43 protein-coding genes and 1 riboswitch (2 of these 44 only partly in view) are annotated in these 57671 nt (G+C 58.2%); of the genes, 25 read left to right on the top strand and 18 right to left on the bottom strand.

Features of this window, described 5'->3' with window-relative positions:
- Positions 1-2204: the 5' portion of a xanthine dehydrogenase molybdenum-binding subunit XdhA gene (gene xdhA / locus DCL27_RS13590; RefSeq protein WP_035596088.1), read on the bottom strand. 88 nt of this gene lie to the left of the window's left edge; 2204 of the gene's 2292 nt are visible here — the first part of the coding sequence; its start codon is at positions 2202-2204; its stop codon lies beyond the left edge, outside the window.
- 450 nt (positions 2205-2654) lie between these two features.
- Between xdhA and dapB the strand changes: the two genes are divergently transcribed.
- From dapB to folA, 6 genes are all read left to right on the top strand, one after another.
- On the top strand, positions 2655-3473 hold the full coding sequence (gene dapB / locus DCL27_RS13585) for a 4-hydroxy-tetrahydrodipicolinate reductase (RefSeq protein ID WP_005282506.1): 819 nt from the start codon (positions 2655-2657) through the stop codon (positions 3471-3473).
- 466 nt (positions 3474-3939) lie between these two features.
- A complete protein-coding gene (gene carA / locus DCL27_RS13580; RefSeq protein ID WP_005294819.1) occupies positions 3940-5097 on the top strand; it encodes a glutamine-hydrolyzing carbamoyl-phosphate synthase small subunit in 1158 nt (385 codons plus the stop codon).
- A gap of 19 nt (positions 5098-5116) precedes the next feature.
- Positions 5117-8338: a carbamoyl-phosphate synthase large subunit gene (gene carB / locus DCL27_RS13575; protein WP_035596085.1), complete on the top strand. Its 3222-nt coding sequence runs from the start codon at positions 5117-5119 to the stop codon at positions 8336-8338.
- 229 nt (positions 8339-8567) lie between these two features.
- Complete coding sequence (locus DCL27_RS13570; protein WP_005294822.1) at positions 8568-9338, top strand: threonine/serine exporter family protein; 771 nt, start codon at positions 8568-8570, stop codon at positions 9336-9338.
- The gene (locus tag DCL27_RS13565; RefSeq protein ID WP_005294825.1) at positions 9338-9802 is read left to right on the top strand and encodes a threonine/serine exporter; all 465 of its coding nucleotides are present in this window, start codon (positions 9338-9340) and stop codon (positions 9800-9802) included. Before DCL27_RS13570 ends, DCL27_RS13565 begins: the two co-directional genes overlap by 1 nt.
- Positions 9803-9929: 127 nt before the next feature.
- Positions 9930-10412: a type 3 dihydrofolate reductase gene (folA, locus tag DCL27_RS13560; RefSeq protein WP_005282524.1), complete on the top strand. Its 483-nt coding sequence runs from the start codon at positions 9930-9932 to the stop codon at positions 10410-10412.
- Between the two features lie 59 nt (positions 10413-10471).
- Here folA and apaH read toward each other — a convergent pair whose 3' ends face one another.
- The 6 genes from apaH to lptD form a co-directional block, all read right to left on the bottom strand.
- On the bottom strand, positions 10472-11311 hold the full coding sequence (apaH, locus tag DCL27_RS13555) for a bis(5'-nucleosyl)-tetraphosphatase (symmetrical) ApaH (RefSeq protein ID WP_005282527.1): 840 nt from the start codon (positions 11309-11311) through the stop codon (positions 10472-10474).
- Positions 11312-11314: 3 nt separating this feature from the next.
- Entirely contained in the window at positions 11315-11692 is a 378-nt protein-coding gene (apaG, locus tag DCL27_RS13550; RefSeq protein ID WP_005282530.1) for a Co2+/Mg2+ efflux protein ApaG, read from the bottom strand.
- Positions 11693-11716: 24 nt separating this feature from the next.
- Positions 11717-12532 carry a 16S rRNA (adenine(1518)-N(6)/adenine(1519)-N(6))-dimethyltransferase RsmA gene (gene rsmA, locus DCL27_RS13545; RefSeq protein ID WP_005282534.1) on the bottom strand — a complete coding sequence of 272 codons (816 nt, stop codon included), beginning with the start codon at positions 12530-12532 and terminating at the stop codon, positions 11717-11719.
- Positions 12525-13517, bottom strand: coding sequence for a 4-hydroxythreonine-4-phosphate dehydrogenase PdxA (pdxA, locus tag DCL27_RS13540; protein ID WP_005282537.1), 993 nt, complete (start codon positions 13515-13517; stop codon positions 12525-12527). The genes rsmA and pdxA overlap by 8 nt, the downstream gene beginning before the upstream one ends.
- Before the next feature lie 4 nt (positions 13518-13521).
- Positions 13522-14826, bottom strand: coding sequence for a peptidylprolyl isomerase SurA (gene surA / locus DCL27_RS13535; RefSeq protein ID WP_035598652.1), 1305 nt, complete (start codon positions 14824-14826; stop codon positions 13522-13524).
- A gap of 120 nt (positions 14827-14946) precedes the next feature.
- Complete coding sequence (gene lptD, locus DCL27_RS13530) at positions 14947-17334, bottom strand: LPS assembly protein LptD (protein WP_005282543.1); 2388 nt, start codon at positions 17332-17334, stop codon at positions 14947-14949.
- 160 nt (positions 17335-17494) lie between these two features.
- Between lptD and djlA the strand changes: the two genes are divergently transcribed.
- Positions 17495-18334 carry a co-chaperone DjlA gene (gene djlA / locus DCL27_RS13525; protein WP_005282547.1) on the top strand — a complete coding sequence of 280 codons (840 nt, stop codon included), beginning with the start codon at positions 17495-17497 and terminating at the stop codon, positions 18332-18334.
- 79 nt (positions 18335-18413) lie between these two features.
- Here the strand turns inward: djlA and rluA are convergent, their stop codons facing one another.
- The 7 genes from rluA to sgrR all read right to left on the bottom strand — a co-directional run bounded on the left by rluA (position 18414) and on the right by sgrR (position 29880).
- Complete coding sequence (gene rluA, locus DCL27_RS13520) at positions 18414-19121, bottom strand: bifunctional tRNA pseudouridine(32) synthase/23S rRNA pseudouridine(746) synthase RluA (protein WP_005282549.1); 708 nt, start codon at positions 19119-19121, stop codon at positions 18414-18416.
- Entirely contained in the window at positions 19121-22027 is a 2907-nt protein-coding gene (rapA, locus tag DCL27_RS13515) for an RNA polymerase-associated protein RapA (RefSeq protein ID WP_035598649.1), read from the bottom strand. The genes rluA and rapA overlap by 1 nt, the downstream gene beginning before the upstream one ends.
- Positions 22028-22291: 264 nt before the next feature.
- Positions 22292-24643 carry a DNA polymerase II gene (locus tag DCL27_RS13510; RefSeq protein WP_035598645.1) on the bottom strand — a complete coding sequence of 784 codons (2352 nt, stop codon included), beginning with the start codon at positions 24641-24643 and terminating at the stop codon, positions 22292-22294.
- 95 nt (positions 24644-24738) lie between these two features.
- Positions 24739-25443, bottom strand: a complete 705-nt coding sequence (gene thiQ / locus DCL27_RS13505; protein ID WP_109691485.1) for a thiamine ABC transporter ATP-binding protein ThiQ — start codon at positions 25441-25443, stop codon at positions 24739-24741.
- Entirely contained in the window at positions 25440-27047 is a 1608-nt protein-coding gene (gene thiP, locus DCL27_RS13500; protein WP_047060421.1) for a thiamine/thiamine pyrophosphate ABC transporter permease ThiP, read from the bottom strand. The genes thiQ and thiP overlap by 4 nt, the downstream gene beginning before the upstream one ends.
- Positions 27023-28018, bottom strand: coding sequence for a thiamine ABC transporter substrate binding subunit (gene thiB / locus DCL27_RS13495; protein WP_035598224.1), 996 nt, complete (start codon positions 28016-28018; stop codon positions 27023-27025). Before thiB ends, thiP begins: the two co-directional genes overlap by 25 nt.
- A 40-nt stretch (positions 28019-28058) precedes the next feature.
- Positions 28059-28158: riboswitch (TPP riboswitch) on the bottom strand.
- 42 nt (positions 28159-28200) lie between these two features.
- Entirely contained in the window at positions 28201-29880 is a 1680-nt protein-coding gene (gene sgrR, locus DCL27_RS13490) for an HTH-type transcriptional regulator SgrR (protein WP_035598223.1), read from the bottom strand.
- Positions 29881-30235: 355 nt separating this feature from the next.
- Here sgrR and DCL27_RS13485 point away from each other — a divergent pair, with 355 nt between their 5' ends.
- Complete coding sequence (locus DCL27_RS13485; protein WP_035598230.1) at positions 30236-31708, top strand: DASS family sodium-coupled anion symporter; 1473 nt, start codon at positions 30236-30238, stop codon at positions 31706-31708.
- Between the two features lie 73 nt (positions 31709-31781).
- Here DCL27_RS13485 and leuD read toward each other — a convergent pair whose 3' ends face one another.
- From leuD to leuA, 4 genes are read right to left on the bottom strand one after another with little or no spacing between them, the layout of a single operon-like run.
- Complete coding sequence (leuD, locus tag DCL27_RS13480; protein WP_005282576.1) at positions 31782-32384, bottom strand: 3-isopropylmalate dehydratase small subunit; 603 nt, start codon at positions 32382-32384, stop codon at positions 31782-31784.
- On the bottom strand, positions 32377-33792 hold the full coding sequence (gene leuC, locus DCL27_RS13475; RefSeq protein ID WP_005282592.1) for a 3-isopropylmalate dehydratase large subunit: 1416 nt from the start codon (positions 33790-33792) through the stop codon (positions 32377-32379). The genes leuD and leuC overlap by 8 nt, the downstream gene beginning before the upstream one ends.
- A gap of 2 nt (positions 33793-33794) precedes the next feature.
- Complete coding sequence (gene leuB / locus DCL27_RS13470) at positions 33795-34886, bottom strand: 3-isopropylmalate dehydrogenase (protein WP_005282595.1); 1092 nt, start codon at positions 34884-34886, stop codon at positions 33795-33797.
- Between the two features lie 2 nt (positions 34887-34888).
- Positions 34889-36475: a 2-isopropylmalate synthase gene (gene leuA, locus DCL27_RS13465; RefSeq protein ID WP_035598220.1), complete on the bottom strand. Its 1587-nt coding sequence runs from the start codon at positions 36473-36475 to the stop codon at positions 34889-34891.
- A gap of 651 nt (positions 36476-37126) precedes the next feature.
- On the opposite strand from leuA, the gene leuO reads away from it, so the two are divergent.
- The 17 genes from leuO to DCL27_RS13380 form a co-directional block, all read left to right on the top strand.
- Entirely contained in the window at positions 37127-38092 is a 966-nt protein-coding gene (gene leuO / locus DCL27_RS13460; RefSeq protein ID WP_005282599.1) for a transcriptional regulator LeuO, read from the top strand.
- Between the two features lie 263 nt (positions 38093-38355).
- Positions 38356-40158, top strand: coding sequence for an AMP-dependent synthetase/ligase (locus DCL27_RS13455; RefSeq protein ID WP_005294841.1), 1803 nt, complete (start codon positions 38356-38358; stop codon positions 40156-40158).
- A gap of 296 nt (positions 40159-40454) precedes the next feature.
- Positions 40455-42173 (top strand): acetolactate synthase 3 large subunit, encoded by a 1719-nt coding sequence (ilvI, locus tag DCL27_RS13450; protein ID WP_035598218.1) that lies wholly within the window; start codon positions 40455-40457, stop codon positions 42171-42173.
- 2 nt (positions 42174-42175) lie between these two features.
- Complete coding sequence (ilvN, locus tag DCL27_RS13445; protein ID WP_005294846.1) at positions 42176-42667, top strand: acetolactate synthase small subunit; 492 nt, start codon at positions 42176-42178, stop codon at positions 42665-42667.
- Positions 42668-42864: 197 nt separating this feature from the next.
- The gene (cra, locus tag DCL27_RS13440; RefSeq protein ID WP_035594775.1) at positions 42865-43869 is read left to right on the top strand and encodes a catabolite repressor/activator; all 1005 of its coding nucleotides are present in this window, start codon (positions 42865-42867) and stop codon (positions 43867-43869) included.
- 956 nt (positions 43870-44825) lie between these two features.
- Complete coding sequence (gene mraZ, locus DCL27_RS13435) at positions 44826-45284, top strand: division/cell wall cluster transcriptional repressor MraZ (RefSeq protein ID WP_005282610.1); 459 nt, start codon at positions 44826-44828, stop codon at positions 45282-45284.
- Between the two features lie 2 nt (positions 45285-45286).
- Positions 45287-46231, top strand: coding sequence for a 16S rRNA (cytosine(1402)-N(4))-methyltransferase RsmH (rsmH, locus tag DCL27_RS13430; RefSeq protein ID WP_005282611.1), 945 nt, complete (start codon positions 45287-45289; stop codon positions 46229-46231).
- Positions 46228-46548, top strand: a complete 321-nt coding sequence (ftsL, locus tag DCL27_RS13425) for a cell division protein FtsL (RefSeq protein WP_005282614.1) — start codon at positions 46228-46230, stop codon at positions 46546-46548. The genes rsmH and ftsL overlap by 4 nt, the downstream gene beginning before the upstream one ends.
- Before the next feature lie 38 nt (positions 46549-46586).
- Positions 46587-48344, top strand: a complete 1758-nt coding sequence (locus tag DCL27_RS13420) for a peptidoglycan glycosyltransferase FtsI (RefSeq protein ID WP_005282615.1) — start codon at positions 46587-46589, stop codon at positions 48342-48344.
- Positions 48331-49818, top strand: coding sequence for a UDP-N-acetylmuramoyl-L-alanyl-D-glutamate--2,6-diaminopimelate ligase (gene murE / locus DCL27_RS13415; protein WP_005282617.1), 1488 nt, complete (start codon positions 48331-48333; stop codon positions 49816-49818). Before DCL27_RS13420 ends, murE begins: the two co-directional genes overlap by 14 nt.
- Positions 49815-51191, top strand: coding sequence for a UDP-N-acetylmuramoyl-tripeptide--D-alanyl-D-alanine ligase (gene murF / locus DCL27_RS13410; RefSeq protein WP_109691486.1), 1377 nt, complete (start codon positions 49815-49817; stop codon positions 51189-51191). Before murE ends, murF begins: the two co-directional genes overlap by 4 nt.
- Positions 51185-52267: a phospho-N-acetylmuramoyl-pentapeptide-transferase gene (gene mraY, locus DCL27_RS13405; RefSeq protein ID WP_005282621.1), complete on the top strand. Its 1083-nt coding sequence runs from the start codon at positions 51185-51187 to the stop codon at positions 52265-52267. Before murF ends, mraY begins: the two co-directional genes overlap by 7 nt.
- Position 52268: 1 nt before the next feature.
- Positions 52269-53585, top strand: coding sequence for a UDP-N-acetylmuramoyl-L-alanine--D-glutamate ligase (gene murD / locus DCL27_RS13400; RefSeq protein ID WP_005282623.1), 1317 nt, complete (start codon positions 52269-52271; stop codon positions 53583-53585).
- An 89-nt stretch (positions 53586-53674) separates the two neighbouring features.
- Positions 53675-54829: a cell division protein FtsW gene (ftsW, locus tag DCL27_RS13395; RefSeq protein WP_230456011.1), complete on the top strand. Its 1155-nt coding sequence runs from the start codon at positions 53675-53677 to the stop codon at positions 54827-54829.
- On the top strand, positions 54826-55905 hold the full coding sequence (gene murG, locus DCL27_RS13390) for an undecaprenyldiphospho-muramoylpentapeptide beta-N-acetylglucosaminyltransferase (protein WP_005282646.1): 1080 nt from the start codon (positions 54826-54828) through the stop codon (positions 55903-55905). Before ftsW ends, murG begins: the two co-directional genes overlap by 4 nt.
- A 66-nt stretch (positions 55906-55971) precedes the next feature.
- A complete protein-coding gene (gene murC, locus DCL27_RS13385; RefSeq protein WP_035594318.1) occupies positions 55972-57435 on the top strand; it encodes a UDP-N-acetylmuramate--L-alanine ligase in 1464 nt (487 codons plus the stop codon).
- A 6-nt stretch (positions 57436-57441) separates the two neighbouring features.
- Positions 57442-57671, top strand: the start of a protein-coding gene (locus DCL27_RS13380; protein ID WP_035594780.1) for a D-alanine--D-alanine ligase. It continues 691 nt past the right edge of the window; only the first 230 of its 921 coding nucleotides appear in the window; it begins with the start codon at positions 57442-57444; its stop codon lies beyond the right edge, outside the window.

Here is a 57671-nt window from a genome sequence, read left to right as displayed (position 1 = left end):
ATGCGGATCGCGTTGCGGATCGCCGGCCCCGGCGAGATGATCGGGGGTTCGCCCAACGCCTTATGGCCATAGGCCGACTGCGGCTCGTAGGTCTCGACGAAGGCGCACTCCAGATCCGGCAGATCGACACAGGTAGGGAACTTGTAATCGAGCAGATTGGGGTTACGGACGACGCCACTACGCTCGTCGATGATCATCTCCTCGAACAGCGCCCAACCGATCCCCATCCCCATCCCACCATGGACCTGTCCCTCGGCCAGTTGTGGATTGAGGATGCGCCCAGAGTCATGCAGATTCAGGATACGATTGATGGTGACCTGGCATAGGTCGACGTCGACGCTGAGATCGACGAAGGTACACCCGAAGGCGGGTGGGTTGGTGGTGGTCTTGTGGGAGACCTCCGCCAAGATTTGAGCACCGATCTCTTGGTGATAGTAGGCCTGCATCGATACGTCGGCGACGCTCATCAGCACCTGCTCCGGTTGCATCGCCATCACGACGTTGCCGTCACGTAGGGTCAGTCCCCACTCGGGTTGATGACTGAGCAATGCGGCGTGCGCCAGGATCTTCTGACGTAGCTGCTCGGCTGCCTGGCGGATGGCGGGGGCCGCGACATAACTCTGCCGTGACGCGAAGGCGCCGGGGTCAAAGGCGGTGATATCGGTATCTTGGGTCGAGATCACCCGGATGTGTTTAAACGGGATACCCAGGGTTTCTGCCGCCATTTGAGCGAAGACCGTGTCGGAGCCCTGGCCAATCTCGGTGGCGCCGATCTGCAAGTTGACCGTACCGTCTTGATTCAGCAACATGCGGGCCCCTGCGATCTCGACTCCGACCGGGTAGGTATTGGAGCCGTAACTGAAACAGGCGACGCCAATGCCACGCCGTAGGCGCGCATCGGGATCTTGAGCCAGGCATGCGGCACGGCGTTGATCCCATTCGAATAGGGCTCGCCCCTTCTCAAGACACTCGCTTAGCCCGGCGCTGTAGATCGTCTTACCGTTGACGGGGTTACGATCGCCTTGGCGGGCGACGTTACGCAGCCGGACCTCTAACGGATCTAATCCCAGGTTGGCGGCGGCATCGTCCATCAGGCACTCCAGGGCGAAATCGACCTGTGGGGCGCCATAGCCACGCATCGCTCCGGCGGCGGGGAGGTTGGTGTATACCGTGTCGGCGCAATAACCGAAAGCACTACGTGGGTAGAGGTAGCTGATCTTATTGGCACCGGCAGAGGCGATGGAGTGGCCGTGCGAGGCATAGGCACCGGTGTTGGACAGCACATTGAGTCGATACCCCTGTAATACGCCATCGCGCTGCATACCCAGACGTGCATCGATGCTGAAGGCGTGGCGTGTCCGGGTCGCAACGAAACACTCTTCACGACTCAGGCTGACCTTCACCGGCTTGCCGCCGAGACGCAGCGTCAGGAAGGCGGCCATCGGCTCTTCTAGCACATCCTGCTTATTACCGAAGCCACCGCCGATGTAGGGCTTGATCACCCGGACATGCGACCAGGGCAGACTGAGAGCCTGGGCGACGGTACGGCGCACGATCTGCGGGATCTGAGTACTGGAGACGATAACCACATGGCCGGGTTGCTCCATATAGGCGTAACAGGTGACCCCTTCCATGTGGCAGTGTTGTACTACCGGGGTCTCGTAGTGTCCTTCTAGTTGCAGATCGGCGGCGGCGATACGGGCATCCGGCTCGCCCGCATCGATCTCGCTGTGACGCAGGAGGTTGCCGTTAGGGTGGATCGCTGGCGCGTCATCCGCCAAGGCGGCCTGTGGCCGGGTAATCACCGGCAACGCCTCGTAGCTGACTTGCACCCGCGCCGCGGCACGCTCGGCACTCAACGCATCGCGCGCCACCACGATGGCCACGCCATCGCCGAAGTGACGCACATGATCAGTAAGCAGGTGACGATCGGCGACATCGTGTTTCGCCGGATCCAGTGACCAGGCGTGTCCGGCGGTGGGGAAAGGCGTTTGTGGGACGTCATAACAGGTGAAGATCGCCTCGACGCCCGGCATCGCCGCCGCCTCGCGGGTATCAATGGCGCTGACCTTACCGTGGGCGATGCGGCTGCGAACATAACAGGCGTGGAGCATGCCGGGCATCATCATATCATCGGTATAACGTGCCTGTCCGGTGACCTTGGCTTCGGCATCAACCCGCCGTAGCGGTGATCCTAAAGACATAGTGTTCTCCTGTGGGGAAATAAGCCTGGGGGATAGTCCAAGGCAGCAAGATACGCGCCAGACTCATTGATAGTAGGAGGAATATCCTCATAACTGTGAGTCGGATCGAGATATACCCAGGAAATTATGCCGTCGTAATGCAGGAAAAAACTGGCTACATATCACTTTGAGAGGATAAGGGGGCATTTTTGATAGTTTTTCTCTCAAAGTGATAGCGTTATCATAGATTGCCATCGTGTATGATTTGCATAATTATGCGTATTGATTTTGGCTATTCCCCGTATGATGGGGAACGGGATAGCGGTGAGTGAATTTTCTAATGATGGCTGATTTTCACTGGCTCAGGGGGCTGAGTGTCGCTAACCTGCAAGAGAGCGTTAGCGCCACGCGATCCGGTATGTAACCATCCCAATAGCGTGATGCGCGAGATAACCATGAGGGATATTGAAGATGGCAGAACAGATTCGGGTGGCCGTGGCGGGAGCCGGCGGTCGTATGGGGCGCCAACTGATCGCGGCGGCGCAGGCGATGCCGGGCGTGACATTAGGTGCTGCCTTGGAGCGAGAGGGGTCGAGCCTGCTCGGCTGCGACGCGGGTGAGTTAGCGGGCTGCGGCACGCTAGGGGTGCCGGTCGAAACTGACCTGGCGCGTGTCGTCGATCGGTTCGATGTCTTGATCGATTTTACCCGTCCGGAGGCCACCTTGGCGCATTTGGCCTTCTGCCAGCAGCAAGGTAAGGCGATGGTGATCGGCACCACGGGCTTCAGTGAGGATGAGAAGGCGGCGATCCATGCCGCGGCGCATGAGATCGCCATCGTCTTCGCTGCTAATTTTAGCGTTGGCGTCAATGTGATGCTACGTCTGCTAGAGAAGGCGAGCAAGGTGATGGGGGACTATTGCGATATTGAGATCGTGGAGGCGCATCATCGCCATAAAGTCGACGCGCCTTCGGGGACGGCGTTGGCCATGGGAGAGACGATCGCTGCCAGTTTGGGCCGTAGTCTTGCCAGCTGTGCGGTGTATAGTCGCCAAGGACATACTGGTGAGCGTGTTCCCGGTAGCATCGGTTTTGCCACCTTACGTGCTGGCGATATCGTCGGTGAGCATTGCGCGATATTCGCCGATATCGGTGAGCGCCTAGAGATCACGCATAAGGCGTCTAGTCGGATGACTTTTGCCAGCGGTGCTCTGCGTGCGGCGTTGTGGGTCGCTCGGCAGCCGGTGGGTTTATATGATATGTGTGATGTTTTAGCATTAGATAGCCTGTAAATCGCGTTGAGCGACACTGTTTGTTGTGTTCTTGTGATGGTTAATGCGTTGAAAAATAATTATTTTCAGCGCATTTTTGTTTTGTTGGTCGCGATTTTTGTTTTTACTCTCATCCTTGCCGATTGTTTCGTTTTTCCGTTTTTTATCCCTAGGTAAACGGCTTCCTTCTTGATTTTTTCACTGAAAAAACGCATCATGACGCTATTGCCTTTAATATGTGTCTCTGGCAACCGTTTTCTACTTCCCTAATAAATGTGTTTTTGGACATTTGAGTTAAAAAACACATCAAGCAGCGTAAAAAATACAAAAAAATCCCCCTTTCATCTGGACAATGGCCGGGCGCGTCATTAGAATGCGCGCAATTTGTCAGAAATTCGCCGCAGTGAGTAAGTTTGCCATTGATTCAGTCGATGATATCTGAATTAATATGCAATCATTGTGACTGGATATTCCTTTGGAGGGTGTTTTGATTAAGTCAGCGCTTTTGGTTCTGGAAGACGGGACCCAGTTTCACGGCAGGTCGATCGGGGCAGATGGATCGGCCGTGGGGGAAGTGGTCTTCAATACCTCGATGACCGGCTACCAAGAAATTCTCACCGACCCCTCCTATTCTCGTCAGATCGTTACCCTCACCTATCCCCATATTGGCAATGTCGGCACTAACTCCGCCGATGAAGAGTCCTCCGCCGTCCATGCGCAGGGATTGATCGTGCGTGACTTACCGCTGATCGCCAGTAACTTCCGCAGCCAGGAGACGCTCTCCGACTATCTGCGTCGCCATCAGGTAGTCGCCATCGCCGATATCGATACGCGTAAGTTGACGCGCCTACTACGCGAGAAGGGGGCTCAGAACGGTTGCATCATCACTGCTGAGCCGGGATGTGAGCCGGATGCTACCTTGGCGCTGGAGAAGGCGCGTGCCTTCCCCGGCCTGAAGGGGATGGACTTAGCTAAAGAGGTCACCACCCCCCAGCCCTATGAGTGGCGTCAGGGGAGTTGGACCTTGAGTGAGGGTTTACCGGCCGCACGCGACGTAAGCGAGTTGCCCTATCATGTGGTGGCCTATGACTTTGGCGTCAAGCGTAACATCCTGCGCATGCTGGTGGATCGCGGCTGCCGTTTGACGGTCGTTCCGGCACAGACCTCGGCACAAGCGGTGCTGGACCTCAACCCGGATGGTATTTTTCTCTCCAACGGCCCCGGTGATCCGGCGCCGTGCGAGTATGCCATTGAGGCGATCGCCACCTTCCTACGCGGTGAGATCCCGCTGTTCGGCATCTGTCTGGGGCATCAGTTGCTGGCGTTGGCCAGTGGCGCTCAGACGGTGAAAATGAAATTCGGCCATCACGGGGGTAACCATCCGGTGAAGGATCTGGATCATGATCGGGTGATGATTACGGCGCAGAATCACGGCTTCGCCGTCGATGAGGCGACGCTACCGGCCACGCTGCGTGCGACGCATAAGTCGCTGTTCGATGGCTCGCTACAAGGTATTCATCGTACCGACCGCCCGGCCTTTAGCTTCCAGGGACACCCAGAGGCCAGTCCGGGGCCCCACGATGCCGCGCCGTTGTTTGACCACTTTATCGCATTGATTGAAAACTATCGCCGTAGCGCTAAGTAATCAGGGAGCCTGAACAACCATGCCAAAACGTACTGATATTAAAAGCATCCTGATCCTAGGCGCCGGTCCGATCGTCATCGGCCAGGCGTGCGAATTTGACTACTCGGGTGCACAGGCGTGTAAAGCGCTGCGCGAAGAGGGTTATCGTGTCATCCTGGTCAACTCTAACCCAGCTACCATTATGACCGATCCGGAGATGGCCGATGCCACCTACATTGAGCCGATCCATTGGGAGGTGGTACGTAAGATTATCGAGAAAGAGCGCCCGGATGCCGTGTTGCCGACCATGGGTGGGCAGACGGCGTTGAACTGTGCCTTGGAGCTGGAGCGTCAGGGGGTCCTGGCCGAGTTTGGCGTCACCATGATCGGCGCTACCGCCGATGCTATCGATAAGGCTGAGGATCGTCGCCGCTTCGATCAGGCGATGAAGAAGATCGGCCTGGATACCGCCCGCTCCGGTATCGCCCATAGTATGGAAGAAGCGCTGGCGGTGGCCGAACAGGTGGGCTTCCCTTGTATCATTCGCCCCTCTTTCACCATGGGCGGCACTGGCGGCGGTATCGCTTATAACCGCGAAGAGTTTGAAGAGATCTGCGAGCGTGGCCTGGATCTGTCGCCGACCAACGAGCTCCTGATCGATGAGTCGCTGATCGGTTGGAAAGAGTATGAGATGGAGGTGGTGCGTGATAAGAACGATAACTGCATCATCATCTGCTCCATCGAAAACCTTGACCCGATGGGTATCCATACCGGCGACTCGATCACCGTTGCCCCGGCGCAGACCCTGACCGATAAAGAATATCAAATCATGCGTAACGCCTCGATGGCGGTACTGCGTGAGATCGGTGTGGAGACGGGCGGCTCCAACGTACAGTTCGCGGTCAACCCAAAGAATGGTCGTCTGATCGTCATCGAGATGAACCCGCGTGTGTCGCGCTCCTCGGCGCTGGCCTCCAAGGCGACCGGCTTCCCGATTGCCAAGGTCGCCGCCAAGCTGGCGGTGGGGTACACCTTAGACGAGTTGATGAATGATATTACCGGTGGCCGCACCCCGGCCTCCTTTGAACCCTCCATCGACTACGTGGTCACGAAGATCCCGCGCTTCAACTTCGAGAAGTTCGCCGGTGCCAACGATCGCCTGACCACTCAGATGAAATCGGTGGGGGAGGTGATGGCCATCGGGCGTACCCAGCAGGAGTCCTTACAGAAGGCACTTCGTGGCCTGGAAGTCGGGGCGAGCGGCTTCGATCCTAAGGTGAATCTGGACGATCCGCAGGCGCTGACCAAGATCCGTCGCGAGCTGAAGGACGCCGGTGCCGAGCGTATCTGGTACATCGCCGACGCCTTCCGCGCTGGCCTGTCGGTGGACGGGGTGTTTAACCTGACGAACATCGACCGCTGGTTCCTGGTGCAAATCGAGGAGTTGGTGCGCTTGGAAGAGCGGGTCGCCGAGGTGGGGATCAATGGCCTGACGGCCTCCTTCCTGCGTCAGTTGAAACGCAAGGGTTTCGCCGATGCGCGCCTGGCTCGTTTGGCCGGCGTGGCGGAGAGCGAAATTCGTAAACTGCGTCATAAGTTGGGGCTACACCCGGTGTATAAGCGCGTGGATACCTGCGCCGCCGAGTTCGCCACCGATACCGCCTACATGTACTCCACCTATGAGGAGGAGTGTGAAGCCAATCCGCATCACGATCGCCCGAAGATCATGGTGTTGGGTGGGGGGCCGAATCGTATTGGTCAGGGGATCGAATTCGACTATTGCTGTGTACATGCGGCGTTGGCACTACGTGAAGATGGCTACGAGACCATCATGGTCAACTGTAACCCGGAGACCGTCTCCACAGACTACGATACCTCCGATCGCCTCTACTTCGAGCCGGTGACGCTGGAAGATGTGTTGGAGATCGTCGCCGTCGAGCAGCCGCAAGGGGTGATCGTGCAGTATGGTGGCCAGACGCCGCTGAAATTAGCGCGCGCACTGGAGGCGGCCGGGGTGCCGGTGATCGGTACCAGCCCGGATGCCATCGACCGTGCCGAGGATCGCGAGCGCTTCCAACAGGCGGTCAATCGCCTGGGGCTGAAGCAACCGGCTAACGCCACGGTGACCGCGATCGAGCAGGCGGTAGAGAAGGGCGCCCAGATCGGTTATCCGTTGGTGGTACGTCCCTCCTATGTCCTCGGTGGGCGGGCGATGGAGATCGTCTACGATGAGAGCGATTTGCGTCGTTACTTCCAGACTGCGGTGAGCGTCTCCAACGATGCGCCGGTGCTGTTGGATCACTTCCTGGATGATGCGGTCGAGGTGGACGTCGACGCCATCTGCGACGGTGAGCAGGTGTTGATCGGCGGCATCATGGAACACATCGAACAGGCCGGGGTGCACTCCGGTGACTCGGCCTGTTCGTTACCGGCCTATACGCTGAGCGCGGAAATTCAGGATGAGTTACGCCGCCAAGCGGAGAAGCTGGCACTGGAGCTGTGTGTGCGCGGTCTGATGAACGTGCAGTTTGCGGTGAAAGATAACGAAGTGTACCTGATCGAGGTAAACCCGCGTGCCGCGCGTACCGTCCCGTTCGTCTCCAAGGCGACCGGCGTCCCGCTGGCCAAGGTGGCTGCCCGTGTGATGGTGGGGCAGACGCTGGCGCAGCAGGGTGTTACCGAAGAGGTGATTCCGCCGTACTACTCGGTCAAGGAAGTCGTACTGCCGTTCAACAAGTTCCCGGGTGTCGACCCGATCCTGGGGCCGGAGATGCGCTCAACGGGTGAGGTGATGGGGGTTGGTCGGACCTTCGCCGAGGCTTTCGCCAAGGCGATGCTCGGCAGCCAGTCTCAGATGAAAAAACCGGGACGCGCCCTGCTGTCGGTACGTGAGGGTGACAAGCATCGCGTGGTGGATCTGGCGGCGAAGCTGCTCAAGCAGGGCTTCGAGCTGGATGCGACTCATGGTACTGCCGTCGTGTTGGGGGAGGCCGGGATTAACCCGCGTCTGGTCAACAAAGTACACGAGGGGCGCCCGCACATTCAGGACCGCATTAAGAACGGTGAGTATACCTACATCGTGAATACGACTGCCGGACGCCAGGCGATCGAGGATTCGAAGTTAATCCGCCGCAGCGCGCTGCAGTATAAGGTGCACTATGACACGACACTGAATGGCGGTTTCGCCACGGCGATGGCGCTCAACGCCGACCCGACCGAACAGGTCATTTCGGTGCAGGAGATGCACGCGCGGCTGAAGTAACGCCCGCGTAGATGTGTGAGGCCCGGCGTAGCCGGGCCTTTTTCATGCTAGCGTCTCGCCGGGAGCGGCGTCGGTTCGCCTGATGGCGTGGGCGCAAGAGGTTACGCCGTCTCAGGCATTGTGGCACAATAAATCGCCATGGCGAGGTGAGGGTCGGGCCATGGTGAGCGTCGTGTGCGGTCATACCATACACGGCACAATGACGAGACGGCCCGGACAGGAGTCGATTGTGGAGTCTGATCACCAGCGGGAAGTGACCCGTTTGTGTATTCACTGTGCCCTTTTTCTGCTGCAGCATGGCGCGGAAAGCATGTTAGTCGAGCAGCTGTCTACCCGGCTGGGATTGGCGCTGGGTATGGATAGCGTAGAAAGCTCCATCTCCGCCAACGCGGTGGTGTTGACCACGATTAAGGAAGGACGCTGCCTGACATCGACGCGTAAGAATATCGATCGCGGCATCAATATGCATGTGGTGACGGAGGTGCAGCATATTGTGATCATGGTAGAGCACCAGTTATTGGATATTCGCGATGTGCGCAAGCGCTTCGAGCATATTCGTCCGTTACGCTACCCGCGTGCGCTGGTGGTTCTGATGGTCGGACTATCCTGCGCCTGCTTCTGTAAGCTCAACGGGGGCGGATGGGACGGTTCACTGGTCGCCTTCTTCGCCAGTGCGGTGGCGATGTACTTCCGCCAGGTGATGACACATCGCCAATTGAATCCACTGATCAACTTTTGTTTCACCGCCTTTATCGCCACCTCGGTCTCTGGCGGTCTGTTACAACTCTCCGCCTTCTCGCAGACATCGGTCATTTCGATGGCGGCCAGCACCCTATTGTTGGTGCCGGGGTTTCCCCTGATCAATGCGGTGGCGGATATGTTTAAGGGGCACGTCAATACCGGCCTGGCGCGTTGGGCGATGGCGACACTGCTGACGCTGGCGACCTGTTTAGGCGTCGTGATGGCGTTGTCGCTGTGGGGGCTACAGGGATGGGCATGATGACGCTGTTGCTACAACTGATACAGGATATGCTCTTGGCGGCGGTGCCGGCGCTCGGCTTCGCCATGGTGTTCAACGTGCCGACGCGGGCATTGGGGTATTGCGCGCTGTTGGGGGCCATCGGCCATGGCTCGCGTTGGGCGATGATGAGCCTGGGGATGAATATCGAGTGGGCCTCGTTACTGGCGGCAATCCTGATCGGCATTATCGGTATTCAGTGGTCACGCTGGTTATTGGCTCACCCGAAGGTATTTACCGTGGCGGCGGTGATCCCGATGTTCCCCGGGATTTATGCTTATCGGGCGATGATCGCGGTGGTGGAGATCTCTCATAGTGGCTACAGCGAACCGCTGTTCGCCAACATGGTGACGAACTTCCTCAAGGCGTCGTTTATCGTCGGTGCGCTCTCCATCGGCCTGTCGCTACCGGGCATATGGCTATATCGTAAGCGTCCTGGGGTGTAAACGGCGTGATGCACCCTGGCAAGATTTTAGCGGAGCCGTGAAGAAAATCCCTCGCCTGGACTATCGACGCTGCTGTGCCCTTTCCGTATAGTGTGCGCACTTTTTCTCCCAGACAGGATAGACAAGCATGATTATCAGCCTGATCGCCGCGCTGAGCGCGGATCGCGTGATTGGCATGGAAAACGCGATGCCATGGCATTTACCCGCCGATCTCGCCTGGTTTAAGCGCAATACGCTGGCGAAACCGGTAGTGATGGGGCGCAAGACCTATGAGTCTATCGGCCGCCCGCTACCGGGACGGCATAATATCGTGCTGAGCCATCAGGTGGGGCAGGATGATCGGGTGACGTGGGTGAGTACGCCGCAGGCAGCCTTGGCGGCAGCGGCGGGCGCTGATGAGGTGATGATTATCGGCGGCGGTACGATCTACCGCCACTTTTTACCGCTGGCCTCTCGCCTCTATCTGACCCATGTGGATGCCGATGTCGCCGGGGATACTTACTTCCCCGACTATGCCTCCGATGAGTGGCAGACTCGCTTCAGCGAGTTCCACGATGCCGATGAGGATAACTCTCACCCTTACTGTTTCGAGATCCTCGAACGCGGCTAATGGGGCGCGATGCCCCGGCATGATCCGCCCCCGGTGAGAGAGCGGCGCGCCTGTGGCGCTTACGCTTCCTTACCATGACGCGCGGCGCGCTGTGAGGGAACATGGAAATAACGGCCATCCTCCCAACGCAGCGCGGTCAGCGTGCCTCCCCAGCAACATCCGGTATCCAAGGCATAGACCTGCGCGGGCGTCCCGCGACCTTCCAGTGAGGCCCAGTGGCCGAAGGCGATGCGGTAACCCGCCGCCAATACCGGGCTATCTAAATCGAACCAGGGACGTAGCGGCGCGGGCGCTTCACCGGGGGCATCCTTACAGATCATATCCAGTTCGCCGCCAGGGAAACAGTAGCGCATGCGGGTGAAGGCGTTGGTGCTGAAACGCAGGCGAGCCAACCCGCTGAGCGATTCGCTCCAATTATTCGGCATGTCGCCGTACATGGCATTCAGGAAATAGGGGTAACTGTCGCTAGCCAGTACCGCCTCCACTTCACGCGCGCAGCGCTGGGCGGTCGCCAGATCCCATTGCGGGCTGATGCCAGCATGGGCCATCGCCAAGCCTAACTCATCATCGACCTGCAACACCGGTTGGCGGCGCAGCCAGTTGATCAGGCTGTCGGCGTCGTCGGCGGCCAACAGTGAGGTGAGCTTATCCTTGGGTTTGTTGCGGCTGATACCCGCATAGACCGCTAGCAGGTGTAGATCGTGATTACCCAGCACTAGGCGCACGCGGTCGCCGAGGGATTTGACATAGCGCAGCACCGCCAGTGAGTCGGGGCCTCGGGCCACCAGATCGCCGGTCAGCCACAGGGTATCACGGGCGGGGTCGAAATCCGCCAGAGACAACAGGTCGCGCAGTTCCTGGTAGCAGCCATGAACGTCGCCAATAAGCAGTGTCGACATAGATTAGTTAATCAGACTCGGGATGGCTAGACGGAATACCGGGATGGCAATACGGAAGATCTGACCGTGGTGGTCGACCATTTCGTAATGCCCCTCCATGGTTCCGCAGGGGGTTTCGATGATAGCGCCGCTGGTGTACTGAAATTCGCCACTGGGGAGGATCAGCGGCTGCTCGCCGATGACCCCTTCGCCCTGGACTTCAGTCTGACGGCCGTTACCGTTGGTTATCAACCAATAACGGCGCAGGAGCTGTACGTTAAAGCGACCCAGATTCCGCAGCGTCACCGTATAGGCGAAAACGAATCGTGCCTCTTCCGGTAGGGACTGTGACGCGGCATAGACACTCTGTACCTGGACGGTAATACGCGGGGTGTCGATCATAACGTAAGGCTCCTGTTTGCACGGTTACTGGACCGGAGGATGCTCACACAGCCAGTTAGCCAGCCGGCAATACTCTGCCACGGACAGCGTCTCCGCTCTGCGTGCAGGATCGATTCCCAGCTCGCTGAGTTGCTCGGCACTGAACAGGTGGCCCAGACTATTGCGGATGGTCTTGCGCCGTTGGTTAAAGGCCTCGGTGGTGATACGGCTCAACACACGCACATCGCTGACCGAATGGGGCAGCTCACGATGCGGAATCAGACGAACCACGGCGGAGTCCACTTTCGGTGCCGGGCGGAAGGCCGATGGTGGGACTTCCAGAACCGGAATCACCTGGCAATAGTATTGCGCCATCACGCTCAGTCGGCCATAGGTTTTGCTATCTGGCCCGGCGACTAAACGGTTAACCACCTCTTTTTGCAGCATAAAATGCATATCGCCGATAGCCGAGGCGTAGCTGAATAGATGGAACATCAGCGGCGTGGAGATGTTGTACGGCAGGTTACCGAAGACACGCAGCGGCTGGCCCGCCTCACGCGCCATCTCACCGAAGTCGACGCTCATGGCGTCCTGCTGGCGAATGGTCAGTTTGCGGCTGATAAACGGGTGGGTCGACAGACGCTCGGCCAGATCGCGGTCCAGCTCGATGACAGTCATCTTATCCATCCGATCGGCGACCGGCTCGGTCAGTGCGCCAAGACCCGGACCAATTTCGACCACCGCCTGACCCGGCTGTGGATTGATGGCAGATACGATGCTGTCGATCACGAACTGATCGGTCAGGAAGTTCTGTCCAAAACGCTTACGGGCCAAATGCCCCTGGTGAACTCTACTATTCATTGCTGTGGTTGGTCATCTCTATGGCAAGATTTAATGCGGTAATGAAACTACCGGGTTGAGCCTGGCCGCTGGCGGCGAGATCCAGCGCGGTGCCGTGATCCACCGATGTGCGGATAAACGGCAAGCCCAGCGTGATGTTGACGGCGTGGCCGAAGCCTTGGAACTTGAGCACCGGCAAACCTTGATCGTGATACATCGCCAATACGGCGTCGGCATGATCCAGATATTTGGGTTGAAACAGCGTGTCGGCGGGGAGGGGCCCGATGAGATCCAGGCCACGGGTACGCAGCTGTTCGAGGGTGGGGATGATCACATCCAGCTCTTCTCGCCCCATATGCCCGCCTTCGCCGGCATGGGGATTGAGCCCACACACGTAGATACGCGGTTGCTGAATGCCGAACTTGCTGCGCAGATCACCATCAAGAATGGTGATCACCTCGCTCAGCGTCTGCGGGGTGATGGCGGCGGGCACCGCCTGCAACGGCAGATGGGTGGTCGCCAACGCGACCCGTAAGCGATCGCTGGCCAGCATCATGACCACGCGCGCACAACCGCTACGCTCGGCGAAAAACTCGGTATGCCCGGTGAAGGGGACGCCGGCATCGTTGATGATCCCTTTATGTACCGGCCCCGTGACCAGGGCAGAGAACTCCCCGTTTAGGCAACCATCACAGGCGCGTGCCAGCGTCGCGACCACATACTGGCCATTAGCGACATTGAGCATACCGGGGACGACATCCCCCTCCAACGGCACGGGCAGTACCGTCAGCGATCCGGGTTGCTGTGCCTGGGCAGGGAGACGGGGATCGTAGTCGCGTAGCGTTAAGGGCGCGCCGAGGAGACGCGCTCGCGCCAGCAATAACACCGGATCGGCGCATACCACCAACTCGACCGGCCAGGCGTGCTGCGCCAGCAGGACGATCAGATCCGGGCCGATCCCGGCGGGCTCGCCGGGGGTGATGACGATACGACGAATCGGTGTCATGAGGTTACTGCGCTCCGTTGGCGTTATTGCCGAGGATCTTCACATAGGCGGCGGCGCGTTGTTCTTGCAGCCAAGTCTGTGCCTCTTCGGCGAACTTACGGTTGAATAGGATGCGATAGGCGCGTTCTTTCTGTGCCTCGTCGGTCCGGTCGACCTGACGCGTACCTAACAGTTGGATCAGATGCCAGCCGAAGTTGGAGTGCACCGGTTGGCTGATCTCCCCCTTGTTCAGTTTCATCAGCGCGTCGCGGAAGGCGGGGTCATACATCGACGGTACCGCCCAGCCGAGATCGCCGCCTTTCTGGGCGCTGCCGGGATCGTCTGAATACTGCTTAGCCGCCTGCTCGAAGGTGATCTGACCGGACTTGATCTGCGCCGCCAGCGCCTCTAGCTTGGCGCGTGCCTGCGCGTCACTCATTACCGGCGAGGTACGCAGCAGGATATGGCGGGCATGAACTTCGGTAACGGCGACATTGGCCTGATCGCCACGCAGATCGTTGACACGCAGGATATGGAAGCCGACGCCGGAGCGGATCGGCCCGACGATGTCGCCCTTCTTGGCGCTTTGTAGCGCTTCGGCAAACAGGGTCGGCAGTTCTTGCAGACGACCCCAGCCCATTTCGCCGCCCTTCAGCGCCTGCGGATCGGCGGAGTAGGTGGCCGCCAGCTTGGCGAAGTCAGCGCCGTGGCGCAGTTGCTGTACCAGTGACTCAGCTTGTTGCTGAGCCTCACTGACCTGCTGTTGGGTCGGGTTCTCTGGCAGCGGGATCAGGATGTGGCTCAGGTTGACGGCGGTCTCACCGCTATTCTGGCTGCTGATCTGCTTAGCTAAGGCATCGACCTCTTGCGGCAGGATGGTGACGCGGCGGCGCACTTCGTTGTTGCGTACTTCGCTAATCAGCATCTCTTTACGGATCTGGGCACGGTAGGACTTGTAGTCGAGACCATCGGCGGCCAGACGGCTACGCAGCTGCTGTGGCGTCAGGTGGTTCTGCGCGGCGATGCCGTTGATAGCGTTGTCCAGCTCGCTATCGGAGACTTCCAGTCCCATACGCTTGGCCATCTGTAGCTGAATGTTGTCCATGATCAGGCGCTCGAGGATCTGATGGCGCAGCGTCGCATTGTCCGGTAATTGTTGGCCGGCCTGCTGCGCATTGAGCTTCACCGATTTCATCATGCCGTCGACGTCGCTTTCCAAAACGACGCCATTGTCTACGATAGCCACGACTTTATCGACGACTTGGGGGGCCGCAAAGGCGGTATTAGCGCACAGCACCACGCCGAGGATCAGCGTTCTCCAGTTCTTCATAACTATCCTATAGTAGTAATCCGCCTCTGGCGGGTTTCAAGTTTACCTTACTGCCAGTCCTGCATGGCTAACGGTATTATCTGCATTTTTCTACCGTTAGACCACGCGCGGCGCCAAATGTTAGAAGGCGCGTTGATACGGGAGGATGCCCGTACGCAGCATCTCTTCCGAACCGAGGCTATAGTTCTGGTTCATGCCTCGTAGGGAGAAGCGGAGCGAGAATCGATTATCATATTTGCTGCTCTGGGTCTCTTTATCCCAGCTGTTGATCTTGCGCTCATAGGTTACACCCAGCGACCAACAACAGGTGTTGTACTGCACTCCGGCAATGGCATCGGCGGACTGTTTCGCCTTGGTGTCGTAGTAGTAACCGGCAACCATGGCCCAACGTTCTGCTAAGGGCAGGCTGCCGATGATCCCAGCCTGGCTGATCCCTTGGTTATAGATGGCGTTGTTAGCATAACGCGGCAGCATGGAGGTGATGTACTCCGGGCTGGTATAACGATAGCTCAGCTGCAGTACGCTTTCGGCATCCTTACGGTACTCCATCACCGCGTTACCCAGCGCCACGCTGTTCAGACGGGTATCGTACTGTAGCCCGCCGCGCAGACCCCAATTATCGGTCAGCTTGAGGTAACTGTCGCCAGCCCACACCAGGCTACCGGTGTTCTCGTGGCGATCGATGTTGGTGGTCTCATCGCCGGTACGTGCCGGTGAGAAGTAGTAGATCTGACCGATAGAGGCGTTGAAGCGCTCGTTCTGCTGCTCGTCGTACAGGCGGGTGGTTAAGCCTGTCGTGACCTGATTGGCCGAGGCGATGCGATCCAGGCCGCTGTAGCTGCGATCGCGGAACAGGCCGGTATAATCGGTTTGCAGCAGCGTGGAGTCGTAAGCGTAGATATCGCTCTGATCCCGGTACGGAATATACAGGTACTGAACACGCGGCTCCAGCGTCTGGGTATAGTCCTTGAGCAGGGTCGTATCACGCTCAAACACCATCTTACCGTCGACCTTAAACTCTGGCATTACTCGGTTGACCGAGTCTTTCAGTAGCGGGAAATTGTTCTGCTTCGGCACATCCTGTTGGTAATGGGTCGCCAGCAGTTTGACTTCCGTGTTGATACTGGCCCAACGATTGGCGAGCGGGAGCGACAGCGTCGGCTCGAGATGGTAGCGATCCGCCTCTGGCATGTTGGGATTTTCGTTGGTGAATTTGACCGCCTGGCCATACAGGGTGAAGTCGAACGGCCCGAGATCATTCTTATAGTAGTTCACGTCTAACTGCGGCTGGGTACGGTAGGCGTTGATATCCCCCGCATTGGCGAACACCTGGAACTGGGTCGTCGACAGCGTGGCGTTCCAGTTGGTTTCCGCATAGCCCAAGGTAAATTTCTGGGTGGCGTAACCGCTGGTACTGGAGCCATAGGCCGAGTTGAGATCGGTAAAGTAGTAGGGGTCACTGACCTTGGTGTAGTCGACGCCGAAACGCCAGTGGTTGAGTACGCCGCTGTGGCGCCAGTAGAACAGCCAGCGATCACGATTCGGCAGATCGGCCAACGCCTGACCGGTGATACCCTGTTCTTTGCGGTCCTGTTGGAACTGACGATCGTTACCTAACCAGTCGAACTCGACCAGGCCCATACCAAATTCGCTCAGGTAGCGAAACTCGTTTTGCAACTGTAGTCCGCGTTTCTCCATATAATGCGGCGTGATGGTGGCGTCCGCCTGCGGAGCGATGTTCCAGTACCAGGGGAGGGAGAACTCCAGCCCATCACTGTTGGAGTAGTTAACATTAGGGATCAGGAAACCTGATCGGCGCGTACTGCCGGTCGGAAACTGGAGATAGGGGCTATAGAATATTGGCACGGGGCCCACTTTAAAGCGGGCGTTCCAGATTTCAGCCACCTGCTCTTGGCGATCCTGGATGATCTCGGAACCGGCGATGCTCCAGCTGTTGTCGCCAGGTAGACAGGAGGTAAAGGTACCGTTTTCCAGGATGGTGTAACGGTTAGCCCCACGCGTCTTCATCAGATCGGCATCGCCACGGCCCTGGCGTCCGACGAACTGGTAATCGCCTCGCCAGACATTGGTATCTTTATTATTCAGGTTAGACCAGGCGCTCGGACCTTGGAGGCGGATCTGATTATCTGCGTAATTGACATTACCGGTCGCGGTGACGGTACGCAGCGGATCGGGTTGCCCACTGATGGTTTTCTGATCCAACTGCACCCGATCGGCGGTCAGGGTGCTGTTACCCTGTTTTATGTCGACGTTACCCTGGAACAGGGCGTTATTCGGGTAGTTGGCCTCGCTCTTATCGGCGGTGATATGCACCGGCAAATCGTTGACATCGCCTGAAACCAGCGGCTTGTCATACGTGGGTACGCCGACCAGGCACTGTTCGGCGAGAGAAGCCAGCGCATGCTGACTGTAGAGCGCTGACCAGACGAGGGTGGCTATCAGCGTGGGTATACTTTTTTTCATACGCGGTGTCAGAAATTCCGTCATCAGGGGCGTCTTGCCGCAATCGGTCAGAGACTATCGTACCCGCCAGCGTGGCGCTAGTGCTAAATTGGGGCACAGCGATGCCGCTGCCATTAGGCGTCCGAATAAATGACAGGTATGATAAAGCAAATTATGTCCCACGACATGATGAATTGAGGACGATATGCGCTATTGGGGTAAATTAGTAGGGGTGCTGCTGGGCCTGATGTCCGGGATCGGTTTCTGGGGCGTGGTGTTGGGCTTTCTGGTCGGCCATATGTTCGATAAGTCGCGCGAGATCAAACGGCGTGGCTATTTTGCCAATCAGCAGCAGCGCCAGGAGCTGTTTTTCCGCACCACTTTCCAGGTGATGGGGCACCTAACCAAATCGAAAGGACGGGTGACGGAGGCGGATATTCAGGTAGCGTCCATGTTTATGGATCGCCTGAATCTACATGGCGAGGCCCGCATGATGGCGCAGCAGGCTTTTCGCGAGGGCAAGGAGCCGGGCTATCCGCTACGCGAGCGTCTGCGCGAGTTGCGTAGCGTCTGCTTCGGCCGTATCGACCTGATTCGTATCTTTTTGGAGATCCAGTTGCAGGCGGCGTTTGCCGACGGTCAACTGCACCCGAATGAGCGGGCGGTGCTGTATGTGATCGCCGAGGAGCTCGGCTTCTCACGTGCCCAGTTCGATCAATTCCTGGGCATGATGGAGGGGGGGCGTCAATTCGGCGGTGGCTACCATCAATCGGGGGGGCAGCAAGGCTATTACCAGCAGCAGGGGGGCTTCTATGCGCCGCCGCAGGGGCCGACGCTGGAGGATGCCTGCAAGGTGCTGGGCGTAGCGCCGAGTGCCGATGCGACGACGATTAAGCGGGCCTATCGCAAGCTGATGAGCGAGCATCATCCCGATAAGCTGGTGGCGAAGGGATTGCCGCCGGAGATGATGGAGCTGGCTAAGCAGAAGGCGCAGGAGATCCAGGCGGCCTATGATCTGATCAAGAAAGAGAAGGGATTTAAGTAACGGCGCAAGTGAGCGTTGTTGCTTGCCAGTGATAATGGCCCGCCTTAGCGGGCCATTTTTTTATCGTATGTCGCCGTGCTTAGAAGTCCGCCTCGCAGCGGAAATGCATCGGGGTGCCGAAGGCGGGATGGACGATGCGCAGCTCTTGAGCATGTAGCAGCAGACGAGGCGCTAACGCCAATGCCTGCGGCGGGGCGTAGAAGCCATCACCAAGGATCGGATGGCCGATCGCCAGCAGATGAACACGTAGCTGGTGTGAACGGCCGGTAATTGGCGTCAGTAGGAGACGCGCGGTTCCGTCGTCGTCACGTGCCAGTACCCGATATGCGGTTTGCGCCGGTTTACCCTGTTCGAAACAGACCTTCTGCTTGGGGCGGTTTGGCCAGTCGCAGATCAGCGGCAGATCGATGAGCCCCTCATCCTGCGTGGGGTGGCCCCAGACGCGGGCAACATAGTTCTTCTGCGGCTCGCGCTCGCGGAACTGGCGTTTCAGCTCGCGCTCCGCCTCCTTGGTCAACGCCACGACCAGTACGCCACTGGTGGCCATATCCAGGCGATGTACCGACTCGGCGCAGGGGAATTGCGCCTGAATACGGGTCATGATGCTGTCTTGGTGCGCAGGCAGGCGGCCAGGTACGGACAACAATCCACTGGGCTTATTCACCACCATGATGTGCGCATCCTGGTACAGCACGTGTAGCCAGGGTTCACGCGGTGGATCATAGTGCTCCAGCGCGGGGGTGGCGCTGGGCGGCAGCGAGCCGCCCGCGGGCGTATGGCGGCCCATTACTGATGCGACACCACGATGAGGCGTAAGGCGTCGAGGCGCCAGCTCGCCTGATCCAACGTCTCCAGCACCTTACGTCGGGTGAACTCGAGGGTTTCCAGCTCATCGTCGCGGATGTTGGGGTTGACCGCCTTCAGCGATTCCAGTCGGCTCAACTCGGCGCTCAGCGCCTCGTCAGCTTCGCGCTTGGCCTCGGCGATCAGCTGTTGGGCCTGTTCGCCGATCAGCGTCTCACCTACCTGCAACATGGCATGTACGTTAGGCTGTACCGCGTTGACCAGCTTGCTGGCGGTATGGCGATTGACGGCATTCAGCTGGCGGTTGAAGCTTTCAAACTCCACCTGGGCCGCCAGGTTATTGCCCTTGGCATCGAGCAACATGCGCACCGGGGTCGGCGGCAGGAAACGGGTCAGTTGCAGCTGCTTCGGCGCCTGGGCCTCGACCACATACACCGCCTCTAATAACAGCGTACCGACCGGTAGTGCCTTGTTCTTCAACAAGGAGACGGCGCTGGAGCCGGTGTCACCGGAGAGGATCAGATCCAGCCCATTGCGCATCAGCGGGTGCTCCCAACTGAGGAATTGGGCATCCTCGCGCGATAGCGCCTGCTCACGGTCGAAGGTCACGGTACAGCCATCCTGCGGCAGGCCAGGGAAGTCCGGCACCAGCATATGGTCGGAGGGGGTCAGAACAATCAGGTTATCGCTGCGGTCTTCCTGATTGATACCGACGATGTCGAACAGGTTAAGGGCGAAGTTAACCAGGTTGACATCGTTGTCCTGTGCGGCGATGGCCTCGGCCAGCGCTTGCGCCGCCTCGCCCCCGTTGGAGTGCATCTCCAATAGGCGGTCACGTCCCTGTTCCAGCTGCGCCTTGAGCGCGTCGTGCTCGGCACGACAACTTTTCAGGAAGTCGTCGAACCCCTCCAACTGAGCCGGTTTAGCCAGATAGCCTATCAGCGTGTCGTAGTAACGATCGTAGATGGTACGGCCGGTGGGGCAGGTATGCTCGAAGGCATCCAGGCCTTGGTGATACCAACGGGTTAAGACCGACTGGGCGGTGTTCTCCAGGCAAGGGACGTAGATTTGGATATCTCGTGCCTGGCCGATACGATCCAGACGGCCGATACGTTGCTCCAGGAGATCCGGGTTAAAGGGCAGGTCGAACATCACCAATTGATTGGCGAATTGGAAGTTACGCCCCTCGGAGCCGATCTCCGAGCAGAGTAGCACCTGGGCGCCCTCCTCCAGGGAGGCGAAATAGGCGGCGGCGCGGTCGCGCTCGATCAGCGACATCCCCTCGTGGAAGACGGCGGCGCGAATGCCTTCACGCTCACGCAGCAACTGCTCCAGATGTACGGCCGTGGCCGCCTGGGCACAGATCACCAGGACCTTCTCATCACGCTGGGCCAGCAGGAAGTCGAGCAGCCATTCGGCGCGCGGATCGAAGTTCCACCAGGTGGCGTTTTCGCCCTCAAACTCTTGGTAGATACGCTCTGGGTAGAGCATGTCGTTAGCCTGGGCTTCGGGGCTCTTCTTGCTGCCCATGATGCCTGAGACCTTGATCGCCGTCTGATACTGTGCCGGCAGCGGCAGGGTGATCTGGTGTAGGGTGCGCTGGGGGAAGCCTTTGACGCCCTGACGGGTGTTACGGAACAGCACGCGGCTCGTGCCGTGACGATCCATCAACATGCGTACCAGCTCGCTGCGTGCCTGTTGGCTGCCTGCACCGCCCGCGTTGGCCGCCTTCAGCAAGGGTTCGATGTCTTGTTCGGCCACCATCTCGCTCAGCATGTTCAGCGCTTCCGGCTGGAGATGGCCGTCGTCGAGCAGTAGCGTGACGGCGTCCGCTACCGGGCGATAGCGTTGCTGTTCAGCGATAAATTGGGCGTAGTCGTGGAAGCGATTGGCATCCAGTAGACGCAGGCGAGCGAAGTGGCTCTCCTGACCCAGTTGTTCGGGGGTGGCGGTTAACAGGAGTACCCCGGGGATCTGTTCGGCCAACTGCTCGATCACCTGATATTCGCGGCTGGGCGCCTGTTCACTCCAGGCCAGGTGGTGCGCTTCGTCGACGACCAGCAGATCCCAGCCGGCGTCGGCCAGTTGCTCCAGTCGCTGCTTACTACGGCGCACGAAATCCAGGGAGCAGATCACCAACTGTTCGGTCTCGAACGGATTGCTGCTGTCTTGGGCGGCTTCGGCGTAGCGTTCGTCGTCGAACAGCGCCACGCGCAGGTTAAAGCGGCGCAGCATCTCAACCAACCATTGATGTTGCAGGCTCTCCGGTACCACGATCAGCACGCGTTCGGCACGGCCATTCAGCAGCTGTTGGTGGATAATCATGCCGGCTTCGATGGTTTTCCCCAGGCCGACCTCGTCCGCTAACAGGACGCGAGGCGCATGACGCTGACCGACGTCGCGAGCAATATGTAACTGGTGTGGGATCAGGCTGGCGCGCATGCCACGCAGGCCACTGGTCGGCAGGCGGAACTGCTCGCTCTGATATTTACGTGCCCGATAGCGTAGGGCGAAACGATCCATGCGATCGATCTGGCCAGCGAACAGGCGATCCTGGGGTTTGCTGAAGGTCAGGCGGCTGTCGAGTAACACCTCGCGTACCGCCACCGGGGTTTCATCGTTATCGCAGCGCTTGCCGATGTAGGTCAACAGGCCGTCTTGCTCCTGTACCTCTTCGATGCACAGCTGCCAGCCTTCGTGGGTAGTGATGGTGTCACCGGGGTTGAACATCACGCGGGTGATGGGGGAGTCATTGCGGGCATACAGACGGTTTTCGCCGGTCGCGGGAAACAGTAGCGTGACCATGCGCGCATCCAGTGCGACCACAGTACCCAATCCCAACTCGCTTTCCGTATCGCTGATCCAGCGTTGACCTAAAGTAAAAGGCATAGATTATCGACTCAACTCTTCGTTCTTGGTTTACATGATGATCGGGTGGCTATCTCAATGGACGCGTTGGTCGCCCAGGCCGATTGGGATAGGTTCCGAGACACCCGCCGTGCAGCGAGCGCCTGCATAATTTAGGTATAAACCAACCGCATCACGGCCTAGCGGCAGTGAAGTCGGCGTTGTCGTGGGGAAAGGGCGTTATGGTAATGGATGGCGCCGCATTCGTCACCCCCTGAGTGGGAAGAATCTTATCATTCCGTCACCTTAGAACAGGCCCAGTTGACCGGTTAACAGGGTGTCGAAGTCGGTGCCGAGAAAGGGCAGGATGGCGTCGGCCACCGGTTGGAGCTGACGCTCCAAGTAGTGTTGATAGTCGATCGGCGCGTCGACGCACTCCAAGGGTTGGGGGCCGTTACGGGTGATGACGTAGCTGATCCAGCCGCCCTGTTGATACTGCAATGGCCGTCCGAGGCGACGGTTGTAGTCGTCGGCTAATCGGGCGGCACGGACGTGAGGGGGCACATGACGTTGATAGTCGGCCAGCGGACGACGCAGTCGCTTGCGGTAGACCAGTTGATCATCCAGTTCACCGGCAAGCAGGCGAGCGCTGTAGGTGCGAATGAGATCGCGGTAAGGGTGTTCGAGGAAGACGCGTCGGTAGAGCGCCTGCTGAAACTGTTGGGCCAATGGCGTCCAGTCGCTGCGTACCGTCTCGAGCCCCTTGAACACCAGGTGTTCACCGCACAGTCCGGCGTAGCGTTTCTTGCTACCGAGGTCGGCGCCACGCAGGGTAGGCATCAGAAAGCGGCGGTAGTGGCACTCGTACTCCAGCTCTAGCGCGCTCTCCAGACCATATTCTTGCTGTAAATGAGCCTGCCACCAGGCGTTGACCTGGGCACAGAGTTGGCGGCCGATGGCCTCGGCTTGGGCCTCGTCATGCGCTCGTCCTAGCCAGACGAAGGTCGAGTCGGTGTCACCATAGATCACCGTATAGCCTTGCGCTTCGATCAGGCGGCGTGTCTGATGCATGATCTCGTGGCCACGCAGGGTAATGGAGGAGGCGAGGCGGGGGTCGAAGAACCGGCAGGCATCGGTTCCTAAGACGCCGTAGAAGGCATTCATCAGGATCTTCAGCGCCTGGGCTAGCGGTGCGTTACCCTGCCGCTTGGCGGCGTCGCGCCCGAGCCAGAGCTGGCGGACGATATCCGGCAGGGCATGTTGGGTACGGGAGAAACGGGCGCCGAGAAAGCCGGGTACGCTGTGCTCCTCTCCCGCGTCCTGCTGGGCGGTGATCAAGCCGACGGGATCGATCAGAAAGGAGCGAATGATCGCCGGATACAGACTCTTGTAATCCAACACTAATACCGAATCATAGAGCCCTGGACGCGATGCCATGACAAAGCCGCCGGGGCTGGCCTGAGGCGCGATATCACCCGTTGAGGGCGCGACAAACCCCAGGCGGTGCATGCGTGGCAGATAGAGATGGTAGAAGGCGGCGACAGAGCCGCCGTGGCGATCGGCGGGGAGGCCGGTGACGCTGGCCCGTTCCAGCAGAAAGGGCAGCAGAGCGGTATGGGCGAAGATGCGCGTCACCAGCTCGCAATCCTTGAGGTTGTAGTGCGCCAGCGCCGGCTTATCTTGGCGGAAGCGGCGCTCGATCTCGGCTAAGCGCTGATAGGGGTCATCCAGCGCCTTCCCCTCGCCGAGTAGGGTTTGCGCGACGTTATCTAGGCTGTAGGAGGGGAAGTGCCAGAAGGCGCTCTTCAGCGCCTCGATGCCGTCGATGATCAGGCGACCGGGAGCCGAGGCGAAGAAGTGTCCCGTCTTGAAACCGTGTTCACGCCACGTGAGCGGCGTGCCGTCACGTCCCAGCGAGAGCGGGATGCCATAGCGTTCGGCGTGGCGTTGTAGGATACGGAGATCGAACTGCACCAGATTCCAACCGATGATCGCGTCGGGATCGTGCTCGGCCAGCCAACGGTTGAGCGCCTCGATCAGGGCGGGACGGCTGGCGACATAGGTTAGGGTGAAATCGAGCGTCGTCGCATCGCCGTTGGGCGGCCCCAGCATATAGACGATACGCTGGCCGCAGCCATGCAGACCGATCGAGTAGAGCTCTCCCTGTGGGCTGGTCTCGATATCCAACGACACACAGCGGAGCGTCGGCCGGTAGTCGGGGTGGGGTTTGAGGCGGACAAGGTTCTCACCGTGCGTCGTATTCGCCTGCGGGCTGAACCACAACGGAGCATGGATGAAGCGCTCCATCAGATAACGATCGGCGGGACGAATATCGGCTTCTAACAGGTGGATCCCCTGTTCTTCCAGGTTACGTGCGATCTGTTGAAGCTGACGGTAGCTCTGGCAATAGAGAGCCAGCACCGGTTGATGATGGAAGTCGTGCAACGCGACGGGGCGCAACGTGCAATGGGGGAGTCCGCGCAGCACCGGCGCAGCCTGCTCTTGCTGTGCCGCAGGTAGAAAGGCTACCGCCGGTTGTGGCGCGAGGGTCACGCGGCGTGGCCCATCCGCTGTCGCCAGCCAGAGGGTGATGCTGACGCCTTGCGGCGTATCGCGCCAATGACGGGTAAGGATAAAACCAGGTTGGGCGCTGTTCACACGGCGGACTCCTCGGAGCGGCGGCATTGCCGCCGAGATAGGTTAATTCTGCCGGGGTGTCAGCGGGCTGTCCAATGGCGATGGCACCAATCGTGTTAGGCGGATGCCGAGCAGCCGAGCAAGCTGGCCGCAGGAACACTCCCCGCCAGTAACGCGGCGGTAGTGCCATCGTAGGCGATATGACCTTCATCGACGATCAGCGCGCGTGGGGCGATACGCTGTGCATCGTCCAGATTGTGCGAGACCATTAATAGTGTCAGACGCTGCTGTGCACAGACCTGTTCCAGTAGGGTGAGCATCTCCGCCCGCAGAGCCGGATCGAGGGCGGAGAAGGGTTCATCCAGCAGCAGGATCGGCTGATGACGTAGCAGGCAGCGCGCCAGGGCGGCGCGCTGGCGTTGTCCGCCGGAGAGTTGTCCGGGCAGGCGCGTCAGGTAGGTGCTGATGCCGACCTGTTCGGCGATGAGGGCTAGCTGGCGCTGTTGCTCGGCGCTCAGTCGCAGGCCGGGATCCAATCCCAACCCCAGATTCTGGGCGATGGTCAGATGGGCAAACAGGTTATGGTCCTGAAACAGCATCGACACCGGGCGGCTGGCGGGGGGCGTTTGGCGGCAGTCGCGCCCATTGAGATCGAGCGCGCCGCTGTGTGGCGTCAGGAAGCCAGCGATCAGGCTCAGCAGGGTACTTTTCCCTGCCCCACTGGGCCCGAGGATGGCGATACGCTCGCCGGCGGCGGCGTGCAGTGTAAAGCGCAACGTCTGTTGTTGGTATTGGTAGGTCAGATCATCCAGGCGGATCATGGCGATGTTCTCCCTGCGGGTAGGCGTTCCAGCAGGCTAAAGAGGAGTAGACAGACCGATAACAGCAGCAGGGCGGTAACGGCGCCGTCGGCACTGCGGTAAGCACCGAGCTGTTGATACAGGTAGAAGGGTAGGGTGCGGAACTGTTCATTGCCAAACAGCGCGACGACACCAAAGTCACCCAGCGATAGGACGCAAGCGAAGGCCAGCGCTTGTGCTAACGGACGGCGTAGGGCGCGTAACTCGATCCAGCGTAGGCGGTTGAGCCCCGTGATGCGCAGTGACAGGCACAGCGTATCATAGCGCTCGGCCAGATCGCGCATCGGATACTCCAGCACCTTCATGGCATAGGGGATCGCCATCAACGCATTGGTCGCCATCACCAGTAACGCCGGGGAGTCAGGCAAGCCGATGCTGGCGTTGAGTAACAGGAAGAAACCGGTAGCCAACACGATGCCGGGCATCGCCAGGATCAGCATGCCGCATAGCTCCATACCCTGCGCCCGCCAGCGTAATCCGCGCAAGGTGAGCTCACGACTACTCCACAGCAGCATCATGGTCAGGGTCACCGCCAGCACGCCGGCGCCCAAGGCGATATACAGCGACGTCCATAGCGCTTGCCACAGCGCTGGTTGGTGCAAGACGCTAGCGAATGCCTGATTCACGCCATCGGTGATCACCGCCAGTAGCGGCGGCAGCAACAGCAACAGGGCGAGGCCGATGGTCAGTACATCCGTGAACCTCTGCCAGCCCGAGTCGCGTCCATCGCGCCAGACTAAGCGTTGACTGTGGCCGACGGGCAGGGCGCCGGATAGACGCTGGCTCAATAGGACTAACCCGAGGCAACAACTCAACTGTAACAGCGCCAACTGAGCGGCTCGCGCCGGGTCGTAGTCATAGCTTAACGCCTGATAGATGGCGAGCTCGATGGTGGTAGCCTGAGGGCCGCCGCCGAGGGAGAGAACCGTGGCGAAGCTGGAGAAGCAGAGCATGAAGATCAGCGCCCCAGCCGGGGGGAGTTGGCGGCGTAGATAGGGCCACTCGACCCAGCGTAGGATCTGCCAGGAGGACATGCCGAGTTGGGCCGCTAGCTGGCGTTGCTCGGCGGGTATGGCCTCCTGAGCCTGAAGCAGCAGGCGGGTCGCCAGCGGTAAGTTGAAGAAGACATGCGCCAACAGGATGCCCGTGAGCCCGTACGGGCTGAAGGTGTAGTCGAGGCCTAGCGCGTGACAGATCCGAGCCAACCAACCTTGGTGCCCATAGACGCTCAGTAACCCAAACACCGCCACCAACACCGGCAGCACCAACGTCATGGCGCACAGCCGTAGCAACAGGGTGCGGCCGGGGAAGCGGCGGCGAAACAAGGCGCGGGAAAGCGCAATGGCCGGTAGCAGCGACAGTAGCATCGAGAGCGCGGCCTGCCAGAAGCTGAAGCGCACCACATGCCACAGATAGGCATCGTGCCACAGCGAGCGGGCATGGCTGGCCGGTGCGCTGTGCCATAAGGCGCCGAAGGCCAACAGCGCCACCGCTAATAGCAGCGTGGCGGCCACCATCCCTGGCCATAGCCAGGCGGCGATCAGCGGCTTAGGGCGTTTTGCCATGCGCGGATCCACTCGGCTCGGTGTTGGGCAACCTCAGCGGGCGTAAAGCTGAGCGCTGTCTGCGGCTTGGGCAAGTCCGCGAAGGCGGGGGGCAGCGGTACCGCCGTCACCGGGTACATCCAGTTGCCCGTTGGAATGGCTTCCTGGAAGGCCTGCGTGGTGATGAACTGCATAAATTGATGCGCTAGCGCCGGTTGGGCGCTATGTTTCAGCATGCCAGCCACTTCGACCTGGAGATAGTTCCCCTCGGCGAATGGCGCGGCCGCGTAGCGATCGGTGTGCTCCTCAATGATGTGGTAGGCCGGCGAGGTGGTATAGCTCAGCACCATATCCGCCTCTCCCTTCAGGAATAGGCCGTAGGCCTCGCTCCAGCCTTTGGTGACGGTGACGGTCTTCTGCGCTAGCTTCTGCCAGGCGGCGGGGGCCTGATCGCCATACACCTTCTGCATCCATAGCAGTAGGCCCAATCCCGGGGTACTGGTACGAGGATCCTGATAGATGACGCGCCACTTCTCTGGCCCTTCGACCAGTTGTTTCAGGCTGGTGGGCGGGGTCTTCACCTTCTGGCGATCGTAGACGAAGGCAAAGTAGCCGTAGTCGTAGGGGACGAAGGTCGTATCGTGCCAGCCGCCCGGTACCGTCAGTGCTCGGGTATCGACCTGGCTGGGGACGAACAGTCCACTTTGTTGAGCGGAGGTTAACAGGTTGTTATCTAAGCCGAGCACCACATCCGCCGGGCTTTTCTTCCCCTCCATGCGCAGGCGATTGAGGATGGCGACCCCATCCGCCAGTGGCACCAGTTTCAGCTCGCATTGGCAGGATTGTTCGAAGGCTTGCTTGATCTTTGGCCCAGGCCCCCAATCGGCAGCGAATGAGTCGTAGGTATAGACGGTGAGGACGGGTTTATCGGCGGCGTGCGCCAGCAATGGCGCGGCTAATAGGGCCAACAGTGGCCAGATTTTGTTTAACACTTTGCACTCCCTTAATGGTGGTGGCAAAGGTCTTTGAGCAGCAGCAGGCTCTCTCAAATCCCTCCGCCGGTATTAACCGGATCAGGTTCGACGGGTATGCTCTCAGCCCGCATCGATAGCGGGCACCCCGTTGAGACAGGCGCTTATTGTAAAGAGCAGGTGCGGGTTTAGAAAGCCGTTTGTTAATCCTCGGGAGACGGGGGATGCTCCGGCGGGGCGAACCAGGCAGATTTAAAGTCGAACCAGCCTAAGGTATTCATGCGTACGCCGCGCATGCTGTGCTGGCCGTGCAATTTGAGCCAGTGGTGGAATAGGGGGTGAAGCAGATGGCGTTGGATTAATTGTTGGCTCCACTCGGCCATCGCGAGACGTTGCTCCCGCCAACGGCGGGCCTCTTGGGCCAGATCCAGCCCGCTACAGTGGGCGAGCAGCGGCATCTCGTACAGCATGGCGAAGATGGAGAACTCTAGCGGTAGGTAGAAGTTGGCGCTGCCCAGCCACAGATCGCTACAGGCCTCACCCTGGTGCCAGCGCTCATAATCGATTTCCTGCATTTCCAGCGTGACGCCATGGGCGCCCAGCAGCGGTTGTAGTGCCTGATAGATGGCGTGAAACTCGGAGTGATCGCGATAGACGGTGACGCGCAGATGCGTCAGTTGTGGCGGCTTGGGGGCGATAGCGAGCATCTTGTTGTGGTGCCAGCGTGGCAACAGGCCGTAGGCGGGGGACCAATAGCGCTGATGCAGAGGGCTGGCGTTATTGAGCAAGGCGATGGGACTGATGGTCTGGCACAGCCAGGCGCGTACCGCGGGATCGCGTAGCTGCGCGCTGCGCTGGTCGAACAGCATAAAGTAGCAGCCCTCCTCCAGGCGGCTCTCTAACTCGTCACCGCCACCGCCTTCGGCCTGGAGTTGTACCCCGGCATGTACCAATTCCTCGGAGATCTCAGGCAATACCCAGATGTTGACTTCATCGATCAATGCTCGGTAGCCGAAATAGGCGTCGAAGGCGCGGATCTTTAACTGATACGGCGTGTTACGAACTACCTGATAGGGGCCCGTACCACTCGGCAGGCGGGCGAAGTCCGCCATCTGCTGCCACTCCTGTGGCAGGATCATCGCGGGCACGCTGCCGAGTAACCAGGGTAACCAGGCGTCCGCCTCGTGCAGATGGATATCGATCACGTGGGGCGTAGGCGTGTCGATGCGGGCAATGTGGCGAAACAACGGGAGTGGGCGTAGGCGTTCCAAGGAGGCGATGACATCTGCCATGGTGAGCTCTCGCCCGTGATGAAAATGAATCGCCGGGCGTAGGTAGAAGCGCCAGTGACATGGGGTGAGTGCCTGCCAATGGTGGGCCAGATCGGATTCGAGTTCCCCATTTTCCTCATTTATACGCGTCAGGCCGCTGAAGATCTGGCGCGCCAGATGGGTCTCCGAACGGCGTAGCGGCGAGGCGGGTAACAGCCCGAGGAGAGGACGATAGTAGAGGATACGTAGGATATGGCGCCCCTGGCGAAAACTGCGTCCCAGTTGAGCCAGCAGCATCTGGCGCGCACTGTCACGGTCGCCGACCAACTGCACTAATTGCTCGAAGTGGTCCTGTTCCATCAACTCCTCGGCACGCAGTTGCTGCATCTCTAGGGCACTACGTTGGAAGCTAAGATGGGACTGTTTACCGCGACCACTGGCGGCCTGCCAGTGTAACCAACCCTGTTGTTGCATCGTATTGAGCAGGGTACGGACATGGCGACGCGAGCAATTAAGCGCCTCAGCCAGCTGTGCCAGGGTGGTGTGACAACTCTGCCCCTGACAGTGTTGCCACAGACGAATGAATTGGTGTTGCAGCCGGGGTGTCGACATAAATGAGGATCTCTTCGCTAAAAGTCATCCATTTTTCTTTCCTCATATTACGCAGATAATGGCAACAGATGAAAGAGGGTATCTCTCCGACATCGAAGAGTGTTTCTGAGTAAAGGTGCTTTTCACCGGCCGGCGATCGTTGATCGTCGGCATTTTTCTGTTCGGGGCGAGCGGTTGGCAGATAAAAATGTGCCGTACTTCATATGCCCTTCTCCTGCCTGCGCTTTTTTCATCGTCGCCATCGTGAACGCTGCTATGCTAACGCGACACTCGCCCGATAGCTGGATAGGTTGCGGCCGGGCGTGTCCATCGAATCGACAATAAAAAAGTATAAGGATGGCATCGCATGGAAAAAATGGAGCGACTCACGCCGTTAAAACCGTTACCTGCATTGATCGCGTTAGTTATCGGCTTGACGATCTGGTTTATTATTCCCGCCCCCACAGGGGTGAGCCCAAATGCCTGGCAGCTGTTGGCCCTCTTCGTCGGCACCATCGCCGCCATTATCGGTAAGGCGTTGCCCATCGGCGCCGTTTCGGTAGTGGCCATCGCCTTAGTGGCGCTGACCGGGGTCACCAATCCCGGCAAGCCTGCGGCGGCGTTGAATGATGCGCTGAGCGGTTTTTCCAATTCGTTGATCTGGCTTATCGGTATTTCGATCATGGTGTCACAGAGCCTGAACAAGACCGGGTTGGGCGAGCGCATCGGTTATTGGTTCATCGCGCTGTGTGGCAAGCGGACACTCGGCATCGCCTATGGTCTGGCATTGGCGGAGACGTCGTTGGCGCCGGTGACCCCGAGTAATACCGCTCGTGGCGGCGGCATTATTCATCCTATCATGCGTTCCATCGCCGACAGCTTTGACTCGCATCCACGCCCTGGATCGACAGAGAAGATCGGCCGTTATCTCTCTTTGGTTAACTACAACATTAACCCGATCACCTCGGCGATGTTTATCACTGCTACGGCACCCAATCCATTGATTGTCAATCTCATCGCTAAAGGAACGGGCCATGAGTTTGAGTTATCGTGGGGCGCCTGGGCATTGGCAGCATTACTGCCTGCGCTGCTATCGCTGCTGCTGATGCCGCTGGTGGTCTACTGGCTCTATCCACCGCAGATCCGTCATACCCCCGATGCGCCGGGCTTCGCACGAGAACGTCTCCGGGCGTTGGGGCCGATCTCCTTGGCGGAGAAGATCACCCTGGCAGTATTTATCCTGTTGTTGGTGCTCTGGGCCGATATTCCCGCTTGGCTGTTAGGTGCAGGCTGGTCGGTCAACGCCACCACCGCCGCTTTCATTGGCCTGGCTATTCTGCTGTGTAGCGGGGTGCTCAGCTGGGATGACTTGTTGAAGTGTAAAGGTGCCTGGGACACGGTGGTGTGGTTTGCCGCGTTGGTGATGATGGCGACGTTCCTCGGCAAACTCGGCTTGATAGCCTGGCTTTCGCAGAGTGTCAGCCTGTTGATCGATGGCCTGGGGATGCATTGGGTCGGCGCGATGGTGTTGTTGACCTTGGTCTATGTGTACGCGCACTACTTCTTTGCGAGTACCACGGCGCACATTACCGCCATGTTTGCCGCCTTCTTCGCCGCCGGTTTAGCGTTGGGGGTACCGCCGGCACTGTTCGCCTTGGTCCTGGCGTTCTCTTCATCGTTGATGATGTCGCTGACGCATTACGCTACCGGTACCGCACCGATCATCTTTGGATCTGGCTATGTCACGCTAGGCGAATGGTGGAAGACCGGTTTCATTCTCAGCGTGGTGAACCTGACGCTGTGGCTGAGCGTCGGTAGCCTATGGTGGCATTGGCTGGGCTACTGGTAATCGAGCTGGCTATCGAGGGGGGTGCTGAACGCGGTATGAGCACGGCGGGTCGGGTTTCCGGCCCGCCGTGTGCTTAACGCAAGAAGGTGGGACGGCGTGCCTCATAGGCGGCGATGTCCGCCTCATGTTGCAAGGTCAGGCCGATGCTGTCCAACCCACGCATCAGGCAATGGCGCCGGAACGGATCGAGATGGAAGGGATAGCGTTGTTCTCCTGCCTGCAGTGTCTGCTGTTCTAGGTCGACGCTGAAGGCGATGCCCGGCGCGGCGTTGACCAGGGCGAACAGCGTGTCGATTTGCGCCTCGCTGAGGGTAATCGGGAGCAGTTGGCTGTTTAAGGCGTTGCTATAGAAGATGTCGGCAAAACTGGGGGCGATGATCACCCGAAAGCCGTAGTCACTCAGCGCCCAGGGGGCGTGTTCGCGTGAGGAGCCACAGCCAAAGTTTTCTCGTGTTAGCAAGATGCTGCCTTGGCGGTAGGCGGCCTGGTTAAGGACGAAGTCGGGATGCGGGCGTTCGCCTGCGTCGTCGAGGAAGCGCCAGTCATGGAACAGATGGCGGCCAAATCCGCTACGCGTCACCTTCTGCAGAAACTGCTTGGGAATGATGGCATCGGTATCGACATTGGCGGCATCCAGGGGCACCACGATGCCGGTGTGGCGAATGAATTCAGTCATGGTTCCCCTCCTGGAACTGGCGGATATCGGCGAAGTGGCCACAGATGGCGGCGGCGGCGGCCATGGCTGGGCTGACCAAGTGGGTGCGCCCACCACGGCCTTGACGCCCCTCGAAATTACGATTGCTGGTTGAGGCGCAGCGCTCTCCCGCGCCTAAGCGGTCGTTGTTCATAGCCAGGCACATGGAACAGCCCGGCAGGCGCCATTCGAAACCCGCCTCGGTAAAGATCACGTCTAGCCCTTCCGCCTCGGCCTGCGCCTTGACCGGGCCGGAGCCAGGAACCACCATGGCCTGCACGCCAGGCGCGACACGGCGCCCGCGGGCGATGGCGGCGGCCGCGCGCAGATCCTCGATGCGTGAGTTGGTGCAGGAACCGATGAAGACCCGATCGACGGCGATCTCGCTCATGCGCACGCCGGGTTGCAGATCCATATAGGCTAATGCCTTACAGGCCGAGGCGCGGGCGATCGGGTCGGCCAGCGTATCGGGATGGGGGATCGGCGTATCGATGGCGATTACCTGGCCGGGATTGGTGCCCCACGTTACCTGTGGGGCGATCTCACTGGCCTGCAGGGTGACGACGCGATCGTAATGTGCGTCCGGATCGGCGCGCAGCGTACGCCAGTAGTCGACCGCTTGCCGCCACTGCTCACCTTGTGGTGCGAACGGCTTATCACGCAGGTAGGCGTAGGTCGTCTCGTCCGGGGCGACTAGCCCAGCCTTGGCACCCAGCTCGATCGCCATATTGCACAGCGTCATGCGCCCCTCCATCGATAGCGCCTCCACTGCCGGGCCACAGAATTCCACCACATAACCGGTGCCGCCGGCGTGACCGATGTGGCCGATCACCGCCAGCACCAGATCTTTGGCGCTGATCCCGACGGCACATTCGCCCTCGATCGCGATCTTCATGGTCCGCGCTCGCCCCTGCTTGAGGGTCTGAGTGGCTAAGACATGCTCTACCTCGGAGGTCCCGATGCCGAACGCCAGCGCGCCGAAGGCGCCGTGGGTGGCGGTATGGGAGTCACCGCAGACGATGGTACTGCCCGGCAGGGTCATTCCCTGTTCCGGCCCAATGACGTGGACGATCCCCTGGAGGGGATGGTGCAGATCGTACAGTTGGATGCCGAATTCGCGGCAGTTAGCGATTAGGGTCTCCATCTGAATGCGTGCCATCTCGCCGCAGGCATGGATATCTCGGCTCTGGGTGGAAACATTGTGATCCATGGTGGCGAAGGTCAGCTCGGGGCGCCGCACACGGCGTCCCTTAGCGCGCAGTCCGTCAAAGGCCTGCGGTGAGGTAACTTCATGTACCAGGTGGCGGTCGATATACAGCAACGGGGTCTCCCCCTCGGCCTGGCGCACCAGGTGAGCATCATACAGTTTTTGATACAGTGTCTGACCCATGGTTAGGCCTCCTGAATGATCAGTCGAGCGATGGCATCGCCCATCTCGTCGGTACTGGCCGCCGTCCCCTGAGGGGTCAGGTCGGCGCAGGCGATGCCTTGGCTCAATGCCTGGTTGACCGCACGCTCGATGGCCGCGGCGGCGTCGGGGGCTGCCAGGCTATGGCGCAGCAGCAACGCCAGCGACAGGATCTGGGCGATGGGATTGGCCAGGTTCTTTCCGGCGATGTCCGGCGCCGAGCCGCCTGCGGGTTCATACAGGCCGAAGCCCTGTTCATTCAGGCTGGCTGAGGGCAGCATCCCCATCGATCCGGTCAGCATGGCACACTCATCGGAGAGAATGTCGCCGAACAAGTTGCTGCACAGCAGCACGTCGAACTGGCTAGGATCTTTGATCAACTGCATGGTGGCGTTATCGATATACATATGATTCAGCGTGACCTGGGGATAATCACGCGCGATTTCGCTGACGACCTCACGCCATAACAGCGAGCTTTGTAACACATTGGCTTTATCGATGGAGGTGACCCGAGCGCGGCGTGTCGCTGCCGCCTCGAAGGCGAGACGGGCGATGCGTTCAATCTCAAAGCGATAGTAGACTTCGGTGTCAAAGGCACGCTGATGCATCCCCTGTCCTTCGCGCCCCTTCGGCTGCCCAAAATAGATCCCCCCGGTCAGCTCACGCACACATAAGATGTCAAAGCCACGCGCGGCGATATCGGCACGCAGTGGGCACAGGGCCTCGAGGCCGGGATAGAGGCGCGCCGGGCGCAGGTTGCAGAACAGCTTGAAGTGTTTTCGCAGTGGCAACAGGGCGCCGCGCTCCGGCTGTTCGCTCGGCGGCAGGTGCTCCCAACGCGGCCCGCCGACGGATCCGAATAGGATGGCATCGGCCTGTTCACAGCCGTGCAAGGTGGCCTTGGGCAGCGGAGTGCCATGACGATCGATGGCGATACCGCCGATGTCATACTCGCTGGTGGTGATACGCAGACCGAAGCGGCTGCGAATGGCATCCATGACCTTATGGGCCTGTGCCATGACTTCTGGGCCGATGCCGTCGCCGGGCAATACGGCAATATGATGGTGATGGCTCATTGTTACAAGGCTTCCTTAGTCGTCTGTGTGGCGGAGTGAGCGCTGGCATGCAGGCGTTGACGCTCCTGCTCGACCTGACGTGCGCGCCAGATATGGTTCAATACATGGATTAAGGCTTGGGCGGAGGAGTCGACGATATCGGTGGTCAGCCCGACGCCATGGAAGCGTCGACCCTGGTGCTCGGCGACGATATCCACCTGCCCCAGCGCATCGCGGCCTTGCCCCTTGGCCGATAACTGATACTTCACGATATCGACCGGAATGTCGGTGATACGGGTGATCGCCTGGTAGACGGCATCGACGGGACCGTTACCGGTTGCCGCTTCGGCACGGATCTCATCGCCGCAAGCCAGCCTTACCGAGGCGGTGGCCATCACACTGCTGCCCGATTGCACGCTGAAGTATTCCAGGCGAAAGTGATCGGCTTCCTCTTGTTGGCGGTCGATAAAGGCCAATGCCTCCAGATCGTAGTCGAAGACCTGGCCTTTTTTGTCCGCCAGGCGCAGGAAGGCTTGATACAACCGCTCCAGATCGAAGTCGTGCCCCTCGCGATAGCCCATCTCTTCCATACGATGCTTGACGGCGGCGCGTCCGGAGCGGGAGGTCAGGTTTAACTGGATCTGCGGTAATCCGATCGATTCTGGGGTCATGATCTCGTAGTTTTCGCGATTCTTCAGTACACCGTCTTGATGAATACCCGAGGAGTGAGCGAAGGCGTTGGCGCCGACCACCGCCTTATTGGCCGGAATCGGCATGTTGCACAGTTGGCTCACCAGTTGGCTGGTGCGATAGATCTCTGGGTGATGGATGGCAGTATGCACCTGCAACAGATCGGCACGGGTGCGGATCGCCATGATCACCTCCTCTAACGCACAGTTGCCCGCGCGCTCCCCGATCCCATTCAGTGTGCCCTCTACCTGGCGTGCGCCAGCCTGGATTGCGCTGATTGAGTTGGCACAAGCCATCCCCAGATCGTCGTGGCAGTGAACGGAGATCACCGCCTGATCGATGTTGGGGACGCGTTCGAACAGGGTATGGATGATGCCGCCAAACTGGTAGGGGGTGGTGTAGCCGACCGTATCGGGAATATTGATGGTCTTAGCGCCCGCCGCGATGGCGGCTTCGACGATGCGGCACAGGTTATCGATAGGGGTACGCCCGGCATCTTCGCAGGAGAATTCGACGTCATCGGTGTAGCGACGGGCCCGTTGAATCGCCTGGCGCGCCATGGCGATGGCATCGTCAAATGAGCGACGCAGTTTAGACTCCAGGTGCAGGGTCGAGGTGGCTAAGAAGGTATGGATGCGGAAGGCTTCCGCGACGCTCAGCGCCTCGGCGGCGGCGTCGATATCGGCCTCGACGCAGCGCGCCAGGGCGCATACTCGGCTGTGCTTGATCTGTTGGGCGATGGCGCGTACAGAAGCGAAGTCGCCGGGGGAGGAGATGGGAAAGCCCACCTCCATCACATCGACCCCCATGCGTTCTAACGCCAGGGCGATCTGCAGTTTCTCTTTAACACTCAGGCTGGCTTGCAAGGCTTGTTCACCGTCGCGCAGCGTGGTATCGAAAATGATTACCTGTTGGCTCATCGTTCCATTCCTCGAAATAGTTCCCTGTCGTAAAGCGCCGCGCCGTGTTTTTACTAAAAAAAAAACCCGCGCTATTGCGCGGGTTGGTAGATCGGGTGGGGGATTTACTGGTAACCTCCGCCCATACGCCATCCGCGCAATGCCTCTGCGAGAATAAGTAGTAGTAGGTTCTGGCGTATGAACATCATAACGTTACCCATTGTGAATCACCGATTGATATAAAGTGATACTGGATAGTTTTTGCCTTGTCAACACATCGCTGTTGTGAGACGGCGCATGCTCCGGCTTATCGACAAGAGGTTATTTTGCAAAATTGGATAAAACCAGAAGGATAAATTGTTTCTGCGGCGTCGTTTTGATGTATCGAGAGATAAAAAACATAAAAATTTGTAAATATGTTTAGATAAAAATAAAAACCACCTAAATGAATAATCTGAAATTATTTAATGCTACTTTCTTAATAATTAAGTACAGCTACACTATTAATCTATAGAATATTTGTTTGATAAGTTATTGTAACTATTTTTCTTATACTACAGTCTAATATTTATAACCTTACATAATGACTTATTTTTTCAAATAATCAGAATAAACGAATTTATATCCGGTAACTATACCGGTGAACCAGGGTAAACGCGCAGGGAGGTTGCCATGACAGAGACGGAACAGGATACTCAGATGACCTCGGTTGAAGGCCATCATACGGCGGAGAATACTCTGCGAAATGTCGATCTTAACCTGTTGACGGTATTTGATGCCGTGATGCAGGTACAGAGTATTACCCGCGCCGCACGTTCACTTAATATGACTCAACCCGCCGTGAGCAATGCGGTAGCTCGTTTAAAACTGATGTTTAACGATGAACTATTTATGCGCTATGGGCGAGGTATCCGCCCGACTAACCGGGCTTATCAGTTGTTTGGCCCCGTTCGTCAGGCACTGCAGATCGTACGCAATGAGTTACCTGGTGCGCGCTTTAAACCGGAAAGTAGCGAGCGCTTGTTCAATATTTCCATCACGAGTCCACTGGATATCTTACTGACGGCTAAGCTGCTTAAACAGATTAAACAGTATGCGCCGCGGGTACAAGTCAACTTTGATTCACTGGTGAATGAGCAGATTGAGCGTAAATTACGCTACCAGGAGAGTGATTTCCTGATCGATTATCAGGATCTACCTGGTGATGAGTTTTGCCGTGAGGCGTTGTTTGAGGATGAGTTTGTACTCGCCGTGGCTCAAGCACATCCACGTATCGGCGCGGAATGCACACTACGTAATTTATTGCTGGAGTCACATGCCGTGGTCAGTATTAATCAATTCTCCAGTGTCAGCCGCTTTTTTTATGTGCATACCGATCTATTTCGCCAGATGGCTTACCAAGGTACGGACTTAAGCAGTGTATTAAGTATGGTCTCGAAGACGGAAATGGTGGCGATCGCACCACGATGGATGGTGGATCAATATGCCGATTACCTGCAGATTCGCGCCGTTACCTTGGTTGAGCTCGAGACACGGCGCACCTGCTTCTTCAATTGGCACCGAGCCTCCGAGCGTGATAGCGCCCATGTTTGGTTGCGTCAGTTGATGAGCGATTTCGGGCAACAGTGCCGCGGATAGGTAAACGGGCAGCAATCGCTGCCCTATGCACGTTGTATAGAGGATTATTCTGGTCGTTATTCATCGAGCTTTCGCGAAGAATCGTCGCCGGCGATGAGCGAAAATCTATGGTTGCGCACACGTTTCCAGGCGATAACGGTTGATTCATGCACAGGAAACGGTAGACTGCGCGCGAATTTAGTGCACACCTGTAAGCTGAAATCGGCCTAGTTTAGGTGGGCGTATATCGCGGCAGTACCGCGTTCTTACGATGAATGGACCGAATGATCAAAGCGTTAGAGAATTATCACCTGGTAGCCCGCATTCAAGGACAGATTCATAACTCACCGGATCGCATCGCGCTGCGTGATTGGTCGCCAACGGCCGATTTTGCCTATCGCTGGCGTGAAGTGGGGGCGCAGGTTTCGCGTCTAGCCCGCGCGCTACTGGCTTGGGGCGTCGAGGTTCAAGAGCGGGTGGCTATCTTCGCCCATAACTCCGTTGCGTGGTCGCTGGCCGATCTGGCGATCCTCCATCTGCGCGCGGTGACAGTACCGATCTATGCGACCAACACGGCGTCTCAGGCGGCCTATATCCTCAATGACGCCAGTGTCCGAATCCTGTTTGTCGATGGCCAGGCGCAATATGATGCGGTGTTGGCATTACGTAGTGATTGCCCTCAGTTGCGTCACATTATCGTGTTGACGCGTGATGTCGATCTGCGGGGTTGCGAGATAGCCTGTCATCTGGATGAGTTAGCGCATGCCGAGCATGAGATTTATGCCGAGCCATTGGCGCAGCGTATCGCCGAGGCGACACTCGATGATCTGTTTACCTTGATCTATACCTCCGGTACCACGGGTGAGCCGAAGGGGGTCATGCTGGATTACCGCAACTTGGCGGCACAGCTTTACCTGCATGATGCTCGTCTGAACGTCAGCGATCAGGATGTCTCGCTCTGTTTCCTGCCGCTCTCCCATGTGTTCGAACGCGCCTGGAGTTTCTATGTGATGCATAGCGGGGCGCAGAATGTGTATTTGCACGATACCAATCTAGTCCGTGAGGCGATGCAAGCGGTGCGTCCGACGATGATGTGTGCGGTACCACGCTTCTATGAGAAGATCTTTAGCGCCGTGCAGGCCAAGGTGGCTCAGGCCCCCTGGCTGCGTCGTCAACTGTTCCGCTGGGCGGTATGGTGCGGTGAGCAACGTTTTCTGCGTGAGCGGGCGGGGCGTCCATTAAGCGGTATGATGGCCGCGATGCATCGTGCTGCCGATCGTTTGGTGCTCGGTAAGCTGCGCGATATCCTCGGTGGGCGCGTTCGCTTCTTGCCTGCCGCCGGTGCCAAGTTGGATGATCAGGTGATCCTGTTCTTCCAAGCGTTGGGGCTAAATATCAAGTATGGCTATGGGATGACCGAAACGTGTGCCACCGTCTCCTGTTGGGAAGAGCACGATTTCCGCTTCGGCTCTATCGGCCGTCCTCTGCCCGGCATCGAGGTGCGTATCGCCGAAGAGAATGAGATCCAAGTGCGCGGCCCGATCGTGATGCGCGGCTATTTCAATAAGCCGCAGGAGACCGCACAGAGCTTCACCGCCGATGGCTGGTTGAAGACCGGCGATGCGGGGGCGTTGGATGCCCAGGGAAATCTGTTTATTACCGAACGCCTGAAGGATCTGATGAAGACCTCCAATGGCAAGTACATCGCGCCGCAATTGGTCGAGGGGACGCTGGCACGAGATCGCTTTATTGAGCAGGTGGCGGTGATCGCCGATGCCCGTAAGTTTGTTTCGGCGTTGATCGTGCCGTGTTTCGATGCGTTGGAAGAGTATGCGCGTTCGATCAATCTCAAGTATCACGATCGTCTCGATCTGTTGCGTCACAGCCATATCGTGGAGATGTTCGAACTGCGTCTGGCGGAGATGCAAAAAGAGTTAGCCAAGTTTGAACAGGTCAAGCGCTTCACCCTGTTGCCACAGGCTTTCTCCATGGAGTTGGGCGAATTGACGCCGACGCTGAAATTGCGCCGTAAGATCATCCTGAGCCGTTATCATCAGGAGATCGAGTCCATGTATCTGGAACATTGATCGCCGAGGGCGTCGGCGGAGATACGCTGCCGACGCCACTATGATTAACCTCTGAATTTCGCCTCCTTTCAGTCATAAGCAGGGGCTACCTGCTATGACTTTCAGTGTTTTATCTGCCCGATATCCTTCGCCACAGAGTTCTCTGCATCATGCGACTTTTTTGTCCGACGAGGCCGTTTGCTCCGTCGGAAAAGTGACGTTAATGTAACCACATTGCGGCATAACATGATCAGGGTGCCGCTGCGCGCGGCGGTAGCGCCGTCTTTGTTCAGCCACGCAGGCAGGAGTCACAGGCTATGGAGAGATTATCGGGAGCCGAGATGGTGGTTCGCTCGCTGATCGATCAGGGTGTCAAACACCTCTTTGGTTATCCGGGCGGTACCGTACTGGATATTTATGATGCGCTGCATACCCTCGGTGGTATCGAGCATATTCTTGTACGGCATGAACAGGGCGCGGTGCATATGGCTGATGGTTATGCTCGTGCGACGGGGCAGGTGGGCGTGGTGCTCGTTACCTCTGGGCCGGGAGCGACCAACGCTATCACCGGGATTGCCACCGCCTATATGGATTCGGTACCGCTGGTGGTGCTTTCCGGTCAGGTGGCTTCATCGTTGATCGGTAACGATGCTTTCCAAGAGTGCGATATGGTCGGTATCTCGCGCCCTGTGGTGAAGCACAGTTTTCTGGTTAAGCGTAGCGAGGATATTCCCACGGTGCTGAAGAAGGCTTTCTATCTGGCCAGTAGCGGGCGACCGGGGCCGGTGGTGGTCGATTTGCCCAAGGATATCCTCAATCCGGCACAGAAATATCCCTATAGCTACCCAGAGCAGGTAAGCCTGCGCTCCTATAATCCGACTTGCCAGGGGCATCGCGGTCAGATTAAGCGAGGACTACAGACGTTGTTGGCAGCTCGTCGCCCGGTGATCTACGCTGGTGGTGGGGTGATCAGTGCCGAGTGTCATACTGCGTTACGGGCGCTGGCTCAGCAGCTTAACTTACCCGTCGTGACCTCACTGATGGGATTGGGTGCCTTCCCGGCCTCGCATCCGCAGTGTCTGGGAATGCTGGGCATGCACGGCACCTATGAGGCCAATATGGCGATGCATCATGCCGACGTGATCTTCGCCGTCGGGGTACGTTTCGACGATCGTACCACCAATAATTTAGCCAAGTATTGCCCCGAGGCTACGGTGGTACATATCGATATTGATCCCAGTTCGATCTCGAAAACCGTCACCGCCGATGTGCCGATTGTCGGCGATGCTGGCGATGTCTTGGCGGTGTTACTGGCGTTACTGGCACAGGGGGATAATCAACAGGATTTCGACAGTGTGCGTGACTGGTGGCAGCAGATCGCCCAGTGGCGCGAACGCCAGTGTCTGCGTTATGCCTGCGATGGGCAACGGATCAAGCCGCAACAGGTGATCGAGACGCTACACCGCCTAACGAACGGCGAGGCCTATGTTGCCTCCGATGTCGGCCAGCACCAGATGTTTGCCGCGCTCTACTATGGCTTCGATCACCCTCGGCGTTGGATCAACTCGGGTGGGTTGGGCACCATGGGATTCGGCTTGCCTGCGGCGCTCGGCGTACGCCTGGCGTTGCCACAGGCTACGGTGCTGTGTATCACCGGTGATGGTAGTATCCAGATGAATATTCAGGAGTTATCGACGGCACTGCAGTACGATCTGCCGATCGTTGTGGTCAACCTGAATAACCGTTTCTTAGGGATGGTGAAGCAGTGGCAAGATATCATCTACGCCGGGCGTCATTCCCAATCCTATATGCAATCCTTGCCCGATTTTGTTCGCTTAGCAGAAGCCTACGGTCACGTCGGCATTGCTATCCGTCATCCCGATGAGTTGGAAGAGAAGCTGCGCGAGGCATTAGCGATTCGGGATCGTCTGGTGTTTGTCGATGTGACGGTCGATGAGACGGAGCATGTTTACCCGATGCAGATCCGCGGCGGGGCGATGAATGAAATGTGGCTGAGCAAAACCCAGAGGAGCTAATCATGCGGCGGATTTTATCGGTATTACTGGAGAATGAATCCGGCGCCTTGTCGCGAGTGGTCGGACTGTTTTCCCAGCGTGGCTACAACATTGAGAGCCTGACGGTGGCGCCGACGGACGATGCGACCCTATCGCGTATGACCATCCAGACTAAGGGCGATGCGCAAGTCTTGGAGCAGATCGAGAAGCAGTTGCACAAGCTGGTCGATGTATTGCGTGTGAGCGAGTTGGTGCCCGACGCCCATGTAGAGCGTGAGATCATGCTGGTGAAATTGCGTGCCAGCGGCTATGGACGTGAGGAGATCAAGCGTAGTACTGATATCTTCCGTGGCCAGATCGTCGATGTGACGGCCTCGCTGTATACGGTGCAGTTGGCGGGTACCAGCGACAAGCTGGATGCCTTTCTGGCTGCAGTGCGGGAGGTTGCTGAAATTGTTGAAGTGGCCCGCTCTGGGGTGGTTGGCGTGGCGCGCGGTGAAAAAATCATGCGTTGACAGATGGTTACTCTGTCGTCACTGCACGTTTCATGGCCCGGCTTTGTGTCGGGCCTCTTATTTTTCCATTTTTGCTGACGCCTTTCAGCTAAATGGGTTGCTCCGTGAGCATTTATGCGCTTAGATCGTTAGATATTAAGCGAATAAGCCAAGGCATGCGCGGTCACCGCGAGGGGATTGCTTGTAAGGGGGAGAATGTGAAACTGGATGAAATTGCGCGTCTTGCCGGGGTCTCGCGCACTACCGCCAGCTATGTGATTAATGGTAAGGCCAAACAGTATCGCGTGAGCGATAAGACGGTAGAGAAGGTCATGGCGGTGGTCCGTGAACATAATTACCATCCGAATGCGGTGGCTGCCGGGTTACGTGCCGGGCGAACGCGTTCTATCGGATTGGTGATCCCGGATCTGGAGAATACCAGCTATACCCGTATCGCGAATTATTTGGAGCGCCAGGCGCGTCAGCGTGGTTACCAACTGCTGATCGCCTGTTCAGAGGATCAGCCAGATAACGAAATGCGTTGTATTGAGCACCTGTTGCAGCGGCAGGTCGATGCGATCATCGTTTCGACGGCGTTACCGCCGGAGCATCCCTTCTATCAGCGCTGGGCCAACGATCCGTTGCCGATCATCGCCCTCGATCGCGCCCTCGATCCGGAGCATTTCATCAGTGTCGTCGGTGCCGATATGGATGATGCGGAGATGCTGGCGGCCGAACTGCGCCGCTTCCCCGCGCAGTCGGTGCTGTATCTTGGCGCACTCCCGGAGCTTTCTGTTAGCTTCTTGCGTGAGCAGGGGTTCCGTAAGGCTTGGCAGGGCGATGAGCGTCAGGTCAATTATCTGTATACTAACAGCTATGAGCGTGATGCCGCGGCAACGGCATTTAGCCAATGGTTGCAACATCACGCGATGCCGCAAGCGTTGTTTACCACCTCTTTCCCTCTACTGCAGGGGGTGCTGGATGTGACGCTGAAGAAGCAAGGGCATTTACCGAGCGACTTAGCCATCGCGACCTTTGGTGATAATGAATTGCTGGACTTCCTGGATTGCCCGGTACTGTCTGTTGGGCAACGTCACCGCGACATCGCCGAACGGGTGCTGGAGCTGGTGCTGGCGAGCCTGGATGAGCCGAGAAAACCGAAGCCGGGCTTGAGCCGGATGCGGCGAATTCTGTTACGGCGAGGTCGGCTAAACCGACAATAAAGTAGAATAAAAACCGGCTGTTGCCGGTTTTTTTACGCGTGAAGTAGGGGGATAGTCCGATGCCCGTCGTGCGATAACGATGGCCTCGCTGTGGAGTCAAGGGGATAGCCGATACGACATCAGATAATTCTATGGTTTAAAAAGCTAATTGAATCATTTTTGTCGATTAAATATGTTGTATCAAAGTGTATTTGTGGATATTTATATTGCAAAGTATCTTGTTGTTGGTTTGAACTGTTGCTTGTTGATGCGTTGTGTCGCGGTCGTGGTTATTTTTTTCGAGATTAAAGGAATAGTCTTAAAAAATCAGGTTATTGCTCAAAATAAAAGCAAAAAAATATCGTTCAATGGTTTGGCTTGCACCGTATAGGGGCCTTGTCACGTCGAGAGGGGGATGAGAGAGAAAGATGATTAATTATTTTAACGTATTAGTTTTGATGGGAGGGAGGGGCTGAAAAATCTGGAAAAATATTTAATAGAAGAAAGCCATTATTATTGAGAGTAAAGTAAGAAAAAATACGATAAAATAAAAGGACAGTGATGAATGTAATATAATATCATGAAATTAAAAGATATTTTTAATTTCGATGTTTGCTCGTATTATTCAGAACGTTCTCGTTAGCACACCTCTCTTGGTTTGGGTGATTTGTGTTCAGATTGGTTAAAACGAGAGCTGTATTGCAAAAAATGAGTAAAGTTTAGGATGCGTTAGGTGGGTCATTTTACAGTTATTACCGTGGATTGATTTGAAATTCCTACCATTTATCATGATGTTAATTTGTACACTCTGCGCTCAGATTTTTCTTGCCTATTTTGTTTAAAAGAAGCGTTGACAAAAATATTGCCAAACCGCGTCCGCTCTGGCTTGACAAGGTTTTCCTCCCCTCCGTAAACTTCTTAACGTGGGAATTTGTGGGATAAAGTGGTGATATGGGGCGGCGAGGAGTTACTCCAGCATGTTTCGTGGTGCAACAACCATCAATCTCGACAGCAAGGGACGTCTAGCGGTACCAACCCGCTACCGAGACCTGCTGATCGAAGAGGCGCAAGGTCATATGGTTTGTACCATCGATCTCCATCACCCCTGCCTTCTACTTTACCCCTTGCCACAGTGGGAAGTGATTGAACAAAAATTATCCCGTCTGTCGAGTATGAACCCTGCTGAACGTCGCGTGCAGCGTCTATTGCTGGGTCATGCCAGTGAATGCCAGATGGATGGTGCCGGGCGACTGTTGATCGCCGGTACGCTGCGGCAACATGCCGGGCTGCAGAAACAAGTGATGCTGGTGGGCCAGTTCAACAAGTTTGAGCTGTGGGATGAAGAGACCTGGTATCAACAAGTCAGGGACGATATTGAAGCGGAACAGTCCGCAACGGAGATACTCTCCGAGCGCTTACAGGATTTGTCGTTATAGTCATGTCGGAAAATTTTCAACACAAGACCGTGTTGCTTGATGAGGCGGTAGCAGGCCTTAATCTGCGCAGTGACGGTATCTACATCGATGGCACCTTTGGTCGTGGTGGTCATTCGCGTCTCATTCTCTCCCAGTTGGGGGCGGAGGGGCGACTCATCGCCATTGATCGCGATCCGCAGGCCATCGCCGCCGCCGCTCAGATTAATGATGCGCGTTTCTCCATTGTCCACGGTCCCTTTTCGGCATTGGCGGAGTATGTCGAGGAGCTCGGCTTGGTGGGGCGCATCGATGGCATCCTGCTCGATCTGGGTGTCTCCTCACCGCAGCTCGACGATCCGGAGCGGGGCTTCTCCTTTATGCGTGATGGGCCGTTGGATATGCGCATGGATCCATCTCGGGGGCTCTCGGCGGCCGATTGGCTGATGCAGGCGGAGGAAGAGGATATCGCCTGGGTACTGAAGACCTTCGGCGAAGAGCGTTTCGCTAAGCGCATCGCTCGCGCCATCGTCGAGCGTAACCGGACGGAGGCACCGTTGACACGTACGCGTGAACTGGCGGCGTTGATCAGCGAGGCCAGTCCGTTTAAAGAGAAACATAAGCATCCGGCGACGCGCAGCTTTCAGGCGATCCGTATCTATATCAACAGTGAACTGGATGAGATCGAGCGTGCGCTAGAAGGTGCGCTGGCGGTTTTAGCGCCTGCGGGACGCCTGTCGGTGATCAGCTTCCATTCGTTGGAGGATCGTCTGGTAAAACGCTTTATTCGTCAATATAGCCGTGGGCCTCAGGTGCCGAAGGGATTGCCGTTAACCGAGGCGCAGCTACAGGCGCAAGGCGGGCCGCAGCTGAAGGCGCTGGGGAAACGCATGCCGGGCGAACAAGAAGTCGCCAACAACCCGCGCGCGCGTAGCTCGGTGTTACGCGTGGCGGAAAGGATCGCTCGATGATCGGCAATGAGCGCCATTCGCTGATCTCGATCATCGGGGGCGACTTACTGCGTCACGGTAAGCTACCGGTACTGCTGTTTGTTGCGGTATTGGTGTCGGCGCTGTTGGTGGTGACGACCACCCATAAGACACGCCTGCTGACCGCCGAGCGTGAGCAGCTGGTGTTGGAGCGGGATGCGCTAGATATCGAATGGCGTAACCTGATCTTGGAGGAGAATGCGCTGGGCGACCATAGTCGAGTCGAGCGCATCGCCACGGAAAAACTGCATATGCAACATGTCGATCCTGCTCAGGAAAATATTGTTGTTCAACAGTGAATTAGCTGGATTATGGCGATCAGGTGATTAAGGAATAGATGAAAGCGGTGCGAAAGATACGGCGTCAGGAGGAACAGGCCAGCTTTGTGAGCTGGCGTTTTGCGTTGTTGTGCGGCTGTATCCTCTTGGCATTGCTGGGTCTGCTGGCTCGGGCGGCCTACCTACAGGTCATTAGCCCTGAGCATCTGGTGCGTGAGGGCGACGCGCGCTCTTTGCGTACCCAAGCGATCCCGACGGCCCGCGGCATGATCAAGGATCGTGCCGGACGTCCGTTGGCGGTCAGTGTACCGGTTAATGCGATTTGGGCCGATCCTAAGGAAGTCAACGCGCACGGTGGGATCACGCTGGATACCCGCTGGCAGGCGCTGGCCGATGCGCTGGAGATGCCGTTAGACAAGATGTCGGCCCGCATCAATGCGAATCCACGCGGGCGCTTCGTCTATTTGGCGCGTCAGGTCAACCCGGCGATGGGGGAGTATATCCATAAGCTACGCCTGCCAGGGATCTACTTGAAGCAGGAGTCACGCCGCTATTATCCGGCAGGGCAAGTGACTGCTCACATCATCGGTGTGACCAATATCGACGGTCAGGGGATCGAAGGTGTGGAGAAGAGCTTCGATCGCTGGCTGACGGGGCAACCCGGCGAGCGTACGGTACGTAAGGATCGTTTCGGTCGCGTGATCGAGGATATCTCCTCGGTAGATAGCCTAGCGGCTCATAACCTGTCGCTGAGTATCGATGAGCGTCTACAGGCCTTGGTATACCGCGAGCTAACCAATGCGGTGGCGTTTAACAAGGCAGAGTCGGGGACGGCGGTGTTAGTGGACGTTAACACCGGTGAGGTGTTGGCGATGGCGAACAGCCCTTCCTATAACCCCAATAACTTGACCGATACCCCGCAAGAGGCGATGCGTAACCGTGCCATCACCGATATCTTCGAGCCCGGCTCAACGGTTAAACCGATGGTGGTGATGACCGCCCTGCAACGCGGCATCGTGCGTGAGAATAGCGTGCTCAATACGCTACCGTACTATGTTAACGGCCATGAAATTAAAGATGTGGCGCGTTATGCAGAGCTATCCATTACCGGGATTTTACAGAAGTCGAGTAACGTCGGTGTTTCTAAGCTGGCGTTAGCGATGCCGTCCTCGGCGCTGGTGGAGACTTACTCCAGCTTCGGGTTCGGAAAACCGACCAATTTGGGGTTGGTCGGGGAAAGCAGTGGCATATACCCAAATAAACAACGGTGGTCTGACATAGAGAGGGCCACCTTTTCTTTCGGATATGGGCTGATGGTAACCCCGTTACAGTTGGCGCGTGTCTATGCAACCATCGGCAGCCAGGGCATTTATCGCCCGTTGTCGATCACCAAGGTGGATCCGCCGGTACCCGGTGAGCGGGTGTTCCCCGCCGCGCTGGTACGTAGCGTGATACATATGATGGAAAGCGTTGCGTTGCCCGGAGGGGGCGGCGTCAAGGCGGCAGTGAAAGGTTACCGGGTCGCCGTAAAGACCGGTACGGCCAAGAAGGTTGGGCCCGACGGGCGCTATGTGAATAAATACATCGCCTATACGGCAGGCATTGCGCCCGCCAGCAATCCCCAATTTGCCCTGGTTGTGGTGATCAACGATCCACAGGCAGGGAAATATTACGGTGGTGCGGTATCTGCGCCGGTCTTTGGCGCCATCATGGGCGGGGTACTGCGCACCATGAACGTTGAGCCGGATGCGTTGCCCACGGGTGATAAGAGCGAATTGGTGAACAATAAAAAAGAGGGTTCAGGTGGCAGATCGTAATTTACGCGCGCTTTTGGCTCCTTGGGTGCAACAGGCCCCGGAGCGCGCTTTGCGGGAGATGACATTGGACAGCCGCGTGGCGGCCGCCGGCGATCTGTTTGTGGCCGTGGTCGGCCATTCGGCAGACGGGCGCCGCTTCATCCCGCAAGCCATTGCACAGGGCGTCGCCGCCATCATTGCTGAGGCCGATGGGGTCGCCGAGGATGGCTGCGTGCGTGAGCAGCACGGTGTTCCCGTGGTCTATCTTAGCCGCCTCAATGAGCGTCTGTCGGCGTTGGCAGGGCGTTTCTATGGACAACCGGGCGATGACGTGCAGTTGATCGGCGTCACGGGGACCAACGGCAAAACCACCACCACTCAACTCCTGGCGCAGTGGGCGCAGTTGTTGGGTGAGCGCGGCGCGGTGATGGGAACGGTTGGTAACGGTCTTTTGGGGCAGGTTTACCCCAGCGAAAATACCACCGGCTCTGCGGTCGACGTACAACATATGCTGCGTAACCTGGCCGATGAGGGGGCGACGCTGGTCGCGATGGAGGTCTCCTCCCACGGCTTGGTACAGAATCGAGTATTGGCGTTGCCATTCGTCGCCTCGGTGTTTACGAACCTGAGCCGCGATCATCTGGATTACCACGGCGATATGGCGCAGTACGAACAGGCGAAATGGCGTCTGTTTTCGACGCATCACAGCGGCGAGAAGATCATCAATGCCGATGATGAGGTGGGTCAGCGTTGGTTGGCGAAGTTACCCGATGCGGTAGCGGTTACCCTGGCCGATGCGTTGCCGCAAGCGTGGCCGGGCCGCTGGCTGGCCGCGCGCCGCGTGGACTACCACGACGGCGGTGCCACTATCGATATTGACTCCAGTTGGGGATGTGCGACCTTACACAGCCGCCTGATGGGGGAGTTCAACGTTAGCAACCTGCTGGTGGCGTTGGCGACGCTGTTGGCGCTCGGCTACCCGCTTGAGGCGCTCAGTGCCGTATCCGGTCAGCTACAACCGGTCTGCGGGCGCATGGAGGTGTTCCAGGCCGCAGGCAAACCGACGGTGGTGGTCGATTATGCGCATACCCCGGACGCCTTGGAGAAGGCATTGCTGGCCGCACGCCTGCACTGCCAGGGGCAGTTGTGGTGCCTGTTTGGTTGCGGTGGCGATCGCGATACGGGGAAACGCCCGCTGATGGGCGCCATCGCCGAACAGTATGCCGATCGTGTCGTGGTGACGGATGATAACCCGCGTAGCGAAGAGCCACGCACCATCATCAACGATATTCTGAGCGGTATGCTGGATCCGGGGATGGTGCAGGCTATCCCGGGGCGTGCCGAGGCGGTAACCGCCGCCATCATGCAGGCCGCGCCGCAGGATGTCATCCTGGTGGCCGGTAAAGGGCATGAGGATTACCAACTGGTCGGCAACCGCCGTCTGGATTACTCCGATCGGGTGACGGTAGCGCGCCTGTTGGGGGTGGTAGCATGATTGCGACGACATTACGCACCCTCGCCGATGCCATCGGCGCGACGTTATATGGGGATGATGCTCCGCTCGCGGCGGTGACGACGGATACGCGCAAGTTGACCCCAGGCTGCCTGTTTATCGCCTTGCAGGGGGAGAGCTTCGACGGCCATGACTTTGCGGCTCGCGCCTGTGAGGCGGGGGCTGCCGCGCTGCTGGTAAGCCGTCGCTTGCCGCTTGCCGTGCCGCAACTGCTGGTGGCGGATACGCGTCTGGCGCTGGGGCAATTAGCCGCCTGGGTGCGTAGCCAAGTGCCGGCGCGCGTCGTGGCATTGACTGGCTCGTCGGGCAAGACCTCCGTCAAGGAGATGAGTGCGGCGATCTTGGCGCAGTGTGGCAATGTGCTGTATACCGCCGGCAATCTAAACAATGATATCGGCGTGCCATTGACGCTCCTGCGCCTCGAACCGCAGCACGACTTCGCGGTGATCGAGCTGGGGGCTAACCATGTCGGTGAGATCGCCTACAGTGTGGCGCTGACTCGTCCACATAGCGCGTTGGTTAATAACTTGGCTGCCGCCCATCTGGAGGGGTTCGGTTCATTGGCCGGCGTCGCGCGCGCGAAAGGGGAGATCTTCTCGGGATTGCCCGCGCAGGGAACGGCGATCATCAATGCCGACAGCAACGATTGGGACAACTGGCAACAGGCCTTGCCCACGCAGCGTGTATGGCGGTTCTCGCCGCAGGCGGGGAGCGGTGTCGACTTCTATGCCAGCGAGGTGCGTAGCGAGGTGGATGGAACGCATTTTGTTCTGCATACCCCCACCGGCGAGATCGCCGTTACGCTACCGTTGCCGGGGCGGCATAACATCGCCAATGCGTTGGCGGCGGCGGCACTGACCATGTCGGTCGGTGCCTCGCTGACGCAGGTGCGCCAAGGCTTGGCTGGGCTACACGCGGTGCCGGGGCGATTGTATCCGATCCGCTTGGGCGAGAAGCAATTGCTGTTAGACGACAGCTATAACGCCAACGTCGGCTCAATGAGTGCTGCCGCCGAGGTCTTGGGCGCCATGCCTGGCTACCGGGTGATGGTCGTCGGCGATATGGCCGAGTTGGGCGTAGAGGCCGAAGCCTGCCACCGCCGTGTCGGTGAGGCGGCCCGCGCGGCAGGGATCGATAAGGTGCTGAGCGTCGGCGGATTAAGCCGACTGATCGGCGAGGCCAGTGGTTGTGGCGAACATTACATGGATAAGGGGGCAGTGATTGAGCGCCTGAAACACCTGTTATGCGAACATGCGGCGATCACCATTTTAGTTAAAGGCTCACGTAGTGCCGCAATGGAGCAGGTAGTACGAGGCGTATCTGTGCAGGAAATGCAGGAGAATCAATCATGTTAGTCTGGCTGGCCGAGCACTTGGTCAAATATTTCTCGGGCTTCAACGTCTTTTCCTATTTGACGTTTCGTGCCATCGTCAGCTTGCTGACCGCGTTGTTTATTTCGTTGTGGATGGGACCGCATCTGATCGCCTGGTTACAAAAACTGCAGATCGGGCAGGTCGTCCGTAACGATGGGCCAGAATCACATTTTAGCAAGCGTGGCACCCCGACCATGGGGGGCCTGATGATCCTGACCTCGATTACTATTTCGGTGTTGATGTGGGCCTATCCCTCTAACCCCTATGTCTGGTGTGTGTTGTTCGTCCTTATCGGCTATGGGGTGGTTGGCTTTGTCGATGACTATCGCAAGGTGGTGCGCAAGAATACCGATGGGCTGATCGCGCGCTGGAAGTATTTCTGGCAGTCGGTGATTGCTCTGGTCGTCGCCTTCACCATGTACAGCATCGGTAAAGATACGCCAGCCACCCAGTTGGTGGTGCCCTTTTTCAAGGACATCATGCCGCAGTTGGGGCTGTTGTATATTCTGCTGAGCTACTTCGTCATCGTCGGCACCAGCAACGCCGTTAACCTGACTGATGGCCTGGATGGTCTGGCGATTATGCCGACAGTCTTCGTCGCCGCCGGTATGGGGTTGGTTGCCTGGGCTACGGGTAACGTTAATTTCGCTGCCTACCTTCACATCCCTTATATCCGTTACGCCGGTGAACTGGTGATTGTCTGTACCGCCATCGTCGGCGCCGGGTTAGGGTTCCTCTGGTTCAATACCTATCCGGCCCAGGTGTTTATGGGCGACGTCGGTTCGTTGGCGTTGGGCGGTGCATTGGGCACCATCGCCGTGTTGCTGCGCCAGGAGTTCCTGTTGGTGATCATGGGGGGGGTGTTTGTGATGGAGACCCTGTCGGTGATCCTGCAGGTGGGCAGTTTCAAACTGCGTGGCCAACGTATTTTTCGGATGGCCCCGATCCATCACCACTATGAACTGAAAGGCTGGCCGGAGCCACGTGTGATCGTGCGCTTCTGGATCATTTCGCTGATGCTAGTGCTGATTGGACTGGCAACCTTGAAGGTACGTTAATATGGCTGACTATCAGGGGAAGAAGGTCGTTATCATCGGGCTGGGGTTGACCGGCCTGTCTTGCGTCGATTTCTTCATCGAGCGCGGCGTCGTGCCGCGAGTGATCGATACCCGTCCGACGCCGCCGGGGCTGGACAAGCTGCCTGCGAGCGTCGAGCGTCATCTGGGCGGCATCGAGCAGTCCTGGTTGATGGAGGCCGATCTGATCGTCGCCAGTCCCGGGATCGCCCTCTCGTCGCCGGCGTTGGATCAGGCGGCGCAAGCCGGCATCGAGATCGTCGGTGATATCGAGCTGTTTTGCCGTGAGGCGCAGGCACCGATCGTCGCCATCACCGGTTCCAACGGTAAAAGTACTGTCACGACGCTGGTCGGCGAGATGGCGCACGCCGCCGGTTGGCCGGTCGGCGTCGGTGGCAATATCGGCGTTCCGGCGTTGACCCTGCTGAAACAAGAGTGCCGCCTCTATGTCCTGGAACTGTCCAGTTTCCAGTTGGAGACGACCCATAGCCTGAAGGCCGCGGCGGCCACGATCCTGAATGTCAGCGAAGATCATATGAATCGCTACCCCTTGGGGTTGCAGCAATACCGTGCCGCCAAGCTGCGGATCTATGAGCAGGCCCGCGCTTGTGTGGTCAATGCCGATGATGCGTTGACCATGCCGATTCATGGCGCCGATGCGCGTTGTGTCAGCTTCGGTGTCGATGTGGGCGACTACCATCTCAATCGTCAACAGGGTGAAATCTGGCTGCGGGTGCGTGGGGAGAAGATCCTCAATACCAGCGAGATGCAGCTCACGGGGATGCATAACTATACCAATGCTCTGGCGGCGTTGGCGTTGGCGGATGCCGTCGGTCTGCCTCGCGCTTCAAGTCTGAGGGCGCTGACCACCTTCCGTGGGTTGGCGCACCGTTTCCAACTGGTGCTTGATCATAACGGGGTGCGTTGGATCAACGACTCTAAGGCGACCAATGTCGGGAGTACCGAGGCGGCGCTGAAGGGGTTGCACCTGAATGGTACGCTGCATCTCTTGCTGGGGGGCGATGGTAAGGCGGCAGATTTCACGCCATTGTTACCCTATTTACAAGGGGAGCGTATTCGCCTGTACTGTTTTGGTCGCGATGCCGACCCGTTGATGCAGCTACGCCCCGAGGTCTCTTTGCGTTTCACAACCATGGAGCAGGCGATGCGCGCCATCACGCCACAGTTGCGCTCTGGCGATATGGTGTTGTTGTCACCGGCTTGTGCCAGCCTGGATCAGTTTAAAAACTTTGAGCAGCGCGGCGATGAGTTCGCCCGTCTGGCACGGGAGTTTGGCTGATGCGTCTGCGTCTCGCGCTACCTCGTCCGCGCCTGCCGCGTCTTTCTCTGCCGTTGCTCGGCGGGATAGCACGCCTGCATGACTGGGTGATGGGCGTTAGAGAATCGGATAACACCGGAGCGGTGTTGTACGATCGCACGTTACTCTGGCTAACCTTTGGCTTAGCGGCGATGGGCTTCATCATGGTGACCTCGGCCTCGATGCCTATCGGCCAACGTTTGGCCGACGATCCGTTTCTGTTCGCCAAGCGTGATGCGATTTACCTGACCTTGGCCTTTGGTCTTGCCATGGTGACGCTGCGGGTGCCGATGGCATTTTGGCAGCGTTGGAGCAATGCCATGTTGCTGTTATCGCTGGTGATGTTGCTAGTGGTCTTGGTCGTTGGTAGCTCGGTTAACGGTGCCTCGCGTTGGATTGCGTTGGGGCCGTTACGTATTCAGCCGGCGGAGTTCTCCAAGCTATCGCTGTTCTGTTACCTCGCCAGTTATTTGGTGCGTAAGGTCGAGGAGGTCCGCAACAATTTTTGGGGCTTCTGTAAGCCGATGGGCGTCATGGTGGTGTTGGCGGTGCTACTGCTGGCGCAGCCGGATCTCGGCACGGTGGTGGTTCTGTTCGTCACCACGCTGGGGTTGCTATTCCTCGCCGGTGCTAAGCTGTGGCAATTCTTGGCGATCATCGGATCGGGGATCTTTGCGGTGATCCTGCTGATTATCGCCGAGCCTTACCGTATGCGGCGTGTCACCTCGTTCTGGAATCCCTGGGCCGATCCCTTCGGCAGTGGTTACCAGCTGACTCAGTCATTGATGGCCTTTGGCCGTGGTGAGTTTTGGGGGCAGGGACTGGGTAACTCGGTGCAGAAATTGGAGTATTTGCCTGAGGCGCACACCGACTTTATTTTCTCCATTCTCGGTGAAGAGCTTGGCTATTTCGGTGTGGTTCTTACCCTGTTAATGGTATTCTTCGTCGCTTTTCGTGCGATGTCTATCGGACGCCGTGCGTTAGAGGCCGACCAGCGTTTCTCCGGTTTTTTGGCGTGCGCCATCGGGATCTGGTTCAGCTTTCAGGCGCTGGTTAACGTTGGGGCGGCGGCGGGAATGTTGCCGACCAAAGGGTTGACGTTGCCGCTGATCAGCTATGGCGGTTCCAGCCTGATAATCATGTCGACGGCGCTGGTATTTTTGTTACGTATTGATTATGAGACCCGTCTGGCGAATGCCCAGGCGGTCGTTAAGGGGTCACGATGAGCGGTGCGGCGAATCATCAAGGAGCAAAACGCCTGATGGTCATGGCGGGAGGAACCGGGGGGCATGTCTTTCCCGGTTTGGCCGTGGCGCACTATTTGCAGGCTCAAGGATGGCAGATCCGCTGGTTAGGTACCGCAGATCGCATGGAGGCACAGTTAGTTCCGCAGCACGGCATCGAGATCGATTTTATTCGTATCTCCGGCCTGCGGGGCAAGGGGATTAAGGCCCTGCTCGGTGCGCCGTTTCGTATCCTGCGCGCGGTATTGCAGGCGCGCCGTATCATGCGGGCGTATCGCCCCGATGCGGTCTTAGGGATGGGGGGCTACGTTTCCGGGCCGGGGGGATTAGCCGCCTGGTTGTGTGGCATCCCTGTGGTGCTGCATGAACAGAATGGCATTGCTGGTTTGACCAACCGCTGGCTAGCAAAGATCGCTAAGCGTGTGTTGCAGGCATTTCCCGGCGCCTTCCCCGATGCGCCGGTGGTGGGGAATCCGGTGCGTGAGGCGGTGTTGGCCTTGCCCGCCCCTGCTCAGCGCCTGGCTGGACGTAGTGGGCCGATCCGCGTGTTGGTGGTCGGCGGTAGCCAGGGGGCGCGTATCCTGAATCAGACCCTGCCTCCGGTGGCGGCGCGTCTGGGCGATCGTGTCACCCTATGGCATCAGACGGGCAAGGGAGCCCAACAAGAGGTCGAGGCGGAGTATCAGCGTTTAGGCCTGCATGAACATCGGGTCAGCGAGTTTATCGATGATATGGCGGCCGCGTATGCCTGGGCCGACGTCGTGGTATGTCGTTCCGGTGCGCTGACGGTGAGCGAGATCGCTGCCGCAGGCTTGCCGGCATTGTTCGTCCCCTTTATGCATAAAGATCGTCAGCAGTACTGGAATGCCGCCTCGTTGGCGCGCGCCGGTGCGGCTAGCATTATTGAGCAACCCGATTTCAACGTCGAGACGGTGGTGGAGACGTTAGCGGGTTGGGATCGCCCCACCTTGCTGCTGATGGCCGAGAAGGCCCGGGCAGCCGCCATCACCGATGCGACCCAACGTGTCGCTCAGGTGATCTGTGACGTGGCGCGTTAGTTAATCGCAACCGGGACGGTGAGCCGGCTCGGATTAAAGTTAAAACGGATTACAGTGAATAAGACAGTGAATACTCAACAGCTTGCCAAACTGCGTACCATGGTGCCCGAGATGGGCCGCGTCCGCCACATTCACTTTGTCGGTATCGGCGGCGCCGGTATGGGTGGGATTGCAGAGGTGCTGGCGAACGAAGGGTATCAAATCAGCGGTTCCGATCTGGCCCCTAACGCGGTGACGCAGCAACTGAGTGAGTTGGGCGCGCAGATCTATTTTAATCATCGCCCTGAGAATGTGCGCGACGCCAGCGTGGTAGTGGTCTCCACCGCTATCGCGGCCGATAATCCGGAAATTATCGCCGCCCGCGAGGCGCGTATCCCGGTGATCCGTCGCGCCGAGATGCTGGCGGAGCTGATGCGTTTCCGCCATGGTATCGCTATCGCCGGTACGCATGGTAAGACGACGACAACGGCGATGGTCGCCAGCATCTATGCCGAGGCGGGGCTGGATCCGACTTTCGTCAACGGTGGATTGGTGAAAGCGGCGGGGACGCACGCGCGTCTCGGCTCTAGCCGTTATCTGATCGCGGAGGCTGATGAGAGCGATGCCTCTTTCCTCCATCTGCAACCGATGGTGGCGATCGTCACCAACATCGAAGCCGACCATATGGATACCTATCATGGCGACTTCGAGAACCTGAAACAGACCTTTATCAATTTTCTGCACAACCTGCCCTTCTATGGTCGGGCGGTGTTGTGTATCGATGATCCGGTGATCCGTGAGCTGTTGCCGCGCGTCGGGCGTCACGTGACGACCTATGGTTTCAGCGAGGATGCGGATGTGCGCATCGAAGAGTACCGTCAGAGCGGGGCGCAGGGGGGCTTCTTCCTCTGCCGCCAGGATCGTCCACGCTTGGCGGTGACCCTGAATGCGCCGGGGCGCCATAATGCGCTGAACGCCGCCGCCGCCGCCGCCGTGGCGATGGAGGAGGGGATCGATGATGAGGCGATCCTGCGCGCGCTGAGTGGTTTCCAGGGAACGGGACGCCGTTTCGATTTCCTGGGCGAGTTTAGTCTACAGCATGTGAACAACCAACCGGGACAGGTGATGTTGGTGGATGATTATGGCCACCATCCGACCGAAGTGGATGCGACGATTAAGGCCGCGCGTGCCGGTTGGCCGGATCGTCGCTTAGTGATGGTCTTCCAGCCGCACCGCTTCACCCGTACTCGCGATCTGTACGATGACTTCGCTAACGTGCTGTCGCAGGTGGATGTGTTGCTGATGCTGGATGTCTACCCCGCGGGAGAGAGCCCTATTCCGGGGGCGGATAGCCGCTCGCTGTGCCGGACTATTCGTGGGCGTGGCAAGTTGGATCCGGTGCTGGTTTCGGAGCCGGCAACCCTGGCACAGGTACTGGCTCAGTTCCTACAAGACGGCGATCTGATCCTGACCCAGGGCGCCGGCAATATTGGCCGCGTGGCGCGTGTGTTGGCGGAGCGCCGCCTGCAACCGTCCTCGACAACGGAGTAAGCGATGATGGCGGAAAAAGTAGCGGTATTGCTGGGCGGTACCTCGGCGGAGCGCGAAGTCTCGCTCGAATCGGGCCAGGCAGTAGTGAATGGTCTGAAACAGGCCGGGATCGATGCTTATCCGGTTGATACGCGGGCCTTCCCTGCAACACAATTGCGTGACGCCGGTTTTACGCGCGTCTTTATCGCGTTGCACGGACGTGGCGGTGAGGATGGTACCCTGCAAGGCGTGTTGGA

The sequence above is a fragment of the Edwardsiella tarda ATCC 15947 = NBRC 105688 genome (assembly GCF_003113495.2).
Lineage (GTDB): Bacteria > Pseudomonadota > Gammaproteobacteria > Enterobacterales > Enterobacteriaceae > Edwardsiella > Edwardsiella tarda.
This window is presented reverse-complemented; position numbering and strand designations above follow the sequence as displayed.

Excerpts from the sequence above, each read along its gene's own strand:
- dapB (WP_005282506.1), top strand. The coding sequence starts at position 2,655 with ATGGCAGAACAGATTCGGGTGGCCGTGGCGGGAGCCGGCGGTCGTATG.
- carB (WP_035596085.1), top strand. The coding sequence starts at position 5,117 with ATGCCAAAACGTACTGATATTAAAAGCATCCTGATCCTAGGCGCCGGT.
- DCL27_RS13565 (WP_005294825.1), top strand. The coding sequence starts at position 9,338 with ATGACGCTGTTGCTACAACTGATACAGGATATGCTCTTGGCGGCGGTG.
- folA (WP_005282524.1), top strand. The coding sequence starts at position 9,930 with ATGATTATCAGCCTGATCGCCGCGCTGAGCGCGGATCGCGTGATTGGC.
- apaH (WP_005282527.1), bottom strand. The coding sequence starts at position 11,311 with ATGTCGACACTGCTTATTGGCGACGTTCATGGCTGCTACCAGGAACTG.
- apaG (WP_005282530.1), bottom strand. The coding sequence starts at position 11,692 with ATGATCGACACCCCGCGTATTACCGTCCAGGTACAGAGTGTCTATGCC.
- rsmA (WP_005282534.1), bottom strand. The coding sequence starts at position 12,532 with ATGAATAGTAGAGTTCACCAGGGGCATTTGGCCCGTAAGCGTTTTGGA.
- pdxA (WP_005282537.1), bottom strand. The coding sequence starts at position 13,517 with ATGACACCGATTCGTCGTATCGTCATCACCCCCGGCGAGCCCGCCGGG.
- surA (WP_035598652.1), bottom strand. The coding sequence starts at position 14,826 with ATGAAGAACTGGAGAACGCTGATCCTCGGCGTGGTGCTGTGCGCTAAT.
- lptD (WP_005282543.1), bottom strand. The coding sequence starts at position 17,334 with ATGACGGAATTTCTGACACCGCGTATGAAAAAAAGTATACCCACGCTG.
- djlA (WP_005282547.1), top strand. The coding sequence starts at position 17,495 with ATGCGCTATTGGGGTAAATTAGTAGGGGTGCTGCTGGGCCTGATGTCC.
- rluA (WP_005282549.1), bottom strand. The coding sequence starts at position 19,121 with ATGGGCCGCCATACGCCCGCGGGCGGCTCGCTGCCGCCCAGCGCCACC.
- rapA (WP_035598649.1), bottom strand. The coding sequence starts at position 22,027 with ATGCCTTTTACTTTAGGTCAACGCTGGATCAGCGATACGGAAAGCGAG.
- thiQ (WP_109691485.1), bottom strand. The coding sequence starts at position 25,443 with ATGATCCGCCTGGATGATCTGACCTACCAATACCAACAACAGACGTTG.
- thiP (WP_047060421.1), bottom strand. The coding sequence starts at position 27,047 with ATGGCAAAACGCCCTAAGCCGCTGATCGCCGCCTGGCTATGGCCAGGG.
- sgrR (WP_035598223.1), bottom strand. The coding sequence starts at position 29,880 with ATGTCGACACCCCGGCTGCAACACCAATTCATTCGTCTGTGGCAACAC.
- DCL27_RS13485 (WP_035598230.1), top strand. The coding sequence starts at position 30,236 with ATGGAGCGACTCACGCCGTTAAAACCGTTACCTGCATTGATCGCGTTA.
- leuD (WP_005282576.1), bottom strand. The coding sequence starts at position 32,384 with ATGACTGAATTCATTCGCCACACCGGCATCGTGGTGCCCCTGGATGCC.
- leuC (WP_005282592.1), bottom strand. The coding sequence starts at position 33,792 with ATGGGTCAGACACTGTATCAAAAACTGTATGATGCTCACCTGGTGCGC.
- leuB (WP_005282595.1), bottom strand. The coding sequence starts at position 34,886 with ATGAGCCATCACCATCATATTGCCGTATTGCCCGGCGACGGCATCGGC.
- leuA (WP_035598220.1), bottom strand. The coding sequence starts at position 36,475 with ATGAGCCAACAGGTAATCATTTTCGATACCACGCTGCGCGACGGTGAA.
- leuO (WP_005282599.1), top strand. The coding sequence starts at position 37,127 with ATGACAGAGACGGAACAGGATACTCAGATGACCTCGGTTGAAGGCCAT.
- DCL27_RS13455 (WP_005294841.1), top strand. The coding sequence starts at position 38,356 with ATGATCAAAGCGTTAGAGAATTATCACCTGGTAGCCCGCATTCAAGGA.
- ilvI (WP_035598218.1), top strand. The coding sequence starts at position 40,455 with ATGGAGAGATTATCGGGAGCCGAGATGGTGGTTCGCTCGCTGATCGAT.
- ilvN (WP_005294846.1), top strand. The coding sequence starts at position 42,176 with ATGCGGCGGATTTTATCGGTATTACTGGAGAATGAATCCGGCGCCTTG.
- mraZ (WP_005282610.1), top strand. The coding sequence starts at position 44,826 with ATGTTTCGTGGTGCAACAACCATCAATCTCGACAGCAAGGGACGTCTA.
- rsmH (WP_005282611.1), top strand. The coding sequence starts at position 45,287 with ATGTCGGAAAATTTTCAACACAAGACCGTGTTGCTTGATGAGGCGGTA.
- ftsL (WP_005282614.1), top strand. The coding sequence starts at position 46,228 with ATGATCGGCAATGAGCGCCATTCGCTGATCTCGATCATCGGGGGCGAC.
- DCL27_RS13420 (WP_005282615.1), top strand. The coding sequence starts at position 46,587 with ATGAAAGCGGTGCGAAAGATACGGCGTCAGGAGGAACAGGCCAGCTTT.
- murF (WP_109691486.1), top strand. The coding sequence starts at position 49,815 with ATGATTGCGACGACATTACGCACCCTCGCCGATGCCATCGGCGCGACG.
- mraY (WP_005282621.1), top strand. The coding sequence starts at position 51,185 with ATGTTAGTCTGGCTGGCCGAGCACTTGGTCAAATATTTCTCGGGCTTC.
- murD (WP_005282623.1), top strand. The coding sequence starts at position 52,269 with ATGGCTGACTATCAGGGGAAGAAGGTCGTTATCATCGGGCTGGGGTTG.
- ftsW (WP_230456011.1), top strand. The coding sequence starts at position 53,675 with ATGGGCGTTAGAGAATCGGATAACACCGGAGCGGTGTTGTACGATCGC.
- murG (WP_005282646.1), top strand. The coding sequence starts at position 54,826 with ATGAGCGGTGCGGCGAATCATCAAGGAGCAAAACGCCTGATGGTCATG.